The organism is Citrobacter sp. HN-141, assembly GCF_033341895.1.
Lineage (GTDB): Bacteria > Pseudomonadota > Gammaproteobacteria > Enterobacterales > Enterobacteriaceae > Citrobacter.
Map to the genome: position 1 here is coordinate 286,715 of NZ_JAWPBF010000002.1, position 56,624 is coordinate 343,338.

56 protein-coding genes and 1 tRNA gene (2 of these 57 running past the window's edge) are annotated in these 56,624 nt (G+C 52.2%); 25 read left to right on the forward strand and 32 right to left on the reverse strand.

Annotation, left to right across the window (positions count from 1 at the left end; translation table 11 throughout):
• The 4 genes from recR to hemH all read left to right on the forward strand — a co-directional run.
• Positions 1–182, forward strand: partial view of a recombination mediator RecR gene (gene recR / locus RYZ59_RS04280; RefSeq protein ID WP_032942553.1) — the final stretch only. The gene continues 424 nt to the left of window position 1, outside the view; 182 of the gene's 606 nt are visible here — the last part of the coding sequence; the start codon falls outside the window, past its left edge; the stop codon is at positions 180–182.
• Between the two features lie 110 nt (positions 183–292).
• Positions 293–2,167, forward strand: coding sequence for a molecular chaperone HtpG (gene htpG, locus RYZ59_RS04285; protein ID WP_318044769.1), 1,875 nt, complete (start codon positions 293–295; stop codon positions 2,165–2,167).
• A gap of 230 nt (positions 2,168–2,397) precedes the next feature.
• Positions 2,398–3,042, forward strand: coding sequence for an adenylate kinase (gene adk, locus RYZ59_RS04290; protein WP_003021773.1), 645 nt, complete (start codon positions 2,398–2,400; stop codon positions 3,040–3,042).
• A 163-nt stretch (positions 3,043–3,205) separates the two neighbouring features.
• The gene (gene hemH, locus RYZ59_RS04295; protein ID WP_318044767.1) at positions 3,206–4,168 is read left to right on the forward strand and encodes a ferrochelatase; all 963 of its coding nucleotides are present in this window, start codon (positions 3,206–3,208) and stop codon (positions 4,166–4,168) included.
• Here the strand turns inward: hemH and aes are convergent.
• Positions 4,165–5,124: an acetyl esterase gene (aes, locus tag RYZ59_RS04300; protein WP_318044765.1), complete on the reverse strand. Its 960-nt coding sequence runs from the start codon at positions 5,122–5,124 to the stop codon at positions 4,165–4,167. The two genes, hemH and aes, sit on opposite strands and share 4 nt — an antisense overlap.
• A 153-nt stretch (positions 5,125–5,277) precedes the next feature.
• On the opposite strand from aes, the gene gsk reads away from it, so the two are divergent.
• Entirely contained in the window at positions 5,278–6,582 is a 1,305-nt protein-coding gene (gene gsk / locus RYZ59_RS04305) for an inosine/guanosine kinase (RefSeq protein WP_318044763.1), read from the forward strand.
• Positions 6,583–6,673: 91 nt separating this feature from the next.
• Here gsk and ybaL read toward each other — a convergent pair whose 3' ends face one another.
• Both ybaL and fsr read right to left on the reverse strand, forming a co-directional pair.
• Positions 6,674–8,353, reverse strand: coding sequence for a YbaL family putative K(+) efflux transporter (gene ybaL, locus RYZ59_RS04310; RefSeq protein ID WP_137384600.1), 1,680 nt, complete (start codon positions 8,351–8,353; stop codon positions 6,674–6,676).
• 225 nt (positions 8,354–8,578) lie between these two features.
• On the reverse strand, positions 8,579–9,799 hold the full coding sequence (gene fsr / locus RYZ59_RS04315) for a fosmidomycin MFS transporter (protein ID WP_121584311.1): 1,221 nt from the start codon (positions 9,797–9,799) through the stop codon (positions 8,579–8,581).
• A 174-nt stretch (positions 9,800–9,973) separates the two neighbouring features.
• On the opposite strand from fsr, the gene ushA reads away from it, so the two are divergent.
• Positions 9,974–11,626, forward strand: a complete 1,653-nt coding sequence (gene ushA, locus RYZ59_RS04320; protein ID WP_318044760.1) for a bifunctional UDP-sugar hydrolase/5'-nucleotidase UshA — start codon at positions 9,974–9,976, stop codon at positions 11,624–11,626.
• Positions 11,627–11,739: 113 nt separating this feature from the next.
• Here ushA and ybaK read toward each other — a convergent pair whose 3' ends face one another.
• From ybaK to copA, 3 genes are all read right to left on the reverse strand, one after another.
• Entirely contained in the window at positions 11,740–12,219 is a 480-nt protein-coding gene (gene ybaK / locus RYZ59_RS04325; protein WP_137384598.1) for a Cys-tRNA(Pro)/Cys-tRNA(Cys) deacylase YbaK, read from the reverse strand.
• Between the two features lie 201 nt (positions 12,220–12,420).
• Entirely contained in the window at positions 12,421–13,215 is a 795-nt protein-coding gene (locus RYZ59_RS04330; protein ID WP_202039271.1) for a TraB/GumN family protein, read from the reverse strand.
• Positions 13,216–13,369: 154 nt separating this feature from the next.
• Positions 13,370–15,874, reverse strand: a complete 2,505-nt coding sequence (copA, locus tag RYZ59_RS04335; protein ID WP_318044758.1) for a copper-exporting P-type ATPase CopA — start codon at positions 15,872–15,874, stop codon at positions 13,370–13,372.
• 108 nt (positions 15,875–15,982) lie between these two features.
• Here copA and cueR point away from each other — a divergent pair, with 108 nt between their 5' ends.
• Positions 15,983–16,393: a Cu(I)-responsive transcriptional regulator gene (gene cueR / locus RYZ59_RS04340; protein ID WP_318044757.1), complete on the forward strand. Its 411-nt coding sequence runs from the start codon at positions 15,983–15,985 to the stop codon at positions 16,391–16,393.
• Here the strand turns inward: cueR and RYZ59_RS04345 are convergent.
• From RYZ59_RS04345 to RYZ59_RS04360, 4 genes are read right to left on the reverse strand one after another with little or no spacing between them, the layout of a single operon-like run.
• Complete coding sequence (locus tag RYZ59_RS04345) at positions 16,390–17,106, reverse strand: DUF3142 domain-containing protein (protein ID WP_318044756.1); 717 nt, start codon at positions 17,104–17,106, stop codon at positions 16,390–16,392. The two genes, cueR and RYZ59_RS04345, sit on opposite strands and share 4 nt — an antisense overlap.
• Entirely contained in the window at positions 17,076–19,220 is a 2,145-nt protein-coding gene (locus tag RYZ59_RS04350; RefSeq protein ID WP_318044755.1) for a hypothetical protein, read from the reverse strand. The genes RYZ59_RS04345 and RYZ59_RS04350 overlap by 31 nt, the downstream gene beginning before the upstream one ends.
• A gap of 20 nt (positions 19,221–19,240) precedes the next feature.
• A complete protein-coding gene (locus RYZ59_RS04355) occupies positions 19,241–19,699 on the reverse strand; it encodes an NfeD family protein (protein WP_271454006.1) in 459 nt (152 codons plus the stop codon).
• Entirely contained in the window at positions 19,696–20,613 is a 918-nt protein-coding gene (locus tag RYZ59_RS04360; protein WP_318044753.1) for an SPFH domain-containing protein, read from the reverse strand. Before RYZ59_RS04360 ends, RYZ59_RS04355 begins: the two co-directional genes overlap by 4 nt.
• Positions 20,614–20,747: 134 nt before the next feature.
• Between RYZ59_RS04360 and fetA the strand changes: the two genes are divergently transcribed.
• Both fetA and fetB read left to right on the forward strand, forming a co-directional pair.
• Positions 20,748–21,419, forward strand: coding sequence for an iron efflux ABC transporter ATP-binding subunit FetA (gene fetA / locus RYZ59_RS04365; RefSeq protein WP_318044751.1), 672 nt, complete (start codon positions 20,748–20,750; stop codon positions 21,417–21,419).
• Positions 21,412–22,191 carry an iron efflux ABC transporter permease subunit FetB gene (fetB, locus tag RYZ59_RS04370; RefSeq protein ID WP_137384591.1) on the forward strand — a complete coding sequence of 260 codons (780 nt, stop codon included), beginning with the start codon at positions 21,412–21,414 and terminating at the stop codon, positions 22,189–22,191. Before fetA ends, fetB begins: the two co-directional genes overlap by 8 nt.
• A gap of 94 nt (positions 22,192–22,285) precedes the next feature.
• Here the strand turns inward: fetB and RYZ59_RS04375 are convergent, their stop codons facing one another.
• From RYZ59_RS04375 to tesA, 3 genes are all read right to left on the reverse strand, one after another.
• Positions 22,286–23,140: a co-chaperone YbbN gene (locus RYZ59_RS04375; RefSeq protein WP_318044749.1), complete on the reverse strand. Its 855-nt coding sequence runs from the start codon at positions 23,138–23,140 to the stop codon at positions 22,286–22,288.
• Positions 23,141–23,199: 59 nt separating this feature from the next.
• Positions 23,200–23,970: an SDR family oxidoreductase gene (locus RYZ59_RS04380; protein WP_318044747.1), complete on the reverse strand. Its 771-nt coding sequence runs from the start codon at positions 23,968–23,970 to the stop codon at positions 23,200–23,202.
• A 163-nt stretch (positions 23,971–24,133) separates the two neighbouring features.
• Complete coding sequence (gene tesA / locus RYZ59_RS04385) at positions 24,134–24,751, reverse strand: multifunctional acyl-CoA thioesterase I/protease I/lysophospholipase L1 (protein WP_318044746.1); 618 nt, start codon at positions 24,749–24,751, stop codon at positions 24,134–24,136.
• Between tesA and ybbA the strand changes: the two genes are divergently transcribed.
• The 6 genes from ybbA (at position 24,719) to RYZ59_RS04415 (ending at position 31,960) form a co-directional block, all read left to right on the forward strand.
• Positions 24,719–25,405 (forward strand): putative ABC transporter ATP-binding protein YbbA, encoded by a 687-nt coding sequence (ybbA, locus tag RYZ59_RS04390; RefSeq protein WP_318044745.1) that lies wholly within the window; start codon positions 24,719–24,721, stop codon positions 25,403–25,405. The two genes, tesA and ybbA, sit on opposite strands and share 33 nt — an antisense overlap.
• Entirely contained in the window at positions 25,402–27,816 is a 2,415-nt protein-coding gene (ybbP, locus tag RYZ59_RS04395) for a putative ABC transporter permease subunit YbbP (RefSeq protein ID WP_318044744.1), read from the forward strand. Before ybbA ends, ybbP begins: the two co-directional genes overlap by 4 nt.
• Before the next feature lie 187 nt (positions 27,817–28,003).
• Entirely contained in the window at positions 28,004–29,137 is a 1,134-nt protein-coding gene (locus RYZ59_RS04400) for a porin (RefSeq protein WP_123268429.1), read from the forward strand.
• A gap of 261 nt (positions 29,138–29,398) precedes the next feature.
• Positions 29,399–30,229 (forward strand): MetQ/NlpA family ABC transporter substrate-binding protein, encoded by an 831-nt coding sequence (locus RYZ59_RS04405; protein WP_318044741.1) that lies wholly within the window; start codon positions 29,399–29,401, stop codon positions 30,227–30,229.
• A 62-nt stretch (positions 30,230–30,291) separates the two neighbouring features.
• Positions 30,292–31,308 carry a virulence-associated ABC transporter ATP-binding protein SfbB gene (gene sfbB, locus RYZ59_RS04410; RefSeq protein WP_137384584.1) on the forward strand — a complete coding sequence of 339 codons (1,017 nt, stop codon included), beginning with the start codon at positions 30,292–30,294 and terminating at the stop codon, positions 31,306–31,308.
• Positions 31,301–31,960, forward strand: coding sequence for a methionine ABC transporter permease (locus RYZ59_RS04415; RefSeq protein WP_005125237.1), 660 nt, complete (start codon positions 31,301–31,303; stop codon positions 31,958–31,960). The genes sfbB and RYZ59_RS04415 overlap by 8 nt, the downstream gene beginning before the upstream one ends.
• Here the strand turns inward: RYZ59_RS04415 and mnmH are convergent, their stop codons facing one another.
• From mnmH to ppiB, 5 genes are all read right to left on the reverse strand, one after another.
• Positions 31,961–33,046, reverse strand: a complete 1,086-nt coding sequence (mnmH, locus tag RYZ59_RS04420) for a tRNA 2-selenouridine(34) synthase MnmH (protein ID WP_318044739.1) — start codon at positions 33,044–33,046, stop codon at positions 31,961–31,963.
• Positions 33,047–33,142: 96 nt separating this feature from the next.
• Positions 33,143–34,210, reverse strand: coding sequence for a 5-(carboxyamino)imidazole ribonucleotide synthase (gene purK / locus RYZ59_RS04425; protein WP_318044738.1), 1,068 nt, complete (start codon positions 34,208–34,210; stop codon positions 33,143–33,145).
• Positions 34,207–34,716 carry a 5-(carboxyamino)imidazole ribonucleotide mutase gene (gene purE, locus RYZ59_RS04430; RefSeq protein ID WP_005125240.1) on the reverse strand — a complete coding sequence of 170 codons (510 nt, stop codon included), beginning with the start codon at positions 34,714–34,716 and terminating at the stop codon, positions 34,207–34,209. The genes purK and purE overlap by 4 nt, the downstream gene beginning before the upstream one ends.
• A 140-nt stretch (positions 34,717–34,856) precedes the next feature.
• Positions 34,857–35,579: a UDP-2,3-diacylglucosamine diphosphatase gene (gene lpxH, locus RYZ59_RS04435; protein ID WP_318044736.1), complete on the reverse strand. Its 723-nt coding sequence runs from the start codon at positions 35,577–35,579 to the stop codon at positions 34,857–34,859.
• Between the two features lie 2 nt (positions 35,580–35,581).
• Positions 35,582–36,076 (reverse strand): peptidylprolyl isomerase B, encoded by a 495-nt coding sequence (gene ppiB / locus RYZ59_RS04440; RefSeq protein WP_003021875.1) that lies wholly within the window; start codon positions 36,074–36,076, stop codon positions 35,582–35,584.
• Positions 36,077–36,249: 173 nt separating this feature from the next.
• Here ppiB and cysS point away from each other — a divergent pair, with 173 nt between their 5' ends.
• Positions 36,250–37,635, forward strand: coding sequence for a cysteine--tRNA ligase (gene cysS, locus RYZ59_RS04445; protein ID WP_318044734.1), 1,386 nt, complete (start codon positions 36,250–36,252; stop codon positions 37,633–37,635).
• A gap of 90 nt (positions 37,636–37,725) precedes the next feature.
• Here the strand turns inward: cysS and RYZ59_RS04450 are convergent, their stop codons facing one another.
• The 3 genes from RYZ59_RS04450 to folD form a co-directional block, all read right to left on the reverse strand.
• Positions 37,726–38,250 carry a metal-dependent hydrolase gene (locus tag RYZ59_RS04450; protein ID WP_318044733.1) on the reverse strand — a complete coding sequence of 175 codons (525 nt, stop codon included), beginning with the start codon at positions 38,248–38,250 and terminating at the stop codon, positions 37,726–37,728.
• A gap of 122 nt (positions 38,251–38,372) precedes the next feature.
• On the reverse strand, positions 38,373–38,585 hold the full coding sequence (ybcJ, locus tag RYZ59_RS04455; protein ID WP_318044731.1) for a ribosome-associated protein YbcJ: 213 nt from the start codon (positions 38,583–38,585) through the stop codon (positions 38,373–38,375).
• Between the two features lies 1 nt (position 38,586).
• Positions 38,587–39,453 carry a bifunctional methylenetetrahydrofolate dehydrogenase/methenyltetrahydrofolate cyclohydrolase FolD gene (gene folD / locus RYZ59_RS04460; RefSeq protein WP_137384577.1) on the reverse strand — a complete coding sequence of 289 codons (867 nt, stop codon included), beginning with the start codon at positions 39,451–39,453 and terminating at the stop codon, positions 38,587–38,589.
• Positions 39,454–40,027: 574 nt separating this feature from the next.
• Between folD and fimA the strand changes: the two genes are divergently transcribed.
• From fimA to sfmF, 6 genes are all read left to right on the forward strand, one after another.
• Positions 40,028–40,582, forward strand: a complete 555-nt coding sequence (gene fimA, locus RYZ59_RS04465) for a type 1 fimbrial major subunit FimA (protein ID WP_005122056.1) — start codon at positions 40,028–40,030, stop codon at positions 40,580–40,582.
• 76 nt (positions 40,583–40,658) lie between these two features.
• Positions 40,659–41,192, forward strand: coding sequence for a type 1 fimbrial protein subunit FimI (gene fimI / locus RYZ59_RS04470; protein ID WP_318045204.1), 534 nt, complete (start codon positions 40,659–40,661; stop codon positions 41,190–41,192).
• Between the two features lie 41 nt (positions 41,193–41,233).
• Complete coding sequence (fimC, locus tag RYZ59_RS04475) at positions 41,234–41,926, forward strand: type 1 fimbria chaperone FimC (RefSeq protein WP_005122054.1); 693 nt, start codon at positions 41,234–41,236, stop codon at positions 41,924–41,926.
• 7 nt (positions 41,927–41,933) lie between these two features.
• Entirely contained in the window at positions 41,934–44,555 is a 2,622-nt protein-coding gene (locus tag RYZ59_RS04480; protein ID WP_318044729.1) for a fimbrial biogenesis usher protein, read from the forward strand.
• 4 nt (positions 44,556–44,559) lie between these two features.
• Positions 44,560–45,567 carry a type 1 fimbria D-mannose specific adhesin FimH gene (fimH, locus tag RYZ59_RS04485; RefSeq protein ID WP_137384701.1) on the forward strand — a complete coding sequence of 336 codons (1,008 nt, stop codon included), beginning with the start codon at positions 44,560–44,562 and terminating at the stop codon, positions 45,565–45,567.
• A 10-nt stretch (positions 45,568–45,577) separates the two neighbouring features.
• On the forward strand, positions 45,578–46,096 hold the full coding sequence (sfmF, locus tag RYZ59_RS04490; protein ID WP_318044728.1) for a fimbria assembly protein: 519 nt from the start codon (positions 45,578–45,580) through the stop codon (positions 46,094–46,096).
• Positions 46,097–46,146: 50 nt separating this feature from the next.
• Here the strand turns inward: sfmF and fimZ are convergent, their stop codons facing one another.
• The 4 genes from fimZ to fimW all read right to left on the reverse strand — a co-directional run bounded on the left by fimZ (position 46,147) and on the right by fimW (position 49,604).
• On the reverse strand, positions 46,147–46,779 hold the full coding sequence (gene fimZ / locus RYZ59_RS04495; RefSeq protein ID WP_005122050.1) for a fimbria biosynthesis transcriptional regulator FimZ: 633 nt from the start codon (positions 46,777–46,779) through the stop codon (positions 46,147–46,149).
• 589 nt (positions 46,780–47,368) lie between these two features.
• Complete coding sequence (locus RYZ59_RS04500; protein ID WP_318045201.1) at positions 47,369–48,091, reverse strand: fimbria biosynthesis regulator FimY; 723 nt, start codon at positions 48,089–48,091, stop codon at positions 47,369–47,371.
• 23 nt (positions 48,092–48,114) lie between these two features.
• Complete coding sequence (locus tag RYZ59_RS04505) at positions 48,115–48,843, reverse strand: EAL domain-containing protein (protein ID WP_318044727.1); 729 nt, start codon at positions 48,841–48,843, stop codon at positions 48,115–48,117.
• Between the two features lie 167 nt (positions 48,844–49,010).
• The gene (gene fimW, locus RYZ59_RS04510) at positions 49,011–49,604 is read right to left on the reverse strand and encodes a fimbria biosynthesis transcriptional regulator FimW (protein ID WP_318044726.1); all 594 of its coding nucleotides are present in this window, start codon (positions 49,602–49,604) and stop codon (positions 49,011–49,013) included.
• Between the two features lie 36 nt (positions 49,605–49,640).
• On the opposite strand from fimW, the gene RYZ59_RS04515 reads away from it, so the two are divergent.
• The gene (locus RYZ59_RS04515) at positions 49,641–49,820 is read left to right on the forward strand and encodes a hypothetical protein (protein WP_318044725.1); all 180 of its coding nucleotides are present in this window, start codon (positions 49,641–49,643) and stop codon (positions 49,818–49,820) included.
• A 39-nt stretch (positions 49,821–49,859) separates the two neighbouring features.
• A tRNA-Arg gene (locus RYZ59_RS04520) sits at positions 49,860–49,936 on the forward strand.
• 148 nt (positions 49,937–50,084) lie between these two features.
• Here the strand turns inward: RYZ59_RS04520 and uspF are convergent.
• The 7 genes from uspF to cusR form a co-directional block, all read right to left on the reverse strand.
• On the reverse strand, positions 50,085–50,513 hold the full coding sequence (uspF, locus tag RYZ59_RS04525; RefSeq protein ID WP_202039218.1) for a universal stress protein UspF: 429 nt from the start codon (positions 50,511–50,513) through the stop codon (positions 50,085–50,087).
• Positions 50,514–50,658: 145 nt separating this feature from the next.
• Positions 50,659–51,462 (reverse strand): MBL fold metallo-hydrolase, encoded by an 804-nt coding sequence (locus RYZ59_RS04530; RefSeq protein WP_318044724.1) that lies wholly within the window; start codon positions 51,460–51,462, stop codon positions 50,659–50,661.
• A gap of 80 nt (positions 51,463–51,542) precedes the next feature.
• Positions 51,543–51,794: a hypothetical protein gene (locus RYZ59_RS04535; RefSeq protein ID WP_318044723.1), complete on the reverse strand. Its 252-nt coding sequence runs from the start codon at positions 51,792–51,794 to the stop codon at positions 51,543–51,545.
• Positions 51,795–51,808: 14 nt separating this feature from the next.
• Complete coding sequence (locus tag RYZ59_RS04540; protein WP_318044722.1) at positions 51,809–52,315, reverse strand: hypothetical protein; 507 nt, start codon at positions 52,313–52,315, stop codon at positions 51,809–51,811.
• 312 nt (positions 52,316–52,627) lie between these two features.
• Positions 52,628–52,954: a copper-binding protein gene (locus tag RYZ59_RS04545; RefSeq protein ID WP_318045199.1), complete on the reverse strand. Its 327-nt coding sequence runs from the start codon at positions 52,952–52,954 to the stop codon at positions 52,628–52,630.
• A gap of 143 nt (positions 52,955–53,097) precedes the next feature.
• Entirely contained in the window at positions 53,098–54,549 is a 1,452-nt protein-coding gene (locus RYZ59_RS04550; protein ID WP_318044720.1) for a Cu(+)/Ag(+) sensor histidine kinase, read from the reverse strand.
• A complete protein-coding gene (cusR, locus tag RYZ59_RS04555; protein ID WP_318044718.1) occupies positions 54,539–55,222 on the reverse strand; it encodes a copper response regulator transcription factor CusR in 684 nt (227 codons plus the stop codon). Before cusR ends, RYZ59_RS04550 begins: the two co-directional genes overlap by 11 nt.
• A 182-nt stretch (positions 55,223–55,404) precedes the next feature.
• Here cusR and RYZ59_RS04560 point away from each other — a divergent pair, with 182 nt between their 5' ends.
• Positions 55,405–56,624, forward strand: the 5' portion of a protein-coding gene (locus RYZ59_RS04560) for an efflux transporter outer membrane subunit (RefSeq protein WP_318044717.1). 163 nt of this gene lie beyond the right edge of the window; only the first 1,220 of its 1,383 coding nucleotides appear in the window; it begins with the start codon at positions 55,405–55,407; its stop codon lies off the right edge, out of view.

The window sequence follows — 56,624 nt, forward strand, 5'->3', positions numbered from 1 at the left end:
TGGCGACCAATCCCACGGTCGAAGGAGAGGCGACCGCCAACTATATTGCTGAGCTTTGCATGCAATATGGCGTTGAAGCCAGCCGTATCGCTCATGGCGTACCGGTAGGCGGCGAGCTGGAAATGGTCGACGGTACGACACTGTCGCACTCTCTGGCAGGACGGCACAAGATTAAATTCTGAACAAACGGAGGCCGCGACGGCGGCTTCCGCTTGAAATCCTACCCGCTTGTCCCCATTTCACCCTCAACGTGTTTTTACCATTAAAAATGGCATTGTTGAGGTAGATCTACATGAAAGGACAAGAAACTCGTGGTTTTCAGTCAGAAGTAAAACAGCTTCTGCACCTGATGATCCATTCTCTGTATTCCAATAAAGAAATCTTCCTGCGTGAGCTTATCTCTAACGCCTCGGATGCGGCAGACAAGCTGCGTTTCCGCGCCCTGTCTAATCCGGACCTGTATGAAGGTGATGGTGAGCTGCGTGTACGTGTTTCCTTCGATAAAGATAAGCGTACGTTGACCATTGCTGATAACGGCGTGGGGATGAACCGTGATGACGTTATCGATCATCTGGGGACCATTGCGAAATCCGGTACCAAATCTTTCCTCGAATCCATGGGCTCCGATCAGGCGAAAGACAGCCAGTTGATCGGCCAGTTCGGGGTAGGCTTCTACTCCGCATTTATTGTGGCGGATAAAGTCACTGTGCGTACCCGCGCTGCGGGCGATAAACCGGAAAACGGCGTGTTCTGGGAATCTGCGGGCGAAGGCGAGTACACCGTTGCCGACATCACCAAAGACGATCGCGGCACCGAAATCACTCTGCACCTGCGCGAAGGCGAAGACGAGTTCCTTGATGACTGGCGCGTGCGTTCCATCATCAGCAAATATTCCGACCATATTGCGCTGCCGGTAGAGATCGAAAAATCCGAAGAGAAAGACGGCGAGACCGTGGTTTCCTGGGAAAAGATCAACAAGGCGCAGGCGCTGTGGACGCGTAACAAGTCAGAAATCAAAGACGACGAGTACAACGAATTCTACAAGCATATCGCGCACGACTTCACCGATCCGCTGACCTGGAGCCACAACCGTGTGGAAGGTAAGCAGGAATACACCAGCCTGCTGTACATCCCGTCCCAGGCTCCGTGGGATATGTGGAACCGCGATCACAAGCATGGTCTGAAACTGTACGTCCAGCGTGTGTTCATCATGGACGACGCCGAGCAGTTCATGCCGAACTACCTGCGCTTTGTCCGCGGTCTGATAGATTCCAACGATCTGCCGCTGAACGTTTCTCGTGAGATCCTGCAGGACAGCACCGTCACCCGTAACCTGCGCAGCGCGCTGACCAAACGCGTATTGCAGATGCTGGAAAAACTGGCGAAAGACGATGCGGAAAAATACCAGACCTTCTGGAAACAGTTCGGCCTGGTGCTGAAAGAAGGCCCGGCTGAAGATCACGCCAACCAGGAAACGATCGCTAAGCTGATGCGCTTCGCGTCTACGCACACTGACTCCTCCGCACAGACCGTGTCGCTGGAAGACTACGTGTCGCGGATGAAAGAAGGGCAGGAGAAAATCTACTACATCACCGCAGACAGCTATGCGGCGGCGAAGAGCAGCCCACACCTCGAACTGCTGCGTAAGAAAGGCATCGAAGTGCTGCTGCTTTCTGACCGCATCGATGAGTGGATGATGAACTACCTGACCGAGTTCGACGGTAAGGCATTCCAGTCTGTTGCCAAAGCTGACGAGTCCATCGACAAGCTGGCGGATGACGTTGATGAATCGGCAAAAGAAGCGGAAAAAGCACTGACGCCGTTCGTTGAGCGCGTGAAAACCCTGCTGGGTGACCGCGTGAAAGAAGTGCGTCTGACCCACCGTCTGACCGACACGCCAGCCATCGTCACCACCGATGCGGATGAAATGAGCACCCAGATGGCGAAACTGTTTGCCGCTGCGGGCCAGGCCGTACCGGAAGTGAAATATATCTTTGAACTGAACCCGGACCACGTGCTGGTAAAACGCACGGCGGATACCCAGGATGAAGCGCAGTTTAAAGAGTGGGTCGAACTGCTGCTGGATCAGGCGCTGTTTGCTGAGCGCGGCACGCTGGAAGATCCGAACCAGTTCATCCGTCGTATGAACCAGCTGCTGGTGTCCTGATACCCGCAATGTGATGCCGGATGGCGCTAACGCTTATCCGGCCTACACTCTCGTCAATCTCATGCCGGATACGCTGTTTACACCGCGATCCGGCATTTTCTCGCCTTATTTTTAATTTTCCCACCGTTAACCGTTTCAGCGCCGGGCGTCTTTCTTGAGCCAATTGCGTGATGGTGGTATCGTTTAGCGCTTTTTAAAAAATATCGACAACCTTTAAGGGGATTTTCGTAATGCGTATCATTCTGCTTGGCGCTCCGGGCGCGGGTAAAGGAACTCAGGCTCAGTTCATCATGGAGAAGTATGGTATTCCGCAAATCTCCACCGGTGATATGCTGCGTGCCGCCGTGAAATCTGGCTCCGAGCTGGGCAAACAAGCGAAAGACATCATGGACGCCGGTAAGCTGGTGACTGATGAGCTGGTGATCGCGCTGGTAAAAGAGCGTATTGCTCAGGAAGACTGCCGCAATGGTTTCCTGCTTGATGGCTTCCCGCGTACTATTCCGCAGGCAGACGCCATGAAAGAAGCGGGCATCAACGTGGACTACGTTCTGGAGTTTGACGTACCTGACGAACTGATCGTTGACCGTATCGTGGGTCGTCGCGTACACGCTGCTTCTGGCCGCGTTTACCACATCAAATTCAACCCGCCTAAGGTTGAAGGTAAAGACGACGTGACTGGCGAAGAGCTGACCACCCGTAAAGACGATCAGGAAGAGACCGTACGTAAGCGCCTGGTGGAATACCATCAGATGACTGCTCCGCTGATCGGCTACTACTCTAAAGAAGCGCAGGCGGGTAACACCAAATACGCGAAAGTTGACGGCACCCAGGCCGTGGCTGACGTGCGCGCAGCGCTGGAAAAAATCCTCGGTTAATTTTTTCGCGTAATAAACCTCTTATCAGGCCTGCCATTATCTTGTAGGCCTGATAAGCGCAGCGCCATCAGGCATATTCTTACTTTACCTCTCACAGCAATTAGTTCTTCTTCCCCGCTTTTCCGCTACAATTATCAACAATTTGAATCGATAAGAGGCGGTAATGCGTCAGACGAAAACCGGTATCCTGCTGGCAAACCTCGGCACTCCCGATGCCCCAACCCCCGAAGCTGTTAAACGTTACCTGCGCCAGTTTTTAAGCGATACCCGCGTAGTTGATACGTCCCGTCTACTGTGGTGGCCGTTGCTGCGTGGTGTGATCCTGCCGTTGCGAGCGCCGCGTGTGGCAAAGCTGTACCAGTCAATCTGGATGGAGGAGGGTTCTCCACTGATGGTTTACAGTCGTGCGCAGCAGCAGGCACTGGCGGAGCGTTTACCCGATACGCCTGTCGCACTGGGAATGAGCTACGGTTCACCTTCGCTGGAAAGTGCGGTTGATGAATTGCTGGCAAGCGGCGTTGACCACATGGTGGTGTTACCGCTGTATCCGCAATACTCCTGTTCGACGGTAGCGGCAGTCTGGGACGAGCTGGCGCGTATCCTGGCGCGTAAGCGCGGTATTCCTGGGGTTTCCTTTATCCGTGATTACGCGGATGACAACAGCTACATCGATGCGCTGGCGAAGAGTGCACGGGATTCATTTGCTCAACACGGTGAACCTGATTTGCTGCTGCTCTCTTACCACGGCATTCCGCAGCGTTACGCCGATGAAGGCGATGACTACCCGCAGCGCTGTCGCGATACGACTCGTGAGCTGGTTTCAGCGCTTGGTCTGCCGCCGGAAAAAGTGATGATGACCTTTCAGTCACGCTTTGGCCGTGAGCCGTGGCTGACGCCATATACTGACGAAACGTTAAAAATGCTGGCGGAGAAAGGAACCGGGCATATCCAGGTGATGTGCCCAGGTTTTGCGGCAGATTGCCTCGAAACGCTGGAAGAGATTGCGGTGCAAAACCGGGAGATTTTCCTCGAGGCTGGCGGTAAGCAATATGAGTATATTCCGGCGCTGAATGCCGCGCCGGAGCATATCGAAATGATGGTGAAACTGACCGAAGCCTACCGCTAAAGCTGTTGCTTAAAGAAACGAGCGCCATCCTGCAGAGCCTTATTGGCGGTTTTCATCATCCGCGAATAATGCAGGAAGGCGTGCAGCATGCCGGGGTACATTTGATACAGGCAGGTCTGCTGATGCGCCTGCAGCGTCTGGAAAAGTAACCGGCTGTCATCAATCAACGGATCGAACTCGGCGCTGGCGATAAAGCAGGGCGGCACATCGTGTGTAAGATCGTTATTAAACAGGCAATAATACGGCGACTCACGATCGTCGGCGCTAGGCAGATAGGCGTTTTCGTACATCTGCAGATCCTCTCGTCCTAAGCCATCCCACGCTCCGCCCATCAGTCGGCGGCTAAGCGAATCCTGCAGACCGTACAGCCCGTACCATAACAGTACGCCAATGACCTTGCCGCAGGGGATCTGTTTATCACGCAACCACAACGCACTGGCGAGCGCCAGCATGGCGCCTGCAGAATCGCCGGCAAAACCAATATATTTCACATTGAGAGAATAGTCGTCGGCGTGGTGATGAAAATACTGGCAGACGGCGACAGTCTCTTCGATGGCCTGCGGGAAGCGCGCTTCTGGCGACAGCGAGTAGTCGATGCCAATTACCGTGCACTGCGTATAGCGCGCCAGCAAGCGCATAATACGGTCGTGGGTATCCAGATTACCGAGAATAAAACCGCCGCCGTGTAAATAATATAGCGTGGCCTGGCTATGGGGCTGCGGTGAATAAATACGTGTGTTAACAGAACCATAGCGGGTGGAAACCGCGCACGCATGAGTACTCATTTGCGGTGCATCAGCATTCCAGAATTGCCGTTCATGTATGTAGTACTTTCGTTGGGCCACGATATCATCGGCAGCGGGCCAGGGTGGTAGGTCATCGCGATGAAAATTCACCACGCTTTTCATTTCATCCGAAATTTTTTCGAGTACGGGGATCTTGTTATCCGGCTTCATAAAACGCTCCTTGTGGACGATGATTTATTGTAGAAACTAAGACCGGATAAACTGCGATCCCGTCGTCCGATATTGAAACTTAGCGCCGCATCGCATGCATATCAGGTAATGTGCTACCATGCATCGCTCAGTTAACCACCCATATAATCGACCATGAAATTTCCCGGTAAACGTAAATCCAAACACTATTTCCCCGTCAGCGCGCGCGATCCGTTGCTGCAACAAATTCAGCCTGAAAATGAGACCAGCGCAGCCTGGGTAGTCGGTATCGACCAGACGCTGGTGGATATTGAAGCCAAAGTGGATGATGATTTTGTAAAACGTTATGGATTAAGCGCCGGGCACTCTCTGGTGATTGAAGATGATGTTGCGGAAGCGCTCTACCAGGAGCTGGTACGCGAAAACCTGATCACCCATCAGTTTGCAGGTGGCACTATCGGTAACACCATGCATAACTACTCCGTGCTGGCTGATGACCGCTCGGTACTGTTGGGTGTGATGTGCAGCAACATCGAAATTGGTAGCTACGCGTATCGCTATTTATGCAACACCTCCAGCCGCACCGATTTGAACTATCTACAGGGTGTAGATGGCCCGATTGGCCGCTGCTTTACGCTGATTGGTGCATCCGGCGAGCGCACATTTGCCATCAGCCCCGGTCACATGAACCAGTTGCGTGCGGAGAGCATCCCTGAATCGGTGATTGCCGGGGCTTCCGCGCTGGTGCTGACCTCCTATCTGGTACGCTGTAAGCCGGGCGAACCGATGCCGGAAGCGACCATGAAGGCGATTGAATTTGCCAAAAAGCACAACGTGCCGGTGGTACTGACATTGGGGACCAAATTCGTTATTGCGGATAACCCTCAGTGGTGGCAGGAATTTCTGAAAGAGAACGTCTCTATTCTGGCGATGAACGAAGAAGAAGCCGAAGCGTTGACCGGTGAAAACGATCCGCTGCTGGCGTCAGATAAAGCGCTGGATTGGGTGGATTTAGTCTTGTGTACTGCCGGACCGGTGGGGCTGTATATGGCTGGCTTTACTGAAGAAGAGGCGAAACGCAAAACTCAGCATCCGTTGCTGCCAGGCGCTATTGCTGAATTCAACCAGTACGAATTCAGCCGCGCAATGCGCCATAAAGATTGTACGAATCCGCTGCGTGTATATTCACATATCGCGCCATATATGGGGGGGCCGGAAAAAATCATGAACACCAACGGTGCCGGCGACGGCGCATTGGCTGCATTGCTGCATGATATTACCGCGAACAGCTATCACCGCGGCAATGTGCCCAACTCCAGCAAGCACAAATATACCTGGCTGACTTATTCATCTTTAGCCCAGGTGTGTAAATATGCCAACCGCGTGAGTTATCAGGTGCTGAACCAGCATTCACCGCGCCTGACGCGCGGTTTGCCGGAACGTGAAGACAGTCTCGAAGAGTCGTACTGGGACCGCTGAGTTCTTGCCCGATAGCGCTGCGCTTATCGGGCTTACACCAGTGTGGGAATACGTAGGCCGGATAAGCGTAAGCGCCATCCGGCACGTAACATTAACTGGCCGTAGCAACGTCACCGGCAGGCGGCGTTTCAATCAGTTCCAGCATAGTGCGGGCGATTTCACGCTCGCCCATGACGACCTGATTAGCCCCACGCTCGGTGATATATTCCACTTCATCGTCATAATGCGCGCGGGCGATAATCTCAATCGACGGGCACTTCTGACGTGCACACGCGACAATCTCACCCGCTTCGTAACCATTTGGAATGGTCAGCAGCAGCCAGCGTGCGCAATCCAGATGCGCCAGATTCATAATTTCTTCGTTAGCCGCGTTACCGAGTACTGCGCGGATCCCACGTTCACGCAGTTCATCCACGCGGGTGCGCGATGTTTCAATAACGACCAGCGGGATACCCGCCGCCATCAGCTTTTCACCTAACAGGCTGCCGACACGACCAAAACCGACCAGCAGTGCATGATTACAAATATCAACCGGGATCTGCTTCTCTTCTTCGATAGCCTCTTCCAGCGTCTGCTCTTCCAGCGTTTCGGTTTTGGCGAGGTATTTCTCTAATACAGCAAACAGTACCGGGTTGAGCATAATGGAGAGAATCGCCCCTGCCAGCACCAGGTTTTGCCCGGCTTGGGGTAACAGGTTCAGCGCCATACCGAGGCCCGCCAGGATAAAGGCAAATTCACCAATCTGCGCCAGGCTGGTAGCAATGGTGAGCGCTGTACGCTGAGAGTGCCCAAACAGGCGTACCAGGAAGTAGGCGGCGACGGATTTACCGAAGATAATAATCGCCAGCGTGCCCAGCACGGCCAGAGGCTGCTGGATCAGGACTAACGGATCGAACAGCATACCGACGGAAACAAAGAACAGTACGGCGAAAGCATCGCGTAGCGGCAGGGTATCGTGCGCCGCACGGTGGCTCAGTTCTGATTCATTCAGCACCATACCGGCAAAGAAGGCGCCCAGTGCAAAGGAGACATCGAACAGCTCTACTGCGCCAAAGGCGATACCTAATGCGAGGGCGAGGACTGACAGGGTAAACAGTTCGCGGGAACCTGTAGCGGCGCTGCGGGCCATAATCCACGGCACCAGCCGGCGACCCACCAGCATCATAATGGCGATAAATGCCACGACCTTGCCGATGGTAATGCCCATATCGACGGCCAGCGAAGTAAAGCCGACGTTTTCTTTTTCCAGCATTCCGGCGACAGCAGGCAGGAGAACCAGCGTCAGCACCATCATCAAATCTTCGACAATCAGCCAGCCAATCGCGATTTGCCCGCGCTGGCTATCAATGAGCTGCCGTTCTTCAAGCGCACGTAACAGCACCACGGTACTGGCGGTTGAAAGACACAGCCCAAAGACGATACCGACCATCAGCGACCAGCCCATCACCGCTGAAAGCGCCATACCCAGCAGCGTCGCCACGGCGATTTGGGCGATAGCGCCGGGAATGGCGATGGACTTTACCGCCATTAAATCCTTCAAGGAGAAGTGCAGCCCCACGCCGAACATCAGCAGGATAACGCCAAGCTCCGCCAGTTCAGGGGCAAGCTTGGTATCAGCAACAAAACCAGGTGTAAATGGACCGGCCAGAACGCCCGCTAACAGATATCCCACCAGAGGAGAAATACGTAGTTTATTGGCAATCATGCCTAATATAAAAGCGAGCACAAGGCCGCCGACAATGGTGGTGATAAGCGGGGTGGCGTGATGCATTCCGTCTCCTTTGGTTGCTGTGTTGATCCTGAAAACCCAAATTCCGAGTAATAGTTTATGACAATTTTAATGTTTATGTTTATGAATAATTATTGAATTTTGATGAAAATAGGATTTTAAGCGTAAAAAAGCACGGATCGGAAAACTACGGGGGGATGTATGAGGCAAAGGCTGATGGTCACTGTAAGTGATGACGGCCAAAGTTTACTTTTGGCCGTCAGAAAATCAGGCTTTATGTCGGTTATCAGGTAAGAATATGGTCAGTATCCCCAGAAGAGGCAGGAAAGCACATATTTTATAGACCAAATCGATACTGGTATGGTCGGCAATCAGCCCTAACACCGCGGCACCCAAGCCGCCCATGCCGAAGGCAAAACCGAAAAATAGCCCAGAAACCATACCGATACGGCCCGGAAGTAGCTCCTGCGCGTAGACCAGAATGGCAGAAAAGGCCGATGCGAGGATAAAACCAATGATCACGGTTAAAATCCCAGTCCATTCAAGGGTTGCATAGGGCAAAATGAGGGTAAACGGCGCTACGCCGAGGATAGAGCCCCAAATAACGTATTTTCTGCCAATCTTATCACCTAATGGCCCACCAATTACCGTCCCGGCCGCAACGGCAAACAGGAAGGCAAACAGGTGGAACTGAGCATTTTGTACCGATAATCCGAATTTTTGCATCAGATAAAAGGTGTAATAGCTACTGATGCTCGCCATATAGAAGTATTTGGAGAAAATCAGCACCAGCAGAATCCCCACCGCCAGTACCACTTTATTTCGTGGTAGCGGATTGACGATGGCGACCTTTGGCTTTCCTTTACTCATCCGATGTTGTGCGGCGTACCAACGGCTAATCTGTGCCAGTACCACAATCGCCAGCAGGGCCGCCAGTACGAACCAGGCCACATTACCCTTACCGTATGGCGCGATGATGACAGCGGCCAGTAGCGGCCCCAGAGAACTACCGAAGTTACCACCGACCTGGAAAATAGATTGAGCCAGCCCATGACGGCCACCGGAGGCCATACGCGCCACGCGAGAGGATTCCGGATGGAATACTGAAGACCCGGTACCGACCAGCGCTGCGGCGAGCAAGACCATATGGAAACTGCCTGCCATCGCCAGTAGCACAAGCCCACTCAGCGTGAAGCACATTCCAATCGGTAGCGACCATGGCATTGGGTATTTGTCCGTCCAGTAGCCGACAACCGGTTGCAGCAGCGAAGAGGCGAGCTGGAAGGTTAGCGTAATCATCCCGATCTGCATAAACGTCAGCGAGAACTCTGACTGCAATAGCGGATAAATCGCCAGGATCAGCGACTGAATCATATCGTTTAGCAAATGGGAGAGGCTGATCGCTCCTAAAATGCCAAATGAGGTGCGTGCTTTAGCAACCGACGCTGACGCGCCAGCCACAGGCTGGGTTGGTTCACTTATTGCCATAGAAAGTCACTTCTGTTTGGGTTGCGATTATGAGGGTAATCTATTTTGTTATTATTACCTGACTAACATACCTGCGGAAGGTGTTTGAAGGAAGTCTCATTTCTGAAAACATTTTCGACTATTATTTCATATCATTGTAATTTCAGTCGTTGATTTTGGCTCAGGGAGAGAAATATGAAGTTTTTAAAACGGGGCGTGGCGCTGGCGTTATTCGCCGCATTTACGCTGGCAGGTCAGCCTGCACAGGCGTACGAAAAAGATAAAACCTACAAAATTACCATTCTGCATACCAACGATCATCACGGTCACTTCTGGCGCAGCGAATACGGAGAATACGGACTGGCGGCGCAAAAAACGCTGGTGGACGGTATTCGTAAAGAGGTGGCAGAGGAAGGGGGCAGCGTACTGTTGCTTTCCGGTGGCGACATTAATACCGGCGTACCGGAGTCCGATCTGCAGGATGCGGAACCTGATTTTCGCGGGATGAACCTGATTGGCTATGACGCGATGGCGGTCGGAAACCACGAGTTTGATAATCCCATGACCGTACTGCGCCAGCAGGAAAAATGGTCCAAATTCCCGTTTCTCTCGGCCAATATCTATCAGAAAAGCACCGGCGAGCGTTTATTTAAACCGTGGGCCATCTTTAAGCGCCAGGATTTAAAAATTGCCGTACTCGGTTTAACCACTGACGATACGGCAAAAATAGGCAACCCCGAGTTCTTCACCGATATTGAATTTCGCCAACCTGCGGAAGAAGCAAAGCTGGTTATCCAGGAACTCAATATGAACGAAAAGCCAGACATCATCATTGCTACCACACATATGGGGCATTATGACAACGGCAATCACGGTTCGAACGCACCGGGTGATGTGGAAATGGCGCGTAGCCTGCCCACCGGGGCGCTGGCGATGATTGTGGGTGGTCACTCACAAGATCCGGTGTGCATGGCATCGGAAAACAAAAAGCAGGTTGATTACGTACCGGGTACGCCATGTGCGCCGGATAAGCAAAACGGTATCTGGATTGTGCAGGCGCATGAGTGGGGTAAATACGTTGGCCGGGCGGACTTTGAATTCCGCAATGGCGAAATGAAAATGGTCAACTACCAACTCATTCCGGTAAACCTGAAGAAAAAAGTGACCTGGGATAACGGTAAAAGTGAGCGCGTACTCTACACCCCGGAAATCGCTGAAAATCAGCAAATGCTGTCGTTACTGACGCCATTCCAGAATAAAGGCAAAGCGCAGTTGGATGTCAAAATTGGCAGTGTAAATGCGCGTCTGGAAGGTGACCGTAGCAAGGTGCGTTTTGTGCAGACCAACATGGGGCATCTGCTGCTCGCTGCGCAAATGGCACGCACCGGCGCTGATTTTGGCGTGATGAGCGGTGGGGGCATTCGTGATTCCATCGAAGGCGGTGATATCACCTATAAGAGTGTGCTGAAGGTACAACCGTTCGGCAACATCGTAGTGTATGCCGATATGAGCGGGAAGGAGGTTATTGACTATCTGACCGCCGTGGCTCAGATGAAGCCAGACTCGGGGGCGTACCCACAGTTTGCCAACGTCAGCTTTGCGGCGAAAGACGGCAAGCTCAACGATTTGAAAATCAAGGGCGAAGCTGTTGACCCGGCTAAAACGTATCGCATGGCAACGCTGAGCTTCAATGCCACCGGCGGCGACGGCTATCCGCGCATTGATAACAAACCAGGCTATGTGAATACCGGGTTTATTGATGCGGAAGTGCTGAAAGAGTACGTGCAGAAAAACTCACCGCTGGATGCCAGTATGTATGAGCCGAAGGGTGAAGTTACCTGGCAGTAACAGGGGGAGTGCCGGATGGCGGTGCTGGCACCTTATCCGGCCTACAGGCTGTAAGCGTATTCGGTTTGTAGGCCTTTAAGCTGCGCGCCATCAGGCAATCATTATAAAATCGCTTAATCACGGCGTGCGATGTCGGCGAATTTCGCATCCAGAATTTTCGCCAGATCGTTCGCCGCCAGTTCAATATCCAGCCCGCGTTTGCCGCCGGAAACATAAATAGTGTCGAATGTCTGGGCGGGGGCATCAATCAGCGTTGGCAAACGTTTTTTCTGCCCAAGTGGGCTAATACCACCGACAAGATATCCCGTTGTGCGTTGCGCAACCATTGGGTCGGCCATATCGACCTTTTTGGCGCCCAGCGCCTTCGCGACCTTTTTAAGATCCAGCTGTCCGGCTACCGGGGTGACGGCAACCGCCAGATGTTTCATATCGCCATTTACGGCAACCAGCAGCGTTTTGTAGACCTGATCCGCATTCAGCCCTAATTTACGGACCACTTCGTCGCCAAAGTTGGTCTCGGACGGATCGTGATCGTAGGTGTGGATCTGAAAAGAAATTTTGTTTTTTTCGAGTAGTTTAACGGCGGGTGTCATAGCAATTTTTCCTGGCCCAGACAAAATACACCATAAGCATACGCCTGATGGCGGTGGAAAAAATAGTACCATCTTGCGCAATAGTATTGGCAGGATGACGACTTTGAGCGACAATCGACCTACACCGATGCTTTAAGCGTCGGCATAATAATAATGATGAAATTCCTCTTTGACGGGCCAATAGAAATATTGGCCATTTTTTTATCGCATCATCTCCGGTAAGTTTCCCTCTCCATACAGATGCAGTGCGCCCACAGCGACCACATAGTGGCCCGCAGGCATTGCCTTGAGTTTGTCCCGCCAGGCCTCATTACGCTGGTGCATGAGTACGTCATATAACGACTGGCTGAATGTGTTGGGTAATGTGAGTTCGCCATTTTGTGGTGGTGATTCAAGCCACCAGCCCATCATTTGTTGCAGCAACCTGGCGTTGGTATGCCAGTGCGTCAGGGTGTCGTCGAGCAAAGCCAAACCGTTATCAGGCAATTGGCATAACAGGTCGATTTGGCTGGAGGCGCCTTCCAGTTCAATAATGGGTTTTTGCGCCTGTTTAGCCGCTTTGAGCAGTTGGTAGTCAATGCCATATTCCGCCCGTAATCCCAGCTGTTGCGCCTGCGTGGCTTGTAAGATCATGGCTATTTGCCACAGGGGTTGAGTCGAAAACAGGGAGGGGGAAATACCAAGATCGGCAGAAACTTTTTGCAGATTGCGCAACTGCTCTTCGCTGATGCGTTCTTCCAGCGCGGCAAAAACCGGAAGATTGGCAAACGGTGCATCGTCACCGGAGACATCGGCTTCGACAATCAGTGCGTCAGCGCGGCTGAGTTTTTTCAGTAACCTGGCAGGCAGAGGGGCCATACCCCGGCTACCCATATGAATACTGCCAATCAGATGAAAATGGCGGTTGCCAGGCAAAGAGATATCGATGGCCGGCCAGGTATAATGGTTACCGCGCAGTGCAGACCATAATGCTTTTACCCGGTATAACAAATCCATACGGCCTCCCTTGAGTAGACTTCCATGCTAGCGCGTGGTCCAGGAAGGTGCAATCCGTGAATCGCCGGATGGTGATGCGAAATCGTCTTATCCGGCCTACATTATCACCTACTTTTTGTAGGCCGGATAAACGAAAGTGCCATTTGGCAAAGGGTTACTCTTTCGGTTTAAAGCGCAGCAGTCGGTTGGCGTTGCTCACCACGGTAATAGAAGAGAGCGCCATCGCCGCTCCGGCAACGACCGGGTTCAGCAGGGTTCCGGTGAACGGCCACAGAATCCCGGCGGCAACGGGGATACCGATGCTGTTGTAGATAAATGCGCCGAGCAGGTTCTGCTTCATATTACGCAGCGTTGCCCGCGAGATAGACAGCGCATCCGCAACGCCCATCAGGCTATGACGCATCAGCGTGATCGCAGCGGTCTCAATCGCCACATCGCTGCCTCCGCCCATTGCAATACCCACATCGGCCTGGGCCAGGGCAGGAGCATCGTTAATGCCGTCACCGACCATGGCGACCTGACGTCCCTGGCTCTGCAGACGTTTAATGGCTTCCGCTTTACCGTCTGGCAGTACGCCGGCTATCACCTCATCAATACCTGCTTCTTTGGCAATGGCATTGGCCGTCGTGGGGTTATCACCGGTGAGCATCACCAGACGATAGCCGGCGCGGTGCAGACGCTGAAGCGCTGCCACGCTGTCGCTGCGCAATGGATCACGTACCGCTAACAAGGCTGCCGCTTGCCCGTCAATGGCTAACAGCACCGGGGTTGTCCCCTGGGAAGCCTGAGCCGTGATCTCGCCTTCCATTTCGGTGGTAACAACGTGCTGTTCGTTGAGCAGCGCCTGGTTACCCAGTAATAACGTATGGCCTTCAGCTTCCCCGCTGACGCCTAAACCGCGCAGCGTAAGGAAACCATTGACTTGCGGCAACGTAACATCGCCCGCTTTATCCAGAATCGCCCGGGCCAGCGGATGGCTGGAGCCCTGTTCAAGGGCGGCTGCCAGGCGAACAGCCAGCGCTTCGTCGGTATTGCCGAACGTTTTGATGGCGACAACCTGCGGTTTACCCTCAGTCAGCGTACCGGTCTTGTCAAAGACGACGGTATCAAGCGTGCTGGCGCGTTGCAGCGCATCAGCATCACGTACCAGCACACCAAACTCAGCGGCACGACCAACCCCGGAAATAATCGACATGGGGGTGGCCAGACCCAGCGCACAAGGACAGGCAATAATCAGTACGGTGGTGGCAATCACCAGCGTATAAACAATTTGTGGCGCCGGGCCGAAAAAGTACCAAATTGCGGCACTCACCAGCGCAATCACCACTACCACCGGAACGAATACCGAGGAAATACGGTCGGCCAGCTTACCAATCTCGGGCTTACTGCTTTGTGCCTGACGCACCATGCGAATAATACGCGATAACGTCGTGTGACTGCCGACGGCACTGGCGCGGAACAGTACGCTACCATCCTGAACTACAGTACCGGCGTGGACGCTATCACCTTCGCCTTTTTGTTGCGGGATCGGTTCGCCGGTGAGCATCGCTTCATCCAGCCAGGCCTCGCCCTGTGTGATTTCGCCATCTACCGGAACGCGATCGCCGGTAGTCAGACGTAGCAACATACCTGCCTGTACATCGGCCAGCGGCACGTTTTTTTCACCGTCATCGGTCACGACACGTGCGGTTGGCGGTGTTAAATCGAGTAGTTTTTCCAGCGCTTTGGAAGAGCGTTGGCGGGCGCGTGCTTCCAGCATATGGCCAAGGTTAATCAGACCGATAATCATGGCACTGGCTTCATAATAGAGATGCCGCGCTTCCATTGGGAACCATTGCGGCCAGAGGTTTACGCTCATGGAATAGAGCCAGGCGACCCCCGTGCCCAGCGCGACCAGTGTATCCATGGTCGCGGTGCCGTTCATCAGGCTTTTCCATGCGCTGCGGTAGAAGTGACCGCCTGCGAAGACCATCACGGCGAGTGTTGCCAGACCAATTACCAGCCACAGACTGCGGTTGTCGGCACTTACCATCATGTTATCGCCAATCATGCCCCATACCATGACCGGGACACCCAGCAACAGCGCAACCGCCGCCTGCCAGCGAAAACGTTTCATGGTCGCCACGGCGGTTTCCTGCTGGCGTTCGCGACGCTTCGCGTCGTCTTCGATCGCTTCCGCGCCATAGCCGGCTTTTTCCACCGCTTGCACTAAATCTGCGGCGGATGCACTGCCCATTACCAGCGCAGTGCGCTCCGCCAGGTTTACCCGTGCCTGCGTGACGCCCGGTACGCTTTGCAGCGCATTTTGTACGCGGGAGACACAGCTGGCGCAGCTCATGCCGTTTAACAGCAACTGTTGGCTATCATCTTCTTCAGCCGTAGCTGCCGGAAGCTCAGGGGGGACCGCTGCCAGTGCTTCCGACGGGATTGATGACTCCGCCAGCGGTTTAGCCTTTGGGTGGCTTAACTCCGCGCCATAACCGGCTTGTTTGATGGTTTCGATCAGCGCCTCGGCACTGGCGCTACCGGTGACATGGGCTTCTGTCACAGTGACATCCGCGAGTTCCACGTCCGGGCGTTGTTCGAGGCTTTCTTTAACGCGTTTTACGCAGTGACCACAGGACAGACCGTCCAGAGTCAGATCGATAGTTTGAGACATAACAAATTTCCTCTATGATTGGTCGGCAAACGTTGACCTTAGCAGTCGTTTTGACTAACTGTTATAAAGGTTAAACCTTCCATCAAGGGGAAGGTCAAGGGGGAAAATGTGAATATATCCGATGTTGCTAAAAAAACCGGTTTAACCAGTAAAGCGATACGCTTTTATGAAGAAAAAGGTTTAGTGACGCCGCCACTACGTAGCGAAAACGGTTATCGCACATACAACCAGCAGCATCTGAATGAACTGACGCTGCTGCGTCAGGCGCGGCAGGTTGGCTTTAACCTGGAAGAGTGCGGTGAGCTGGTCAACTTGTTTAACGATCCGGCGCGTCACAGCGCGGATGTCAAAAAGCGCACGTTAGAAAAAGTGGCGGACATCGAGCGGCATATCAGCGAGCTGCAGGCCATGCGCTTGCATTTGCTGGCGCTGGCGGACAGTTGCCCTGGTGATGATAGCGCCGAATGCCCGATCATGGATAACCTCTCCGGCTGTTGCCATCACAAAGCAAAGACTTAATGGCGAGGGGGATTGAGCATAAACACCACTGTGCCACGGTACCACGGGGATTTTTCAAGCTGAGCCTCAGCCTGCAGATCCCGGTTACCGTTTTGCACCAGCCCCAGCTTAAACGGAATGCGCAGACGGGCGAGTGCAGGCAGATACGCCTGATAATTTGCCACCGTCTGACGCCCCTGATAGCTCTGCACCACCAGTTCATCGACCGGCAGTGCGTTTAGCGTGGTGACATCCCCGGTTTTTGCCCAGTCCAGCAGACCAGTCACGCCAAGCGCAAACTCGGCCGGTAGCTGTTGGCGTAGCTGCTGTAGAAAACGGGCGTAATCGGTAAGCTGGTGGGTTGCCGCGTCGAAATCGACCTGCAGGCCGACGACGTGGTTGCCGGCGCTCTGCCAGCGTTGCATCAGCCGTATGATTCGGGCAGGAATCTCCTCCGGTACGTCGAGCGTGGTAAAGCGGACCGTCAGCCAGATTGAGGGAAAAGTCAGACGACTGACCGGCAGTCCCAGACGCTGGAAAACCACGTTACCCGATCGAACCAGCACCTCGCCCTGATGCAGATAGACCGCTTGCGCATTTTGCAGTTCAGCACTGGCTTTCACCCCGGACCACAGCCAGAAGGCCGAATGGTCACGGGCGGCGACGATATCTGCCGCCTGTGCCTGACCGGCCAGCAGCGCGATTACCAGTAGTATTTGAGTTTTTGCGCCCACGGACTTCCCGGATACTGCGTCTTTAACTGCGTGAACCAGTCTTTTCGCTGTGATTTATCCACCTCTTCGCCGCCGCATTCGTTATAACCTGACGGGGAGTAGCACATGATGGCCCGATACAGCGCAAAGCTTTTATCCTCGACTTCCGCTGTTGGGGACGCGATAACCTGTTGATAATAGCGCTGCCTGTCGAACTGACCGAACGGCACCTGTCGCGTAATGGCCACTTCCAGCACATCGTTACCGCTACTGTTTTTCCACAGATCGACATGGGTTTGTGTGGTACGGAAGAACTCACCCAGACAGTTCAGCGCGTGGGCATCATCGGCTTTGCGGCTTAATACCGTGACCGTTTCATTGAGGCTGCGGCAGGTATAGCCGGCCTGAGCGGCATCACCGTTCCAGTCAAACACGCTCAGATTGACGTCATCAAATGCGGTGCCAACAACCGGTTGGCTAATGGCTCGGGCCAGTTTTCGGTCATTCAACCAGTCTGCAAAACGGTTCTCGGTAAGATCCCGAACCAGCAACGTATGCAGAGCTATCGTGCGCTCTTCATTGTTAGGCCCATGGGTAGCCTGCTGGCGCAACAGTTCTGGCGTTGCCTGTGTTTTCAGCACCTGAGAGCGGAAACGCAGATTGGTTACCGCACTGTCCGGGGCGAATATCGCCGCGCTGTCACCACTGTAAACCAGCGTAGCCGCCAGCTTGGCCTGTACATATTGCTGCTGCTCGTTATCTTTGCTCACGTTCAGCAACTGCTGCCAGAAATCACGTGCCGCGGTCCAATTCTTCTGGCCCATCAACGCTTCGCCGTACAGCACCTGTTCGCTAAACGCGAGCGTATCGTGTGCGGAAAGTTGTTGTGCCGGGGTTACTGCCTGAACAATAGCCGCGTAGTTGCCCGCCTCCATCCATAAATTCAGCTGCAAATTGCGCCACAGCGGCATGTGTTGGCTTTGTTCAAATACCGGCTTGCTCGCATCAAGTTGCGCCTGGGTCAGCGTGGGTTTTTTATCGCTATTCAGACGCAGTGCGCGTAACAGTTCGATATAGCTTACGCGGGGCGCATCAGGAAAGGCTTCAATCACGGATTGTTCATAGAATTGCATACCGTAGACGTTATCGTATTCTGTCACGGTCTCACGCAACTGCTGCGCATTGGCCGACGTCTCGAAGGCCTGCTCATACAGTCCGGCCAGCTGCGGCCAGGCTTGTAAATACCAGTTGATACGACGCAGCATACCGCGCGTCGAATCGGCGTACTGGCCTTGCGGCCAGCGTTGCAGATAGGCTTGCGCCTGTGTCTGTGCCTGAGCGGCATCCTGGTGGTTAATCCTGGCGATATCAAAATCACCGTATTCACCGACGCTGTTCTGACTACTTTTATTCAGTGCTGTGCGCATTAGCATGTACTGCGCCGTTTCTGCCAGCCATGGGCGATCGCTTTTCGCTAGCTGAGCAAACGCTTGTTCGGCATTCACATAATCACCGGCATAGAAATTGGCGGCGGCAATCAGGTACGTTTTATAGCGTTGAGCACCGGAATCCTCAGGCAGAGTGGTCAATGAGGCATCAATCTGTTCGCGGGTTGCGCCGGACAACAGCCCCATCCGCGCTTGCGCCAGAGCCTGGCGTTGTTCCACCGTCAACGAGGTATCGGTGAGCAGTGCGCCAAAGAATTGACTGGCGCTGCCCATATTATTCGAAACATGTCGGTTTTCGAGATCATCATTATTGCTGATTACCTCATCCGCGCTGATGTGCAGTTCGGCCATTTGCCGGGTTAGCGTGTCATCAGCGTTTTGCTCCGGGACTGCGGCTGCGGGCGACGTGATGTCATCCCACTGCGGGTGATAAGCGAAATAGAAATCACGGGAGCGGGTGATATCCTCAGGCATCGCCTGTATCGGCAGGGCGAACGATTTCTCCTGACTCAGCAGTCGTAGCAGGTTATCACGGCTGTCGTTTCCGGGGCTGAAGGTCGGCGTGCCTTTCAGCAGACAGTGGTCATCGCTCCATTTGCAATCTTCTATATCTGATGAGGCAAACGCCTGAGGAGCAGTTGCCAGTAGGGTGAAAAGGGCAAAGGCGAGGGGTGTCTTCCTGACCATAGTCTTATTTCCTGTCTGTTTTATGGTGATACGGCTTTGATTACCAGAGTTATGCCTTCAACGGCAACCACTTCAACGTGTGTTCCGGCGCTTAAGTCATCATTGGCGCTGACGGGCCACGAGCTGTCGCCGACGCGCATATGCCCGCGACCATTGACCAGGGCGGTTTCCAGTGTAAACCGACGGCCAACCAACTGTTGTCCGCGCTGATTAAGATGACTGTCGGCCGGTTTCTGCTCTTGCACGCGCTTTGCCAGCCATTTCCACCACAACCAGGCCGCCAGCAGTGTTAATACGGCGAACATTGCTCCCTGCCACGCCCAGTCGAGCGGTACGAGCCAGATAACCAGCCCGGTTATCACCGCCGCTACACCGCTCCATAGCAGATAACCGTTACCGCCCAGCATCTCGGCGGCCAATAACAAACCCCCGAGGCTAAGCCAGAAGATATGTGGGTGAACCAGAATCATCGCTATCATGATTTTTTCCGCTCGCTGGCGCTGTCCTTAACCAGTTCGGCGATCCCGGCAATGGAGCCCATCAGGCTACTGGCATCCAGCGGCATCATCACCACTTTGCTGTTATTCGACGAACCGATATGTTGCAGCGCTTCGGTGTATTTCTGTGCCACAAAGTAGTTCACAGCCTGGATGTCCCCAGCGGCAATGGCTTCAGATACCATCTGCGTTGCACGAGCTTCCGCTTCCGCTGAACGTTCACGTGCCTCGGCCTGTAAGAAAGCGGACTGGCGTTCACCTTCTGCTTTCAGGATTTTCGACTGTTTCTCACCTTCGGCCTTGACGATCTCCGCCTGACGGATACCCTCGGCTTCAAGAATGTAGGCACGCTTGGTACGCTCTGCTTTCATCTGCGCGTTCATCGCATCGATAAGCTCTGCCGGTGGACGAACATCGCGGATCTCAATACGGGTAATTTTGATGCCCCAGGGATTGGTGGCTTCATCAACGATATGCAGCAAGCGCGTATTGATGTTGTCGCGCTGGGAGAGCATCTCATCGAGTTCCATCGAGCCGAGAACCGTACGAATGTTGGTCATGGTCAGGTTGATGATCGCCAGTTCCAGGTTGCTGACTTCATACGCGGCTTTCGGCGCGTCGATGACCTGAATAAAGCACACAGCATCAATCGAGACGTTGGCGTTATCTTTGGAGATGACTTCCTGAGAGGGGATATCAAGCACCTGTTCCATCATGTTGATCTTACGACCAATGCGGTCCATGAACGGTACAACAAGGCTTAAACCCGGTTGCAGGGTTTTGGTGTAACGGCCAAAACGCTCTACCGTCCACTGATATCCCTGCGGGACGATTTTGACGCCCGCGCCGACGATCACCAGCGCGACAAAAATAAGAATAGGAATAAAAATGAGCATTGATGAAACCTCCTGTTGTGATGTCCTTTACTGCCTCATTAATCAAATTATACCCGATTTATCAAGGTGGGCTCCCCTATAATAAATTACAGGGATAGACTGTCTGCACGAAAGAGGTAAAAAAGGGATTGGTAATGGAAGAAAGCAGAATGCTGCTTCAGTTAAAGAATGTCGCCTGGCAGGCGGGAACAACGAAAATTCTTAATAACATCAGTTTTAATCTTAATGCCGGAGAATTTAAGCTGATTACCGGCCAGTCCGGTTGCGGTAAAAGCACGTTGTTGAAAATTGTTGCGTCGTTAATTAGCCCGAGTGCGGGTGAGATTATCTTTGAGGGGAAGGAGATAACGACCCTCAAGCCGGAAGCGTATCGTCAGCAGGTCTCCTATTGCGCACAAACGCCCGCTTTGTTTGGTGATACCGTCTACGACAACCTCATTTTCCCCTGGCAAATCCGCGACAAACGTCCGGAACCGGATGTGTTTCTGGCCGATCTGGCCCGATTTGAGTTGCCCGAGGCAATCCTCAAAAAAAACATCAATGAGCTGTCCGGCGGCGAAAAGCAGCGCGTCTCGTTAATGCGTAATTTGCAGTTTCTGCCGAAAATCCTGCTGCTCGATGAAATCACCAGCGCGCTGGATGAAGCCAACAAACGGAATGTGAATGAGCTAATTCACCGCTATGTGCGCGATAAGAATATTGCTGTGCTGTGGGTGACGCACGACAAAGATGAAATTAATCATGCGGATAATGTCATTATCCTTCAGCCGCATGCCGGAGAAATGCAGGAAGTAAGCAATGAATGAGCATAATATTACCAACGAATCACTGGCGTTAGCGATGATGCTGGTAGTGGTGGCGATGCTGATCAGCCACAAAGAAAAACTGGCACTGGAAAAAGATATTCTCTGGAGCGTTTGCCGGGCAGTGGTTCAGCTTATTATCGTAGGCTATGTGCTGAAATATATTTTCGGCGTCAACCACAGCATTCTGACCTTAGTGATGGTGCTGTTTATCTGCTTTAACGCCGCATATAACGCGCAAAAACGCAGTAAATATATTGATAAGGCTTTTATCTCCTCATTTATCGCCATTACTTCGGGGGCGGGAGTCACGCTGGCCGTTTTGGTACTGTCAGGCTCCATCGAGTTTGCACCGATGCAGGTGATCCCGATTTCCGGCATGATCGCCGGGAATGCGATGGTGGCCGTCGGGTTATGTTACAACAACCTGGGGCAGCGTTTTAGCAGCGAGCAGCAGCAAATTCAGGAGAAATTAAGCCTCGGCGCGACGCCGAAAGTCGCGTCCGCACCGCTTATTCGGGACAGTATTCGCGCATCGCTGATCCCAACGATCGACTCCGCGAAAACCGTCGGATTGGTGAGTTTGCCGGGGATGATGTCAGGATTGATCTTTGCCGGTATCGATCCGGTAAAAGCGATTAAGTATCAGATTATGGTGACGTTTATGCTGCTCTCTACCGCCAGCCTGTCGACCATTATCGCCTGCTATTTAACCTATCGGAAGTTCTATAATTCACGCCACCAGTTGGTGGTGACGCCATTAAAGAAACCGTGATGTGATGCCGGATAGCGGCTACCGCTTATCCGGCCGACGAGAGTGGTATTTGTCGGCCCGATAAGCACTGCGCCATCGGGCAAAATGAAACGGATTAGTACAACAGTGCGTACAGCTGACGACGATATTTTGACGCCAGCGCATCACCGGTACCCAGCGCCGCGAGGATCTCCTGGAAGGTCTTACGTGCCTGACCATCAGCCGCCGCGAGATCTTTCTTCAAATGGCCGAACAGGAGTTCCAGCGCTTCTTCGTTACGTCCAACCTGGTGCAATTGAATAGCCAACTGCGTTGCCAGTGCCGCATCCTGCGGATTGCTGGCGACCTGCTGCTGCAGCTGTTGGATTTCCGGCGTATCTGCGGCCTGCTTCAGCAGTTCAATTTGCGCGACCAGCCCCTGATAACGGGTATCCTGATCCTGCAATGGAATGGTTTTGAGTACAGCTTCGGCATCTTCAGAACGATTCAGCGCGATTTGCGTTTCCGCCAGCAGCAGACCAATTTCACTGCTCTGATTGGAGATTTGCCACGCTTCTTTCAACAGCGGCAGGGCGTCGGCGTGGTTACCCGCTTCAATAAACTCAATTGCCTGGCGTGCCTTCAGCTCTTCTTCGCTAGGCAATACTTTTTCCAGCAGTGCGCGGATAACTTCTTCCGGCTGCGGTCCCTGGAAGCCATCGACCGGCTGACCGTTCTGGAACAGATAAACCGTTGGGATTGCACGCAGACCAAACTGAGACGCGATCATCTGTTCGGCGTCGCAGTCCAGCTTGGCAAGAATAAACTGGCCGTTGTACTGTGCAGCAAGGCTCTCCAGTACCGGCGTTAATTGCAGACAATGTTGGCTACGTTCAGACCAGAAATAGAACAGGACCGGGGTGGTCATCGACAATTCAAGGGTCTGCTGCAGATTTGATTCGTTAATATTGACAATATTTTGTGCGGACATGGAGTCACTCTCTATTCGTCTATTTGTTTCTACATGGGGGCTGACGAGCAGGCTTCAACTCAGCCGTGTAAAATTTTGTCCATTGCGCGGCCCGGCAGCAGACGTTTAAGCAACGTCACAGCCCAGGTCACCAGCGTAACGGGATAACGCAATTTGGGTTTGTCGCTCTCAAAAGCATGGCGCACTTTGGCGACAACGGTCTCCGGACCCAATGTAAACCGTGCAGCAATACCGGGGTTCTCGACGGGCTTATCACTCTGGGTCTGGTTGACGTTTTCAGTAAAGCGGGTGCGAATGGGGCCGGGTTCAATCAGGCTGACCTTAATTCCGCTATGGCGAAGTTCCATCCGTAGCGCATCGGACCAGGCTTCCAGCGCATATTTGCTGGCGGCATACGCGCCGCGCCCTGGCGTGGAAATTAATCCCATGACTGAAGAGGTCATCACAATACGCCCTTCGCCATGAGGTAACATAGCAGGTAGCAGGCGCATGGTGAGCTGATGTGCGCCAAAAAAGTTGGCGGAAAACTGCTGTTCCATTTGCTCGCGGCTGATGGTGGACAGTGGGCCGTAAACGCCGAATCCGGCGTTGTTAAAGATCCCATACAAACGGTTATCGGTCAGGGCGATCGCCTCATCGGCGGCGCGATCCACGCTTTCTGGTGAGTCGAGATCCAGCAATATGCCGGTGAATCCCATGCCGTTCATGCGCGCGACATCCTCAGGTTTGCGGCAGCCAGCCAGAATTCGAAAACCCTGGCGTTTAAGCTCAAGCGCACTTTCCAGGCCAATACCACTGGAACATCCTGTTATTAAGACCGATTTTTGCATAACTTTACCTGTCAGGATCTCCGTTGATTTACGAGTCGTGATTTACTATATCCGTCATACTTCAAGTTGTCTGTGCGTTGGCTACGCTCGCTCACTCCAGTCACATAGTTATCTATGCTCCTGGAGACTCTCTCACTTGCCGCCTTCATACAACTCGAATTATTTAGGATAGAAAAGGAGTCAATTGTTTCGCCATCCAGTCGGCAATAAACGGCTGGGCGTCACGATTAGGATGGATACCATCATCCTGCATCCATTGGGGTTTCAGATAGACCTCTTCCATAAAAAAGGGCAGCAGAGGAATATCAAACTCTTTGGCAAGCTTGGGATACATCGCGCTAAAGGTTTCATTATAACGGCGACCGTAGTTTGCTGGCAGACGAATTTGCATCAGCAGCGGTTCGGCATTCGCCGCTTTTACGTCCTGCAAAATGGTACGCAGGGTTTGTTCAGTTTGGGCAGGTGCAAACCCGCGCAGGCCATCATTGCCACCCAGTTCTACCAGCACCCAGCGCGGCTGATGTTGTTTCAGTAATGCGGGCAGACGGGCCAGACCCTGCTGCGAGGTATCGCCGCTAATACTGGCATTTACCACCGGTGTTTTGCTATGCCATTTATCATTAAGCAGTGCAGGCCACGCCGCACTGGCTGGCATACGGTATCCGGAGCTCAGGCTGTCACCCAGAATAAGTAACGTGTCCGCCGCGGCGACGCGGAAAGTTAACAGAACCAGGAACAGGAAAGGCAAATGCCAGCGGAAAACATTGTTGAAGTTCATCATCTTAAGAAATCCGTCGGTCAGGGTGATCACGAGCTATCCATCCTTACCGGAGTTGAACTGGTTGTCAAACGCACCGAGACCATTGCGTTGATTGGCGAGTCGGGATCGGGGAAATCCACGCTGCTGGCGATCCTTGCCGGGCTGGACGATGGCTCCAGCGGTGAAGTCAGCCTGGTGGGGCAGGCGCTGCATACCATGGACGAAGAAGCCCGGGCGCAGTTACGGGCGCGACATGTTGGCTTTGTCTTCCAGTCATTCATGTTAATTCCAACGCTGAACGCACTGGAGAACGTTGAGCTTCCTGCACTGTTGCGGGGAGAACACAGTGGGAAAAGCCGCGATGGTGCGAAAACGCTGCTTGAACAATTGGGGTTGGGGAAACGGCTCGACCATCTTCCGGCTCAGCTTTCTGGCGGTGAGCAGCAGCGCGTGGCGTTGGCGCGGGCCTTTAACGGTCGCCCTGACGTGCTGTTTGCCGATGAACCAACGGGCAATCTGGACCGCCAGACCGGAGACAAAATCGCCGACCTGCTGTTTTCTTTGAACCGGGAACACGGTACCACCCTGATTCTGGTGACCCATGACCCGCAGCTGGCGGCGCGTTGCGATCGGCGTTTACGCCTGGTGAATGGACAGTTGCAGGAGGAGGCATGATTGCACGCTGGTTCTGGCGCGAATGGCGCTCGCCTTCATTACTGATTGTCTGGCTGGCGCTGAGCCTGGCGGTAGCTTGTGTGCTGGCGCTGGGCAATATCAGCGATCGTATGGAAAAAGGGCTGAGCCAGCAAAGCCGTGAGTTTATGGCGGGCGATCGGTCGCTACAAAGTTCGCGTACCGTGCCGAAAGCGTGGATTGACGAGGCGCGACAGCGTGGCCTGAAGGTGGGGGAACAGCTCACCTTTGCCACCATGACTTTTGCCCGCGATACGCCGCAACTGGCGAACGTCAAAGCGGTGGATGATGTGTATCCGATGTACGGCTCGTTGCAGACCCATCCGCCGGGGCTGAAACCGCAGCCTGGCTCGGTGCTGCTGGCGCCGCGTTTGATGGCGCTGCTCAACTTAAAAATCGGCGACGCCATCGACGTTGGCGATGCCACGTTGCGCATTGCGGGTGAAGTGGTGCAGGAACCTGACTCTGGCTTTAATCCGTTCCAGATAGCGCCGCGTCTGATGATGAACATGGCGGATGTTGAAAAAACGGGAGCGGTCCAGCCGGGAAGCCGGGTGACCTGGCGCTATAAATTTGGCGGGACACCGCAGCAATTAGAAGGCTATGAAAAGTGGTTGCTGCCACAGCTGAAGCCAGAACAGCGCTGGTATGGGCTGGAACAGGATGAGGGGGCACTGGGGAAATCGCTTGAGCGTTCGCAACAATTCCTGCTGCTTTCTGCATTGTTAACGCTGCTGCTGGCGGTGGCCGCAGTTGCTGTAGCGATGAGCCACTATTGCCGTAGTCGTTACGACCTGGTGGCGATTCTGAAAACGCTCGGCGCGGGCAGGGCGCAGCTGCGTAAGCTGATTATTGGACAGTGGCTGATGGTGCTGGTGCTGTCTGGTGCAACCGGGGGGCTGTTTGGCCTGTTATTTGAGCGCGTGCTGGTGGTGTTGCTCAAACCGGTTCTGCCCGGCGAGTTGCCGCCTGCCAGCCCCTGGCCGTGGCTATGGGCATTAGGCACCATGACTGTCATTTCCCTATTGGTGGGGCTACGTCCTTATCGGCTGCTGCTGGCGACACAGCCATTGCGGGTACTGCGTCGTGATGTCGTCGCCAACGTCTGGCCGCTGAAGTTCTATTTGCCTGTGGTATTGATCGTTGTGGTCGCGCTGCTTGCCGGACTGATGGGGGGGAGCATGCTGCTGTGGGCGGTGCTGGCCGGCGCGGTTGTACTGGCGCTCTTGTGCGGCGTGCTGGGCTGGATGCTGCTCAACGTACTACGTGGCCTGACGTTAACGTCGCTACCGCTACGTTTAGCGGTCAGTCGACTGTTGCGCCAGCCGTGGTCGACGCTGAGCCAGCTATCGGCCTTTTCGCTTTCCTTTATGCTGCTGGCGTTGTTACTGGTGCTGCGCGGCGATCTGCTCGATCGCTGGCAGCAGCAAATGCCGCCAGAAAGTCCGAACTATTTTCTGATCAACATTGCCACCGAGCAGGTGGTTCCGCTGAAGGCTTTCCTGTCTGAACATCAGGTGATCCCGGAATCGTTCTATCCGATTGTGCGGGCGCGTCTGACGGCTATCAATGACAAGCCGACCGAAGGCAATCAGGATGAGGCGTTGAACCGCGAGCTTAATCTGACCTGGCAGGATACCCGGCCGGATCATAACCCGATTACCGCCGGAAGCTGGCCGCCAAAAGCGGGTGAAGTGTCGATGGAAGAGGGGCTGGCGAAGCGCTTAAACGTGAAGCTTGGCGATCGTGTGACCTTTATGGGCGATACCCAGGATTTCAGTGCCACGGTAAGCAGCCTGCGCAAAGTGGATTGGGAAAGCCTGCGACCGAATTTCTTCTTTATCTTCCCTTCCGGTGCGCTCGACGATCAGCCCCAGAGCTGGTTAACCAGCTTTCGTTGGGAGAACGGCAACGGCATGTTGACGCAGCTTAATCGGGAGTTTCCGACCATCAGCCTGCTGGATATTGGCGCCATCCTCAAACAGGTCAGCCAGGTACTGGAGCAGGTGAGTCGTGCGCTGGAAGTGATGGTGGTTCTGGTCACCGCTTGCGGCATGTTATTGCTGCTGGCGCAGGTTCAGGTGGGGATGCGTCAGCGTCATCAGGAACTGGTGGTCTGGCGAACGCTGGGCGCGGGCAAGAAACTACTGCGTACCACGCTGTGGTGCGAGTTTGCCATGTTGGGGATGGTCTCCGGCCTGGTGGCGGCCATCGGTGCGGAAACGGCGCTGGCGGTTCTGCAAACAAAAGTCTTTGATTTCCCTTGGGAACCTGACTGGCGACTGTGGGTAGTCTTACCCTTCTGCGGGGCGTTGCTACTCTCCCTATGCGGTGGATGGCTTGGCTCGCGTCTGTTAAAAGGCAAAGCACTTTTCCGTCAGTTCAGTAGTTAATTCATATTAGTGATGATTACGCACCGGTTTTTTAAATCGGTGCGTTTTTTTATCTATGTAGCACAAATTGATAACTCGTTGATATTTAACAGCACAGAACAATAAAAACCCGACAACACGAGTGTATTAATAAACGTTAATATTTGTACGCTGAATAATTGGCAGGCTATCTATCAAGGTACAAATAATGACTATAAAAAAAACAGCGCTGGCAGTATCGATCGGCGCAGCAGTGGCATTAACGACTTTCGCCTCCCAGGCGGAAATCACGGTCCTGAAACAAGATCCGCAGGCGGGCAATCCGCTGAGCCGTCTTAACTTCACCGTCGGCGGGAGTATTCGTCCGCAGTTCCAGAATATGGCTGGCGATGATGGTAAGAATGGTTACAAACGTAATGGTTTCGACGGCGGTACTCGTTTCCGTTTCGCTGCTGATTACTATCTGTTTGACGACATCAGTTGGGTGAGTTACTACGAGCTGGGCGTTAACTTCCCGGCTATGTTCAACTGGGATAATCACTATGCTGACGGCGCCAACGATACCACGCGCCGTATGCTGTACACCGGTCTGAAGAGCGCGACCTGGGGTACGCTGACCTTCGGTCAACAGAACAGCATTTACTATGATGTGGTTGGCGCGAAAACGGATATCTGGGACTACGACATGATCGGTCAGGCACCAGGTAACGGGATCAACGGCGACTATGACGGTTCGTATCGTACACGTAAGTCACTGAAGTATAAAAATACGGTAGGCGATGTTGATCTCTACGCTTCTTATCTGTTCAGCGATGACTATAACCCGAATAACGGCCTGCGTTACAAACGTAAAGGCGGCGGTTCACTGGGTGTGGATTATCATATTACGGATGACCTGACCTGGGGTACAGCGTGGAACTACACCCGTGCGGAGATGCGTGGCAACACCAGCAAAACCTACGATCAAAACATCGTCGGTACTGCGCTGAGCTGGAAACCGGACAACTGGACCTTCTCGCTGGGCGGCGGTTGGTATCAAAACTTCATGACCACCAAAAAAGTGTCTGTTAACGACTACTTTGCCGGTGATGCGTGGGGTCTGGAATACTTCGCGGGTTACACCTTCCCGGTGGGTCAGTATGCGCTGAAATCCGTTCAGCCTTACTTTATGGGCGACCGTATTGAGTACGTGAATGGCCGTAACTACCTGCGTACCGACAACGGCGTGGGTATCAGCTTCCAGCTGGATTACGGTTTCCGTGTTGATTACGAACACGTATTCACTTCCAGCACCGACAATCTGGGTGATATGAACCTGGTTCGTCTGCGTTACGACTTCTAATCGAACGCCTGCCGCCCGATACGCTTGCGTTTATCGGGCCTAAGAGAGTTGTTGTAGGCCGGATAAGGCACGTGTGCCGACATCCGGCTTTTTCATGCCTTCTCACATTTAAAAACATACTCTGCAACATCATGAAATAATTTCAAGGACAGCAGGTTGTGATCTGTGTCATGTTAACAATCAGCCTGTTAACGGGCCAACAAGAACAACGCCGCAAGAACGGCGTGAGACATGACACCACAACGTTAAAATGGAGAGAATATGGGATTGCGTCAGAGTTTACGCGTCGCGACCGGGGCGCTGTTACTGGCCTGTGGATTACAGTTTGCTCATGCGAACAGTGACCCGCACACAATCGTGTTTGGCGTCGCGCCTGGGCCATACGGAGATATGGTGAAACAGGCCATTGCTCCGACGCTGAAAGAGAAAGGCTATAAGGTAGTGGTGCGCGAATTTAGTGATTATGTTCAGCCAAACATGGCGCTCTCCAACGGCAGCATTGACGCAAACCTGTTTCAGCACTCGCTTTATTTTGACAAATTCACCGCCGACAAAGGGTTGAAATTGAGTAAGCTCATCGTTGTGCCAACGGCGGGGATGGGGTTTTATTCGCATAAAATCAAGAGCCTGGATGAACTGAAGAAAGGTGATGTCATCACGCTTTCTAACGATCCGACTAACCTGGCTCGTGGTCTGCGCTTCCTGCAATCTATCGACCTTATCACCATCAAAGACAATATTGATCCCACTAAAGCTTCTGAACGTGATATCGCCAGTAACCCGAAAGGACTGGTGTTTAAACCGCTGGAAGCTGCGCAGTTGCCGCGTACGCTGGATGGTGTGACCGGGGCACTGGTTAACGGTAACTTTGCGGTTGCGGCAAAACTGGATCTCGCCAGTGCGATCAAGCAAGAGCAGCTGGATGAAAACCTGAAAAATATCATTGCGGTACGCAGTGAAGATGCAGATAAACCGTTCGCCAAAGACATTGTTGCAGCGGTGAAATCTCCGGCGTATCGTGCGGTGATAGACGATCCGAAAAACATCTACAGTGCCTTCCAGAAACCGGAATGGATGACGGCAGCCCAATAATCGCTGCGCTTAAAGTTTAACAGGGCAGCAACGACTGCCCTTTTCGCATTTCTGAGGTCGGTATGATTGAGATAGATAAGGTTTGCGTGGATTTCAGCGCAGGCCGTGGACCGTCAACCCGGGCGGTTGATGAGGTCAGCCTGCGCATCGGCGCAGGTGAGATATTTGGCATTGTCGGGACCAGCGGGGCGGGGAAAAGTACGTTGCTGCGCACCCTGAACGCCTTAACGCGCCCAAGCCAGGGAAGCGTGAAGGTGAACGGTGTTGAAATTTCAGCGCTGGAAGGAACGCACTTACGTAAGGCCCGTCAGCGTATTGGGATGATTTTTCAGCATTTTAATTTGATGCATACCCGCACGGTGGCGCAAAACGTTGCTTTCAGCCTGAAGGCTGCCGGATGGGAGCGCAGCAAAATCGCGCCACGCGTGGCGGAGATTCTGGCGCTGGTCGGGTTAGCGGATAAAGCAAACCGTTTTCCGGTGCAGCTCAGTGGTGGGCAAAAACAGCGTGTTGGTATTGCCCGCGCCATTGCCAACCACCCGGATGTACTGCTTTGCGATGAACCCACTTCCGCGTTAGATCTGGAAACATCGGCCACCATTCTGGCTCTGCTCAAACAGATCAACCAACAACTGGGGATCACGATCGTGCTGATCACTCACGAGATGAATGTGATCAAATCAATTTGCGATCGCGTGGCGGTGATGTCCGGCGGCAAGGTGGTGGAGTCCGGTGAGGTGTTTGATGTCTTTGCCCACCCGCAGCACGCGTTCACGCAGCAACTGGTGTCGCATACCCTCAATTTGACGCTGCCCGAGCGACTGCGCCAACATCTGCCAGGACAACTGCTGAAAATTTTATTTATCGGCGACTCAGCGGAACAGCCAGTGCTGTCTGAAGTGGCGGTTAAATTTGGCGTGGCGGTAAATATTCTGCACGGCAAAATTGAGTATATCGGTGAGCGTGCGCTGGGTATTTTGGTCGTGCAACTGACCGCCCCACATAATCCTTCTGCGGTCGATGCCGCTGTGGAACATATTCGTCAACGTACCGCACAGGTGGAGGTGATTCGTGGATGATTTATTGCCTGATTTAACGCTGGCGTTTAATGAAACCTTCCAGATGCTGAGCATCTCTACGGTGCTGGCGATCGTTGGCGGCCTGCCGTTAGGGTTTCTTATTTTTGTCACCGACCGACATTTATTCTGGCAGAACCGTTTCGTGTATCTGCTCAGTTCTGTGCTGGTGAACATTATCCGTTCGGTGCCGTTTGTGATCCTGCTGGTGCTGTTGCTGCCGTTAACCCAGTTTCTGCTCGGGAACACCATCGGACCGATTGCGGCGTCTGTTCCGCTCTCGGTAGCGGCGATTGCGTTTTATGCCCGACTGGTGGACAGCGCGTTACGTGAGGTTGACAAAGGCATTATCGAAGCCGCGGAAGCGTTTGGCGCCAGCCCGATGCGTATTATCTGCACCGTGCTGTTACCGGAAGCCAGCGCAGGTCTGCTGCGTGGGTTGACGATAACGCTGGTGAGTTTAATCGGTTACTCGGCGATGGCCGGGATCGTTGGCGGTGGTGGGGTAGGTGACCTGGCCATTCGCTTTGGTTATTACCGCTACGAAACCCAGGTCATGATTGTCACCGTGGTGGCGCTGATTATTCTGGTGCAGGTGGTTCAGGTGCTGGGCGACTGGTTGGCGAAACGCGCGGATAAGCGCGACAGACACTGATCACCGTGCGTTAAGCCAGTCGGCAACGTCCTGCCATGTGCCGCGAAAGACGATTTTCGCGGCTTTCTTTTCCAGCTGATAGCGATACATCGGGTCGTAATACTCGTTGAGCAACGGCACCAGCCAGCCCATATGGGCGTCGGTGCTGCCCGTTGCCTGCTGTTCGCGCAGAGCCACGTCGAGCAGGGTGGTCAGCTCGGCAAAGCGTTGTAACCCCAGACGGCGGCGGATGGCGAACAGGCCGTGATGCAGATAGTCACTGTACTCCTGCCAGCCCTGAGTTTCCCCGTAAACGCGGGTGAAATCGTGGTGCATACGGACAAAATACTCTTCGCGCAGTCGCTCCAGGCGTAACTCAAAGGGATCTTCCACCACCGCAATGGATGCCTGGGCCATACGATCACGTAAACATTCGGGCAAATGGTTGGCACCAATCATGCGGCCTTCATCTTCCAGTACCCACAAACGCAGATCCTGGCGGCTGTCGGTTTTCAGCATTTCGACCGCCAGCAGGTTTTCGAAGCTCGCCTGGCTCAGCTGTGGTTCAACGGTGCGGCCAAAAGAGGAACCGCGATGATGTGCCAGACCTTCGAGATCCACGCCGTTTGGCTGCTGTTGTACCAACAGCGTTTTTCCGCTACCGGTACAGCCGCCAATCAGGACGATAGGTTTTTGCACCAGCGTTTCCGTCAGCTGTATTGTCGCCTGGCGCAGCGCCTTGTAACCACCTTTTATCAGCGGATAGTTGATACCAGACTCCTGCAACCAGTGTTGCACGATGTGCGAGCGCTGGCCGCCGCGGGCACAGCACAAGTATCCCTCTGGATGCTGGCGACAGGCGTCCAGCCAGGCGTTCATTCGCTGCTGACGGGTTTCACCCGAGACCAGTTGGTGGCCCAATGCGAGCGCCGCCTCCGGTCCCTGACGTTTATAGCAGGTCCCGACCGCGGCGCGTTCGTCATCGTTCATTAGGGGGAGATTGATCGCACCCGGCATCACACCCTGTTGAAATTCGACGGGGGCGCGTACATCGATTAAAGGCGTACCGGCGAGCAGGATCGCGCGATAGTCCGTTCCATCGTTCATGTTCAGTCCTGAAAATACAAAACAGCAATGGAGGGGATTTTACGCGCCTGAAGAGGGGCCGGGGAAGTATAAAATCAACTCCCCGGCATTAATGGCTTATTTCAGCTTTGATTGCGCCCAGATAATTCCGCTGGCATATTCCGGCGGCAGTAGGGGAATTAATGCTTCGAGCGTGGCATTTAGACGTGCAGTATCGCTGTCGCTCAGGTTCAGGTGGCCGACTTTACGCCCTTCGCGCACTTCTTTGTCGTACCAGTGCAGATGGACCAGCGGCAGTTTCAGCCAGTCGTAGTTCAGGTCGCTACCAATCAGGTTTACCATCACCGAAGGATTGTTCACCACCGGCGTCGGTAACGGAAGGTTGGTAATGGCGCGCAGGTGCAACTCGAACTGACTGATGCTGGCGCCGTTTTGCGTCCAGTGCCCGCTGTTGTGCACGCGAGGCGCCAGTTCGTTAATCAGCAGACCTTCCGGGGTAATGAAACATTCCATCGCCATCACGCCGACATAACCCAGCGCCTGCATGATAGCGGAAAGCATCGCTTCGGCCTGCTCCTGCTGTCTGGCGTTAGCCTGCGGGAAGACCACGCTGGTACGCAGAATGCCGTCCTGATGCAGGTTGTGGGTCAGCGGATAGAAAACCGTGCTGCCGTCGTGTGCGCGAGCGCCTACCAGCGACACTTCACCCGAGAAGTTAATGCCCTGCTCGACGATACACTCGCCGTAGCAATCATCCGGCAATTGTTCCGTTTCATTTGCGCGTAAACGCCACTGTCCGCGACCGTCATAGCCGCCAACGCGACGTTTCACAATCGCCAGCTCGCCGAGTTTGTCGAATACTGCAGACCATTCGCTTTTCTCTGCCAGCAGTTGCCACGGCGCGGTTGCCAGGTTGAGTTTGTCAAAAAGCTGCTTTTGCGTCAGGCGGTCGGCAATAATCGGGAAGACATCACGATTCACGAACGCCGGATGGCGTGCCAGCTCGCGGGTTAACGCGGTTTCCGGCCAGCGCTCGATCTCAGCGGTAATGACGCTTTGCTGAAAGGGAACGGCGGTGGGTTCGGCATCCAGCCCGACTGGCCAGACCGCAATGCCCAGCGGCTCGCCGGCCTGACGCAGCATGCGCCCTAACTGGCCGTTACCGAGTACGCAGACCTGCTTCATGCCGCACCTCGCGGGTCTGGGTTCTCCAGTACCTCATCGGTTTGTGCTTTGCGCCAGTCGCTTAGACGCTGATGTAATGCTTTGTCGTGTGTTGCCAGAATTTGTGCTGCCAGCAGGGCCGCATTGGCCGCACCCGCTTTGCCAATCGCCAGCGTACCCACAGGGATGCCGCGTGGCATCTGCACGATCGAATAGAGGCTATCTACGCCGCTCAACGCTGCGCTTTGTACCGGAACGCCTAACACGGGGACCAGCGTTTTCGCGGCAATCATGCCCGGCAGATGCGCTGCACCGCCAGCACCCGCAATAATGACCTGATAACCGTTCTCTTCAGCACTTTCGGCGAAGCTGAACAGTTTGTCAGGGGTACGGTGGGCTGAGACGACTTCAACATGGTGTGGAACGTCCAGCATTTCGAAGATTTCGGCGGCGAACTGCATGGTAGCCCAGTCGCTTTTGGACCCCATCACGATGGCGACACGCGCCGGATTATTGCGGGAAGACATGCGTCTAAAAACTCCTGTGGGTGTGCTTCACACTGCTTTAGAGGCGAGAGAGAATAGCACGTTTTAAAAACAAGGAAAACGATTGCGTTGCTTTACACTTCACTCTTCAAGCTGCCTCTTTGTTGGCTGTATCTGCAGAATTAAAACGGAAAAGCGATCAGTTCAACGTCGTCAGGTGTGACTTTAATCATCGAACCTTCGGTGTGCCAGGCACCTAACACCACGCGGAAAGCGGGTTGCGCATTGGCCGTGAGTTCGTGGACTGCCGGGCGATGGGTATGACCGTGAATTAACCACTGGACCTGATGTTTCTCCATTTCGGCAATGACGGCCTGTGGATTCACATCCATGATCTCCAGCGATTTACTGCTATTGGCAGCTTTGCTGTTGGCGCGCATCTTCGCGGCAATACGTTGGCGAATGAATAACGGCAGGGCGAGGAACAGCTTCTGTAACCAGGGTTGATGCACTTTGGCGCGAAACGCCTGATAGCCTGCGTCGTCGGTGCATAAGGTGTCGCCATGCATGATCAGTACCTTACGGCCATACAGGTCGAGCACTTTTTCTTCGGGTAACAGGGTCATGCCGCTCTCACGGGCAAAACGCTTGCCGATCAGAAAATCGCGATTGCCATGAATGAAAAAGCAGGGAACACCGGAATCCGTCAGCGCTTTTATCGCTGCGGCCATTTTACGATGTAGGGGATTGGGATCGTCATCGCCTATCCAGGCTTCAAACAGATCGCCAAGAATGTACAGCGCATCGACCTTGCGTGCATCGCCGGCTAAAAAACGCAGAAAACCGGCGGTGATCGCCGGTTCTTCCGTGCAGAGATGGAGATCTGCAATAAACAGTGTCGTCACGATTACTCGCTGACGGTCACGTTTTCGATGATAACGTCTTCTTTTGGTACATCCTGATGCATACCGCTGCGACCGGTGGAAACGCCTTTGATTTTATCAACGACATCCATACCTTCGACAACTTCAGCGAATACACAGTAACCCCAGCCCTGCATGCTTTCGCCGGAGAAGTTCAGGAAGTCGTTGTCAGCAACGTTGATGAAGAACTGTGCGGTTGCTGAGTGCGGAGCCTGAGTACGCGCCATTGCCAGCGTTCCACGGGTGTTTTTCAGACCGTTGTTGGCTTCGTTTTTGATAGCCTCTTTCGTGGCTTTTTGCTTCATGCCCGGCTCAAAACCGCCGCCCTGGATCATGAAACCGTTAATAACACGGTGGAAAATGGTGTTGTTGTAAAAACCTTCGCGGCAGTAGTCCAGGAAGTTTTTAACTGTTTCAGGCGCTTTATCATCAAACGTTTTGATTACGATATCGCCGTGATTAGTGTGGAAAGTAACCATTTTTGCATCCTGTTCCGATAGAGTGGTGCTTCGACCCTGGTCAGGGTCACATGATAGGGGCTTGTTATAGCATAACCGCAAGGTTCGATCACCTTGCAAAGTGTGCTGCTTCGGGGCCAATTTATAGGTATTATAGGGCTTTGTTATCCACACACGTCTACACGGAATCTTCGATGTTAAAAATCTTTAATACACTGACGCGCCAAAAAGAGGAATTCAAACCCATTCATGCCGGGGAAGTCGGCATGTACGTGTGTGGTATTACCGTTTACGATCTCTGTCATATTGGACACGGGCGTACCTTTGTTTCTTTCGACGTTGTTGCCCGTTATCTGCGCTTCCTCGGCTACAAGCTGAAGTATGTGCGCAACATTACCGATATCGACGACAAAATCATTAAGCGCGCTAATGAAAATGGCGAGAGCTTTGTGGCGCTGGTTGATCGCATGATTGCGGAAATGCATAACGATTTCGATGCGCTGAATATTCTGCGTCCGGATCTTGAACCGCGTGCTACGCATCATATCCCTGAGATTATTGAAATCACCGAACAGCTGATTGCCAAAGGCCACGCTTACGTTGCCGATAACGGCGATGTCATGTTCGACGTACCGACCGACCCGAATTACGGTCAGTTGTCACGTCAGGACCTGGATCAGCTGCAGGCGGGTGCGCGTGTTGATGTGGTTGATGTGAAGCGTAACCCGATGGACTTCGTGCTGTGGAAGATGTCCAAAGAGGGGGAGCCGAGCTGGCCATCTCCGTGGGGCGCAGGCCGTCCGGGCTGGCACATTGAATGTTCTGCGATGAACTGCAAGCAACTGGGTAACCATTTCGATATTCACGGCGGCGGCTCTGACCTGATGTTCCCGCACCATGAAAACGAAATCGCGCAGTCCACCTGTGCGCATGACGGTGAGTACGTCAATTACTGGATGCACTCCGGGATGGTGATGGTTGACCGTGAGAAAATGTCCAAATCACTGGGCAACTTCTTCACCGTTCGCGACGTGCTGAAATATTATGACGCCGAAACCATTCGCTATTTCCTGATGTCTGGCCATTATCGTAGCCAACTGAACTACAGCGAAGAGAACCTGAAGCAGGCTCGCTCAGCGCTGGAGCGCTTGTATACCGCGCTGCGCGGCACTGACAAGTCCGTTGCTCCTGCGGGGGGCGAAGCCTTTGAAGCTCGCTTTATTGAAGCGATGGACGATGACTTCAACACCCCAGAAGCCTACTCGGTGCTGTTTGATATGGCGCGTGAAGTTAACCGCCTGAAGGGTGAAGATATGGCGGCGGCTAACGGCATGGCTGCGCATCTGCGTAAGCTGTCCAGCGTACTGGGCTTGCTGGAACAGAATCCAGAAGCGTTCCTGCAAAGCGGTGCGCAAGCGGATGACGGTGAAGTTGCTGAAATTGAAGCGTTAATCCAACAGCGTCTGGATGCACGTAAGGCGAAAGACTGGGCGGCAGCTGACGCTGCGCGTGACCGTCTCAACGAGATGGGCATCGTGCTGGAAGACGGCCCGCAGGGCACCACCTGGCGCCGTAAGTAACTCTGTAATGCCCGGTGGCGCCTACGCTTACCGGGCCCACAAAAGAGCGAGTGTAGGCCGGATAAGACGCAGCGCGTCGCATCCGGCAGATTAATATTTTCGATACCACCACAGCACACCCATCATGACGGCTCCCGGTAGCCATACCCACATCAATTCCGAAAGTATCACCTGGTGCCCGTACGGCGTGGCGTAGCGCGACAGCGCAAACGGCGCGACCTTAATCACCTGCCACGGTGCAAAGAAGCGTTCATCTGACCACGGCCACAGCCAGCCAACGCCTTTCCCTCCGGTGGTTACCGAATCCAGCAGGCTGTGCGACAGCAACGACACCGTCAAAAATAACCAGCAGCGTATTAGTCCAGCCTTAAACCATCGTCGGCCAATCAATACGCAAAGTAGCGGCACGACAAAGGCGAACAGCAACGAGTGGGTAAATCCGCGATGGCCGAAGACGTTACCGTAAGCAACGCCGAGCTTAAATGATAAGACGTCAGCGTCTGGCAGCATCGCCAGAGCGATGCCGGTAAACAGTAATCGCGCGGGGATGACTTTAAGTCCGAGACCTAACCCTAAACAGAGTGGAACGGCAGCGTGGGTAACAATAGTTGGCATGATGATCGCTTCGGGTGAAAAAACAGCATGCTAACAGGCCACGGTGAAGTGGGGATGAAGTCATTATCTGAAAATGGGGGATGTGGCCGGATAAGGTGCAAACCGTCATCCGGCATCTGGGATCACTCGATGACGTTAATGCTGTGTCCTTCAAAGCTAACGGTCTGTCCGGCAACGATTTTGCAGCGCTTGCGCGTTTCAACAACACCGTCGACCTTCACTAACCCTTCGCCAATAGCAATTTTTGCCTGGGCGCCGCTTTCGCTCCAGCCTTCCAGCTTCAGCAAATCGCAGAGTTCAACGTGAGGGTGTTTACCCAGTGAAAATGTGGCCATCTTAAACGTCCTTTACATCATGATATTCAACACACGCCTGCAGCGTGTTTTCGATAAGCGTGGCGACCGTCATCGGGCCTACGCCACCCGGCACCGGCGTAATATACGACGCACGTGCGGCAGCATCCTCAAAGACCACATCACCAACAACCTTACCATTCTCCAGACGGTTGATGCCGACATCAATCACAATTGCACCTTCTTTGATCCACTCACCCGGAATAAAACCAGGTTTGCCAACGGCAACAATCAGCAAGTCGGCGTGCTCGACGTGGCGACGCAGATCCTTCGTGAATCGGTGGGTGACCGTGGTGGTGCAACCCGCCAGCAGCAACTCCATGCTCATCGGGCGACCGACAATATTGGAAGCGCCAATCACCACGGCGTTCAGGCCATAAGTGTCGATGTTGTAGCGTTCAAGCAGGGTCACGATACCGCGTGGAGTACATGGACGCAGGCGCGGTGCGCGTTGGCACAGACGGCCGACGTTATACGGATGGAAACCGTCGACGTCTTTGTCCGGCGCAATACGCTCCAGAACTTTGACGTTGTCGATGCCCGCCGGCAACGGCAGTTGTACCAGGATACCATCGATGGTGGCATCTGCATTGAGCGTATCGATCAGCTCAAGAAGCTCCGCCTCGCTGGTGGTTTCAGGCAGGTCATAGGAGCGGGAGACAAACCCCACTTCGTCGCAGGCTTTGCGTTTACTTGCCACGTAAATCTGCGAAGCCGGGTTGCTACCTACCAGCACAACAGCCAGTCCTGGGGCGCGTAATCCAGCCGCTAAACGCGCCTGAACTTTTTGAGCAACCTCAGAGCGCACCTGCTGCGCAATCGTTTTACCGTCAATAATCTTTGCTGCCATCAGAGAGAGGATTCCGTCTGTTACGTTAAGTCGAAGGGGATGTGACTATTTTGTCAGAAGCGGGGCGTGCTGTCAGTTTTCGTTTGCGTTTTTACGTGCGGTGGCGTGTTTCGCGTAGCCCGTGAGCGCGGCAGCAGGTGTTGGACGTTGGCGCGTGATTCATAAGCATGCTAATGAAACTTAACCTAAATGAAACAACTCATCACCCTGAAGTTTTCATGGGTAATATCTCAGAAACCAGACTGTTACGTCTTGATATGGATGTTTTTGCCTCATTTCCACCCGGAATTTTCTTAGAGTCCAATAAGAATAAGCCAGGGGTATTAAAAGGAATTACAGGTATTTTTCATTAATTGAAATGTTTAATTTATCCCTGTGACGAATAGTCATATTCGTGAAGATTAATTAGTGAATCAAATACTCAGGAGAGTGGGGGTACACGTTTCGCTAATTCTCTCTCGATATATATCTTTACAGGATGCAGAGATAATTTGCCTGACATTTAATGTCGATAATGATTCAAACGGAGCCCGCAGGACGCTGGCGCCGGATGTGTGTAATTCAAGGGAAATCCATGAAACGTAAATTAATGACCTCTTCTGTTTTTGCCAGCATGATGTTAATGGCGGGCGCAGCGGTGGCGGCAGATCCGGTAAGCGTGAGCGGCGGTACGGTTCACTTTGAAGGTGAACTGGTCAATGCAGCCTGTGCAGTGAGCACTCAGTCAGCCGACCAGGTTGTCACATTAGGCCAATATCGTACTGCCAGCTTCACCGCTGTCGGTGACACCACGGCGCAAATTCCGTTCTCCATCGTGCTGAACGACTGTGACCCGAAAGTTGCTGCGACTGCTGCTGTTGCTTTCTCGGGCCAGACGGATCTTACCAACAACAGCTTGTTGGCTCTCTCCTCCTCGGATAACAGCACCACAGCGGGCGGCGTAGGGATCGAAATCCTGGACAACACCTCCACCGCACTGAAGCCAGATGGCGCGACCTTCTCAACCGCTCAGGCGCTGGTGGAAGGTACCAACACCCTGCGTTTCTCCGCGCGTTATAAAGCCACAGCAACCAGCGCCACGCCGGGTCAGGCAAATGCGGATGCGACCTTCATCATGAAGTACGAATAAGCCGTTTGATTCTCGCAGGGAAGACTACCGCCTCATGGGATGAGGCACTATCCGGGGATGATGAAGGATGTGGCAGATGATAGGGAAAGGCGTAGCGCTGGCGGGAATGGTCTGCGTAATGCCGGCGTTTGCACACACCGTGATACTGGAAAGTGGCTGTCTTCATTTACGTGGGCAACTGGTTAATGGTGCCTGTACGGTTGCCACGGACAGCCAGAGTTTACGGGTGCAAATGGGGCAGTACCGCACTAACGCGTTCTCCGGGACGGGAAGCTTTGCCTCTACCAGCGTACCGTTTTCGCTGCGCTTGACGTCGTGCAGTGCTGATGTTTATGACCACGTGGGGATTGCCTTTGCGGGCGTTACGCCAGCCGAAGATCCACAGGTCTTTCTTGCCAGCGGCGATGCGTCTGCGGCTTCGGGTATTGGTTTGGCGTTATTTGATGAGCGACAGCGACAAATAATTCCGAACGCGCAGCCGCTTCATTATGCCCCGATTTTAACGCAAGAGATGACGTTTCATTTCACTGCGCGCTATCGGGCAGTCTCGGAATATATAACGCCGGGAACGCTTCGTTCAGATGTGTGGTTTACGTTGGTGTATCCCTGATTTATTTCCTAACGATAATCACGCCAAAGGTATTTGTAGCTATGTTTAATTATCTAAAATCAGGCTTTATCATTTTACTGGCCTTATTTTCTGCCACCAGTGTGCAGGCATCTGGAGGAATTGCATTAGGTGCAACTCGTGTTATTTATCCTGCCGAGGCTAAACAAACGTCCCTCGCCATTAGTAATAGTGATACCAAAGAACGTTTCCTGATTAATTCATGGATAGAGAACAGCGCAGGCGTCAAAGATAAATCGTTTGTGGTCACACCGCCGCTGTTTGTCAGTGAGCCTAAAAGCGAAAATACGCTGCGTATCATCTACGCGGGCGAGCCGCTGCCCAAAGACCGTGAATCGCTGTTCTGGATGAATGTGAAGGCTATTCCGTCGGTCAATAAAAACAGTCTTGAGGGAAAAAACGTTCTGCAACTGGCGATTTTGTCGCGTATCAAACTTTTTGTCCGCCCAAATAATCTGCCACAAATCGCGGAAGATGCACCAGGCATGCTGCAGTTTTCCCGTACCGGCAACCACCTGAAAATCACCAACCCGTCAGCGTATTACGTCACGCTGGTCAATCTCAATGTCGGAAATACGAAGATTGATAACGTCATGGTTGCGCCAAAAAATGACACGCAGGTCCTGTTGCCGACGGGTGTTCAGGGAAACGTTACATTCCAGACGGTGAACGATTATGGCGCAGTAACCACCGCTAAAACGGTTAGCGTGCGTTGAGAAAACGATGAATAAGACAACGTATTTTCCTGGCCTGTTACCGGGGGTTACGCCACCGCTGGCGGGGGTGGCGTTGTCCACGCTGGCCGCGATCTTTCCCTCTTTTAGCCACGGTGAAAGCTATTTCAATCCGGCATTTTTATCTGCGGATACCGCTACCGTGGCGGATTTGTCTCGTTTTGAAAAAGGAAATCACCAGCCTGCAGGCGTTTATCGTGTGGATATTTGGCGCAATGACGAGTTTGTGTCCACCCAGGATATTCTTTTCGCCACCAGCGCGGGGAAAGCCGGAGAAAAATCCGGCGGGCTGATGCCGTGCTTTGATCTCGACTGGGTTAAACGCCTCGGCGTCAATATTACTGCGTTTCCGGCACTCAGTCAGGATGCGAACAATAGCTGTATTAATTTGCCAGAGGCGATTCCTGGTAGCGAAATTGCCTTCGATTTTTCTACGCTGCGCTTAAATGTCAGCCTGCCGCAAGCCTCAATGTTGAACAGCGCACGTGGTTATATTCCACCAGAGGAGTGGGATGAGGGTATTCCGGCGGCGCTGGTTAACTACAGCTTTACCGGCAGCCGCGGCAGCGATACCGACAGCTATTTCTTAAGCATGTTAAGCGGCCTGAACTATGGCCCATGGCGGCTGAGGAATAACGGTGCATGGAACTACTCGAAAGGTGACGGCTACCATTCGCAAAGCTGGAAAAATATTGGCACATGGCTTCAGCGTGCGATTATTCCGCTGAAGGGTGAGCTGGTGATGGGTGACAGTAACACTGGCAACGACGTTTTTGACAGCATCGGTTTTCGTGGTGCGCGTCTCTATTCGTCTGACAGCATGTATCCCGACAGTTTACAGGGCTACGCGCCAACCGTCCGTGGGATTGCGCGTACCGCAGCGAAACTGACGATTCGCCAGAATGGCTACGTGATTTATCAAAGCTATGTTTCGCCAGGCGCTTTTTCGATAACCGATCTTAACCCCACCTCGTCGAGTGGTGACCTGGACGTAACGGTGGATGAGAAGGACGGCAGTCAACAGCGCTATACGGTGCCGTATTCCACGGTACCTCTGCTGCAGCGTGAAGGGCGTTTCAAATATGACGTTGTCGCCGGGGATTTTCGTAGCGGTAATAGCCAGCAGTCTTCGCCATTCTTTTTCCAGGGAACGTTAATCGCCGGGCTACCAGAAGGTTACACCGCGTATGGCGGCACGCAGTTAGCGTCACGCTACACCGCGCTGGTGTTAGGCACCGGCCGCAACCTGGGTGACTGGGGAGCCGTCTCTGTCGATTTAACGCATGCCCGTAGCCAACTGGCGGATGACAGTACGCATCAGGGGCAATCGCTGCGTTTCCTGTATGCAAAATCACTGAACAACTTCGGTACCAACTTCCAGTTGTTGGGGTACCGCTATTCGACGCGCGGGTTTTATACCCTCGATGATGTGGCGTATCGCAGTATGGAAGGTTACGAGTACGAATATGACAGCGAAGGGAATCGCCACGATGTTCCACAGGTGAAGAGCTATCACAATCTGAGCTACAGCAAAAAGGGCCGTTTTCAGATCAACATTTCGCAGAACCTTGGCGATTACGGTTCACTGTATGTTTCGGGTAGCCAGCAAACGTACTGGAACACCTCAGATACCAATACCTGGTACCAGTTGGGGTATGCCAGCGGCTGGCAGGGGATTAGCTATTCACTCTCCTGGTCATGGAATGAATCGGTCGGGATCGCCGATACCGACCGCATCCTGGCCTTCAATGTGTCCGTACCGTTCAGTCTGCTGACCGGGCGGCGCTACTCGCGTGATAACGCACTCGATCGCACCTATGCCACGTTTAATGCGAACCGTAACAGCAATGGACAAAACAGCTGGCAAAGCGGTATTGGCGGCACGCTGTTAGAGGGGCGCAATCTCAGCTACAGCGTTAATCAGGGGCGCAGCAGCTCCAACGGGTACAGCGGGAGCGCCAACGCGAACTGGCAAGCGGCCTATGGCACGCTGGGCGTGGGTTACAACTATGACCGTGACCAGCATGACTATAACTGGCAACTCTCCGGTGGCGTCATCGGACATGCGGACGGCATTACGCTCAGCCAACCACTGGGCGATACCAACGTACTGATAAAAGCACCAGGTGCCCAGGGGGTGCGGATAGAAAACCAGACCGGCGTGCAGACTGACTGGCGTGGCTACGCGGTCATGCCGTATGCCACCGTTTATCGCTACAACCGCGTCGCGCTGGATACCAATTCAATGAATAACAACACCGATGTGGAAAATAACGTTAGCAGCGTTGTGCCAACGCAGGGGGCACTGGTACGTGCGGCGTTTGATACACGCATTGGCGTGCGGGCGCTTATCACGGTTAACCGGGATGGAAAACCGGTGCCATTTGGGTCGGTGGTACGCGAAACCACGAGCGGCGTCACCAGCATGGTCGGTGAAGATGGACAAATTTATCTGAGTGGTCTGCCGCTCAACGGCAACTTGCTGATCCAATGGGGGGAAGGCGCAAATGCACGCTGTGAAGCGCACTACACCTTGCCTGAAGAGAGCCTGAAACAGGCCGTAACGCTCACCAACGTGACGTGCCAACGACCGTCGGCACGACAGGGATAATATGATGAAACGACAAACCGGTTTGCTACTGGGAAGCGCTTTACTGCTTATAGCTAATACATCATGGGCGAAGGTCTGCCATAACTCGAACGGAACGCCAACGGACGTTTATTACGATCTGTCGAATGTTTTTAACAGCAGCAATAACCAACCGGGACAGGTAGTGACATTGCCTGAAAAGTCAGGCTGGGTCGGGGTGAATGCAACCTGCCCGGCAGGGACGACGGTGAATTACACCTACCGAAGTTATGTGACCGAACTCCCCGTGCAAAGTACGGAAAATAACTTTCAGTATCTGAAACTCAATGATTACCTGTTGGGGGCCATGAGTATCACCGACAGCTACGCCGGGTTGTTTTATCCTCCACGTAATTACATCCGCATGGGGAATCACCCAAACGTTTCCAAACAGCAGCCTTTTGGCGTGATGGATTCGAAGCTGGTGTTTAAATTAAAAGTGATTCGCTCATTTATCAACATGGTGCCGATCCCGCGACAGACGATGTTCAGTGTCTATGTCACTACCAGCACGGGAGATGCGCTGAGTACGCCGGTTTACACCATAAGCTACAGCGGCAAGGTGGAAGTTCCACAAAACTGCGAGGTGAATGCCGGGCAAATCGTGGAGTTTGATTTTGGCGATATTGGTGCCTCGTTGTTCAGTAAGGCGGGGGCCGGTAACCGGCCCGAAGGTATCAATACGCAAACGAAAACGGTCGCCATAAAGTGCACTAACGTTGCGGCACAAGCTTATCTGACCATGCGGGTCGAGGCCGAAAAAGCGTCCGGGCAAATGATGATATCGGACAACCCCGATTTAGGTTTTATCGTGGCTGACAGCAGCGGTAAACCGCTGACCCCCAACAATCTGTCCAGCACCATTCCCTTTCAGTTGGATGATAACGCTGCCGCACGGGTTGGCATTAGAGCATGGCCAGTCAGCGTGACGGGCAATAAACCAGCGGAAGGGCCTTTCACCGCCCGTGGCTATCTGCGAGTTGATTATGAATAAGCCGAGAACAATGAGACGTCGTGCACTTTTCGTATTGATATCCGCAGTGTCAGCCAGTTCGCTATGTCAGGCGGATACCTCGCTGGGTGAGATTAATATCGAACTGCACGGTAATATCGTGGACTTCACCTGCGCGGTTATTGCCAGTGACAACAATAAGTTGGTTGAACTAGGTACCTGGCCGACAAAACAATTAAAGACTACCGGGGATACGACCCAACCGGTTCCCTTCACCTTGAAACTTGAAGGCTGCCCGCCGGGGTCGGCCTCGATAACCTTTTCCGGCACGCCGGCAGCGGGTACCACGTTATTGGCGCTGGACGATGCCGTGATGGCACAAAAGGTCGCGATTGAATTGCACGATAGTGACCGTACGCGATTACCGCTTGAACAAGCCAGCCAGACAGTAAACATTGATGAAAATGGCAATGCTATGCTGACTTTTTTTGCCAACTATATTGCGCTGGCAGAGGGCGTTCAACCGGGGATCGCGAAAGCAGATGCTATCTTTATGATTAACTACAATTGACATCATGCGCTGATAACGCCCTCCCGAACGACGCCGCGCCGGGAGGGCGATCACATTAATTCATGCATCTTTGCATAATCGATTAGCTCAACAATGGTATGTAGTCCGAGCTTGGAATAGATGTTAGCTTTGTGAGCACTGATTGTTTTATTACTCAATAAAAGTTGCTCAGCAATCTCTTTATTAGATAACCCATTTGCCAGATAACGTAAAACTGTAACCTCGCGATTCGATAACGGCATGTCATTCAGCACACCTTTGCGTATATTGATATTATTAATAAAATTAAGCGTATCTGAAGGGAAAAATGAATATCCTGATAAAATCATTTTCACCGCGTTATAGATATCATTGAGATCCTTTCGTTTGCTGACGAAACCATTGGCACCGGCGCGGATTGCCCGTCCGGCATAAAACGATTCAGACTTTGAGGATAGAAACAGCACCCGGGTTTTTTCCTGCAGAGATTTTATTCTCTTGAGTAATGTAAACCCATCGGAGCCAGGTAGTTCAATATCCAGAATGACCAGATCGACTGGATAGGTCCGCAGATGATCTATTGCTGCACGGCTGTCATCGGTTTCCAGAACAACCTGAATATTACTATTCTTTTCGAGCAGTACTTCTATCGACATTCTGACAATAGGGTGTTCGTCCATAATGATAACGGATGCTGGTTTCATTGTTGTATGCCTCAAACTGTTTGTGTATCTTGCGATTTTGATAAAACATCAGGCGTTATAATATTGTCAAATAGCCAAGGATTGCTCTGGAAGAAGAGCCGAATAAATATTATGTCATCCTTGTTTATTCGGCTGTTCTACGTCAGAACAATGAGTTTGTGGAATATCCATTTCACACCAGGGAAAACTTACAATTAATCAGAAAACAGTGAGGATTATACCTGCTCTGCACTTTCGGAAAAGGCTTACAGCACGTAAGTTCATAATGTCTGTTAGGATATCCTGAAAGATCAGGGCATGGTAATGACTATTGATATTAATCTCCTGCTGTTTGAATTATGGCAGATTGAAAAAATTTTTTAAATAGTAAAAACGACACAATGGGCTAATTGTTTAGGTTTTGTTAAGGAGACGAGGCAATTCTTTTTTGTCGAAATGTACTGAATCTGTCAGCTAAAGCAGGATACCTGCGCGACATATAATACCAGGAATAGTTGTAAATATTAAATGTTTGTAAAAATCACATTCGTTTTCTCAGTTGAAAATAAGTAATTTCCTATAAATTCTTATATCACAGAGGGTTAGGGTGTTAAATTAAATGGGGAGAGGTAACGCTCAGGCGATGTATCAGATGCAAAAAACGTTGGCGATGTGGCAACCCCAGTTGCGTGATCAGTTGGTTCAAGCGATAGATAACGCGGTGATAGGGTTGAGCCTGCAGCAGAGCAATCTGCTTTAATGATTTACCTTGTGACAGTAATGAGATCATCTCCCAGTCAGCCTGATTTATGTGCCCGGAATGAATATGATCCGGCTTCATCGATAATAAAGCATGGCGCATCTCCGGGAGGCGCTGACGGCGCGGCAGGATATAGAATGGCCCAGCCATCGCAATAAAGTACCTGAGCGCTTCGTGGCGACTGGGAAGTAATATGAAAATTTGAATGTTATCCTGTTCTTTAATGAGTCGGCGAAGATATTCCAGAACATCGAAATATGAGCGTGATGCACCATCCATATCAATCACTAACTGACTAGCTTCAGACTCTTTCAACAGCGGCAGGGCCGATTCAATCGTCTGGAAGATGGCCGTATGTGTACCCGAAAATAAATAGCGATTTAGCGTGTAGCCGAGATAGCTGTCGGTTGTGATAATCGCTTGAGATATTGTGTCGCCCGGTAATGTGTAATCAAGTTTTTGAGCCAGATACTCAATTCTGTCAAATTCCTGCGGTGCACAGTGATCATATTGCCAGGTACAGTGGGCGTTTCGTAAACGGCGATGCCGTTCCCGGCGTTTTACACTGCGCATCCTTCCTTTTTCCCTGTCCGTATCTATAGCGCCTGCTCTGGATAAATGGCTGGCCACAAATATCCCTGACCCAAATTTGCGCCAGCGCGCAGGGCAATTTCCTGCTGTTGTTGTGTTTCAATTCCTTCAACTACCACCAGGCTGGCGATTGCGCGCCCCATTTGAATAACCTGGCGGAGTCTTTCTGGCACATGGCTGAGTGTCCAGAACGTATTTTTATCTAACTTCACCCCTGACAAATGCCAGTTGGCTGCGGTGAATGTGCCCAGCAGTTGCTCATTGACATCATCCAGCCATATTGGGATACCATGGTCTTCAAGATGTTGAATTACGCCGTAGATGATTGCCCGCTGGGGTGTACTTAAAGAATAAAACGTATTTGGATCTTGTATTTCGATAATCAAGCTGGACGGAGAGGGCGTAATCAGGGAATGGAATAGCGGCCAACTCAGAAAGGCTTGCATCGGTAAATTCAATGAGTAGCGCATCCCCTGTTGGTAGCACTTAATTTTGTCAATTTGCTGATAAAACAGATGCTGTCGATGCTGAACCGACAGTTGGTGAAAATATTGTTCACTGTTTATATTTGCGGGAAGATGTGTGAGGACCTCACAACCGTATCTCAACGCGGTAGACAAATCGACAATGGGCTCGAATTTAAGTGCGAATTGCAGGGGTTCTGCATCGCTGTTTTTGGTGGTAAAGACAGAGTACTCAGATTTATCATTCCATAATAACAGGCTCGGTGCCACGATATCCCCCCTGGCGTCAGAGCAAATATTACCGAGTATGTCTATTTGTTTCCCCGGAAATAATATACATAGGGTATTCTGGCAGCATGCGGTTAGGTACAGTAGGTGCCGATACTTAATTGATGATGAGACATTTCTCAATAAAATGTCCGACAGCAAGACTCACTCTACTGTTGCAGAAAACTCAGGTGTGCCCTGATATACCTTAAAAATTGCTGATCATTTTTCACATCCAGCTTTTTCATAATACGGCGGCGAGTTGCTCTGGCCTGGATATCGCTGATGGAGAGAAGATGTGCTGTTTCAGCGAGCGTGTTACCGCTGGCAAGTAGCATTAAGAACTGGCGTTCCTCCACCGAAAAGTTGCGGGTAGTACAGTAATGGCAGATGGTTGCTGGCACACTGTGGCGGAGCGCGCGTTTTTGCAGAATCAGGATCAATTTTTGGGTTATCGCTTCCACATTATCTTCCCGATAGATCAGCGGCAGCATATACAGGCAGGGGCGAAACATCAGCTTATCTGTATCGCCTCCGTTGCAGATGATAACCCGATGCTGGCGTCTGGTGTGGACGGGAACCTGATAACATCCTGCACTGAGCCAATCGTCATCCAGCGAAATAAAGGCGATGTCTGCGCGATCGATATCTTCGGTAGGTAAAAAGCAGATGTCCTGATGCCACTGATTTGCCAGGCGGGAGATGATGATTTTCAGCCCATGTTCGAAATGACTATTTTCTTCCTTGATAGCGATACTTAACATTGACGAGGTCCTGAACAGCAGGGAAGTGGTTGGGGAATGTTAAGCAAAACCATTAATTTTCTAAATACTTGTAACCTTAAATCCTGCATTATGCTGGCTGAGTTGTTACCAGGTGATTTCCTGGAACCCCATGAACGACCAGAAAAAAACAACATTCGTACACTTCGTCAGCAACCGGAACAAAAGGCATTGACTCAGCAAGCGCTGACCGTATAATTCACGCGTTTCATCTGCATGAAGTCATCACTTCTCTATGCGCCCTTAGCTCAGTTGGATAGAGCAACGGCCTTCTAAGCCGTAGGTCGTAGGTTCGAATCCTACAGGGCGTACCATTTCGATAAAATATCCTCTCGGCACGGTTTTATTCCAGTAGGCATAACGTCTACATCAACGGCTCTGCATTTAACTTTTTCTGGAGCGTTTTGGGGATATAAAAACGGGAGCCTGATCGCTCCCGTTTTCCTGTTTTTCTAACCAATATCACCGCACAACAAGCACGGGACATTTAGCATGACGTACTACGGCAGCGGCGGTTGACCCCAATAGATAGGTGCTGAAACCCGGTTTATGGGATGCAATGACGATCAATTCGGCGTCCACGGCATCTGCCAGTTTAAGGATCTGATCTTTCGGTGGGCCATAAACCACATGGGTCTGAGTTCGGCCGGCGGGGATATTGAATTGCTTAACAATGTCGTTGAGCTTTTCGGTGGCTTTCGCCTGTATACCACTTCTGTCCGGGAACTCGTTGGAGTAGGCAAGCCCGAGTGATGCGTAGAACGGAACGGTAGGAATGACCGCTAAAAAATGGACCTTAGCGGTTTTTGCATGCGCTTCAACCTGCGGAATAACATGGCGAGTTAAATCGGCTTCAGAGATATCAATGGGCACCAGAATAGAGCGATACATATTCACTACCTCCTGTTTGTTTACCTCTGTCCTGAGTGTAGCGAACTTTATTTCTGTATAATAAGTGACCAGATCAAGGTTGTGCGCGCATTTTGATATTCATGAATGTTATGTGATGAAGATGCAACAACCACAGTGGTGATTATTATTCGGCCAACACAATAACATCTCCTGTCGCGGGGGCTTCTTGTCCTGGCAACCATAAACGTCCCCACGCGCCGGTGCAGTGACAGCCGAGAATTTTTTCTGGCTGCCGTTGTTTAATAAATCGTCGGGTTTGCCATAACGTATAGGGCGATGCGCAGCGTAAATGGAAGCCACCGACCAGGGCATGAATTTTGCTGATGCCCGTTATTTTCTGGCAGTGAGCGACGATATTGGCAATACCCCGATGTCCGCAGCCGGTAATGATGACTAATCCGCGGTCTGACTTGTAGATCAATACCCCTTCGTCAGTGATGTAGTCCTGTTGGGGAGGATTTTCATTGATGACACCGTAGGCCTGCGGTGCGGATACGGATATTTCTCCTGACCACAGAAAGCGTTCGCTAAGGGGCAAAGGCTCACGGGAGTACGCCATCTGCAGACGAGAGTAATCATTCTCGCGTGATAGTTTCTTGATTTTACGGGTATATCCTGCAAACGTGAATGCTGCGTAACGTTCGCAGGCAATGTGTGGATGACAGATGACGCGGCTGTTATCGGGAAGCCACGGCACGCCGCCACAGTGATCATAGTGGCCATGTGAGAGCACGACAGCGGTTAACTGAGACAGGTCTACGCCGATCAGTGCGGCATTGTGCCTAAAACTGTCATCAGGCCCGGTATCGAATAATATTGTGGTGGTTTCATCCTGAACTAACAGACTTAATCCAGGTTTTGCCCGTAGGGCTTTTTCTGCACCGCTGGCGCGCCTGTTTTCAAGCAACACCGTAAGGGTTAAAGCCATGCCTGACTCCAGCGTTAAAGCGGCATACTGTAACGCATGGAATGTCAGAGCGCTGTGATCTCAGCGCTCTTTGGGACGGCTCAACGATGATAGTCGTGGCCGTCATCATTATGGTGATGGTGATTATGCCGCCATGCATGCTGATTTTCCCTTTGCTCGCGCTCCTGGCGTTCATGCTCTTTATCGCGGTTAGATTCACGGTTTTTGTGGTTGGCTATTGCCGTGGCAACCGCCGCCGCACCTACACCTACGGCTGCAGCCGAAAGATAAGGATGTTCTGCACAACCCGACAGGCTGGCCACAATAATCCCTGCGGATATCAGCTTTTTCATTGTGACGTTACCCATTATTCACGCACAATTTTGCCAGCATTACCGGCATCAGGATTGTTCCAGCTACCGTGACCATCCGTTTTAAGGGTATAAGTGGCATATCCCACGCGGAAGGTCATCGTATCTTTATAGGTATTCACGTCACGCACTTCATGACCATTTACGTAGACGCCAGAGTCTTCTACGTGAATATCAACACTACGTTGGCCATTCTCAAATTTGGCAACGTAATTACCGGTGAATTTGCCATCAATACCGGCATGATCATGATTATCTTGATTGCGGGTATTTTGCTTATCTTCAGCATGACGATGATGGCGATTTTGCTGGCTTTGATCGTTCTCGATAAAGCCATGATCGCGGTTCCACTGATAAGATTTATTGACATCGCAACCGTTGATTTCACTTATCTGCGTACAACCTGAACGTTCATATTTTTTCTGCATTGCAGGGGTGATTGCACATGCTGTTGTAGCAGTTGTCAGGCCGAGGACAAAAATGGCCAGCAGACGTTTATTCATTTTGTTACTCGCTATCATTATTAAATTTATATATAGGAATGCAAATCTATTTGTCATGTAGACGACAGCAGTCTCCCATTAAATAGTAATAGCGAATACTAGGGAGATTCCTAAATTTTAATCGAGGAGGAATGTTGATATTAATATTTGCGATGATATGCGAGCATTGTTTACGGGTCTAAAACAATTTTATTGCACTGTTTGTATTATTTAACGTCTTGCCAGGGGATTTAATGGAATACTAATATTGACATTAACCAAGGGAGAAGCGCGCAGGCAGGCCCGCGCGCGTGGTTTGGTGGGGACGATGGACTACCCTTGGGTTGCTGCCTGTTCGCGATGTTTTTTCGCCTGCAGTTCATGTGAATATGAATGACTATTATTCATTGACTGATGAACGACCATCGCTTTTTCATGTTCATTCATTTGCGAAAAAGACGGTGCACTAGTCCGTGCGGATTGGCTATTTTGCACCTGCGCTTCATGTGTTTGTACCATTTGCTGATGCGCAGGTGCATCGCTGTTATTCATCATCTCGTGAGCCATAGCTGCCTGTTGATGCGTTGTAGACGTTTCTGCCGCATTAACGCCAGCTGAGATAAAAAAAACGATAGCTAAAAAGGAAGATATCTTATTCATCATATTTCTCCAGTGTCGGTTTACAGGAGAATTATAATCAGCAGGGGCTGTCAGTGAGGTGACAGGATTATGACGATGATGTCAGAGAAAAATAATTTTAATCTCAGGTTTAATCGATGGCGCATCAGCGCCACCAATAATAATTAAGCGGCATACTTGGGTAATGTCAGAATAAAGCGGGTAGCGCGAGCGTCGGACGTTACGGAGACCTTGCCCTGGTGGGCAATCACAATCGATTTCACTATCGCCAGGCCAATACCGCTACCTTCGCCTTTACGCTGTCGTGAGGGATCGACGCGATAAAACCGGTCAAAGAGTCGTGGCAGATGTTCCGCGGCTATTGGCGTACCGGGATTTTCCACAATAATATGCACGAGATCATCGGCCTCTTTCACTCGCACGGTGACAGACTCGCCTTTTGGCGTATAGCGCATCGCGTTAGAGAGCAAGTTGCTCATTGCCCGGCGTAACATTAACGGGTCGCCAGAAACCCAGCATGCCCGACCTTCAAAGCGCAGGCTGACTTCGCGTTCTTCCGCCCAGGCTTCGAAAAAGTCGAACACTTTACTGACCTCATCCGCAAGATTCAGTGCTGTTTTTTCCGGGATCAACTGGTTATTGTCTGCCTGTGCCAGAAACAACATATCACTCACCATCTTCGACATGCGGCCAAACTCTTCGAGATTTGAGTAGAGCACATCTTCCAGCTCTTTCGTGCTGCGGGGATGGCTGAGGGCAATTTCTGTTTGCGTGACCAGATTGGTGATTGGCGTGCGGATCTCGTGAGCAATATCTGCAGAAAAATTGGACTGACGTTTAAACACATCTTCGATTCGTTCGATCATGTGATTAAACGACTCAACCAGTTGCTCAAGCTCAATCGGCACGGCCTGCGGGTCCAGGCGGACATCGAGATCTTTAGAGGTGATATTTTGGATGCGCCGACTGACATTACGGATCGGTTCATGGCCTTTATAGACCGCGAACAGCACGATAAAAACAATCATCATGCTAATTAACGATGCTGTCATGATCAGCTTGTTTTTCAGATCGTTAATGTAGTGCAGATGAAAATCGATCGATAATGCCATAAACAACGTATAGGCCGGTTTCCCGTCTGGCAACTGCCCAATGGGCAAACGAATCATTCGCCAGTTGGAGGATGCGTTTTTCCCGTGCGCATGTTCTGATGTTTGCAGCGTTGGGCCGGAAATTAAAAAGACATTCCGGGTATGGGCATTTTTATCCGGCGTTGCCGTGGCGATAAACTGACGAAGATCCGGCGCATTAGGTGAATGGAAAATAGCCCTCTGATTGGCATCTTCCAGAGAAATAATAACGTTAGAATAACCCGAAACTACGTTTTTTAGTGTTTCCAGCCGACGCGATTCCGGTTCGTTCGGGTGGTTAATAATACGCTCCAGCGTCGCGCTGATCTCTTTTAAATCATTGATATCCTGCTCTGCGAAATGGACTTTCACCGAGTGGATCATTATCCATGCGAAAGCGAAAAATGAGGCGATAGTCGCCAGACTGATAAAAAAGGTTAACCGTGTTGCCAGCGAAAAAGGACGCTGTAATCGTTTAGCGGCCATCCGGCACCTCAAGCATGTACCCCACGCCACGCACGGTCTGAATCAGTTTCGGCTCAAAGTCATTATCGATTTTGGCCCGCAGACGCTTCACGGCGACGTCAATCGCATTGGTGTCGCTGTCAAAATTCATATCCCAGACCTGAGAGGCAATCAGTGAACGCGGCAACACCTCTCCCTGATGACGCAGGAAAAATTCAAGCAGCGTAAACTCTTTACTGGTCAGGGTAATGCGTGCGCCGTTGCGGGTAACTTTTCTGCTGACCAGATCGACCATTAAATCCGCAACCTGAAACTGACTTTCGACAATGACCGCGGCCCCCCGTCGCAGCAGCGTTCTGACCCGCGCCAGCAATTCCGCAAAGGCAAACGGTTTAACCAAATAATCATCAGCTCCCAGCTCCAGACCTTTGACCCGATGCTCAATGGTACCCAGTGCGGTGAGCAGCAGAATGGGCATGCCTTTGTTGGCGGTGCGCAGCATCCGCACGATATCCCAGCCGTTTACATCGGGCAGCATGATGTCGAGAATGAGCAGGTCATAATCACCGGTCATTGCCAGGTGATATCCGTTCAGACCGTTGTCCGCCAAATCCACAACAAAACCCGCTTCCGTCAGGCCTTTGGTCAGGTATTCGCCGGTTTTTTTTTCATCTTCGACAATCAAAATCTTCATGACATTCTCCATCACGCACTGGCTGTGCGGATTTTCAATTCTAGAGAAGGCGGATCGGATAGCAATCGGTTATTGGGAAAATGACAGTTTTGTCATTTTCCTGTCACCGGTTAAACAGAGTCATTCAGGTATAAATTCACACATCTTTTATGGTTATCAGTCCGGTCTGGACGAGAAGAACTATGTACAAATTTAAGCTTCTTACCCTCAGCGCTATTTTTGTTCTGGCTGGCTGCTCGTTGGCACCGGACTATCAGCGTCCGGCATTGCCGGTTCCGCAGCAATTCTCCTTAAGTCAGAACACGCTGGTTTCGGCCCCGATGGGATATCAGGATACGGGCTGGCGTACCTTTTTTGTTGACTCCCAGGTGAAGGCGTTGATTGGTGAGGCGCTGGTCAATAACCGTGATTTACGCATGGCGGTACTGAAGGTTCAGGAAGCGAAAGCGCAATATGGTGTGACGGATGCCGATCGTTACCCGCAACTTAACGCCGGTTCCAGCGGTACCTATAGCGGGAAATTAAAAGGTGATAGCAGTACTAACCGGGAATTTGAAGCGGGACTGAATCTCAGTTTCGATCTGGATTTCTTTGGACGACTGAAAAATATGAGTGAAGCCGATCGGCAAAATTTTTTCGCCAGTGAAGAAGCGCGTCGGATGGTGCATATCTCATTAATTTCTAACGTGGCGCAAAGCTATTTCAACCAGCGTCTGGCTTATGCGCAGCTGCAAATTGCCGAAGAAACGTTGCAAAACTACCAACGCTCTTATGCGTTTGTCGAGAAACAGTTGATGACCGGCAGTACGAACGTGCTGGCACTGGAACAGGCTCGCGGCGTGATTGAAAGCACACGTAGCGATATTGCCAAACGCCAGGGCGAACTGGCGCAGGCGAACAACGCGCTGCAACTATTGCTGGGGACGTACGGGAAATTACCGGACGACCGCGTGCGCAGTCGCGGTGATATAAAACCCGTGACACTGCCCCCCGCACTCCCATCGCAAATATTATTGCAGCGTCCGGATATTATGGAAGCCGAACATGGATTGCTGGCGGCGAACGCCAATATTGGCGCTGCACGAGCGGCATTTTTCCCATCGATTACGCTGACCAGCTCTGTATCCAGCAGCAGTGGCGATCTTTCCAACCTCTTTAATGCGGCCAGCGGCATGTGGAATTTTGTCCCGAAAATAGACATTCCGATCTTTAATGCTGGACGTAATCAGTCAAATCTCGATTTAGCAGAAATCCGCCAGCAGCAATCGGTGGTGAATTACGAGCAGAAAATTCAGAACGCATTTAAAGAAGTTGCGGATGCGCTGGTGTTGCGCCAAAGCCTTGCCGATCAAATTACCGGACAGCAGCGTTATCTGGACTCATTACACATCACGCTGCAACG

What these genes read in the sequence shown, in the direction of transcription:
- htpG (WP_318044769.1), top strand. Translation starts at nt 293, where the DNA reads ATGAAAGGACAAGAAACTCGTGGTTTTCAGTCAGAAGTAAAACAGCTT.
- adk (WP_003021773.1), top strand. Translation starts at nt 2,398, where the DNA reads ATGCGTATCATTCTGCTTGGCGCTCCGGGCGCGGGTAAAGGAACTCAG.
- hemH (WP_318044767.1), top strand. Translation starts at nt 3,206, where the DNA reads ATGCGTCAGACGAAAACCGGTATCCTGCTGGCAAACCTCGGCACTCCC.
- aes (WP_318044765.1), bottom strand. Translation starts at nt 5,124, where the DNA reads ATGAAGCCGGATAACAAGATCCCCGTACTCGAAAAAATTTCGGATGAA.
- gsk (WP_318044763.1), top strand. Translation starts at nt 5,278, where the DNA reads ATGAAATTTCCCGGTAAACGTAAATCCAAACACTATTTCCCCGTCAGC.
- ybaL (WP_137384600.1), bottom strand. Translation starts at nt 8,353, where the DNA reads ATGCATCACGCCACCCCGCTTATCACCACCATTGTCGGCGGCCTTGTG.
- fsr (WP_121584311.1), bottom strand. Translation starts at nt 9,799, where the DNA reads ATGGCAATAAGTGAACCAACCCAGCCTGTGGCTGGCGCGTCAGCGTCG.
- ushA (WP_318044760.1), top strand. Translation starts at nt 9,974, where the DNA reads ATGAAGTTTTTAAAACGGGGCGTGGCGCTGGCGTTATTCGCCGCATTT.
- ybaK (WP_137384598.1), bottom strand. Translation starts at nt 12,219, where the DNA reads ATGACACCCGCCGTTAAACTACTCGAAAAAAACAAAATTTCTTTTCAG.
- RYZ59_RS04330 (WP_202039271.1), bottom strand. Translation starts at nt 13,215, where the DNA reads ATGGATTTGTTATACCGGGTAAAAGCATTATGGTCTGCACTGCGCGGT.
- copA (WP_318044758.1), bottom strand. Translation starts at nt 15,874, where the DNA reads ATGTCTCAAACTATCGATCTGACTCTGGACGGTCTGTCCTGTGGTCAC.
- RYZ59_RS04350 (WP_318044755.1), bottom strand. Translation starts at nt 19,220, where the DNA reads ATGGTCAGGAAGACACCCCTCGCCTTTGCCCTTTTCACCCTACTGGCA.
- RYZ59_RS04355 (WP_271454006.1), bottom strand. Translation starts at nt 19,699, where the DNA reads ATGATAGCGATGATTCTGGTTCACCCACATATCTTCTGGCTTAGCCTC.
- RYZ59_RS04360 (WP_318044753.1), bottom strand. Translation starts at nt 20,613, where the DNA reads ATGCTCATTTTTATTCCTATTCTTATTTTTGTCGCGCTGGTGATCGTC.
- fetA (WP_318044751.1), top strand. Translation starts at nt 20,748, where the DNA reads ATGGAAGAAAGCAGAATGCTGCTTCAGTTAAAGAATGTCGCCTGGCAG.
- fetB (WP_137384591.1), top strand. Translation starts at nt 21,412, where the DNA reads ATGAATGAGCATAATATTACCAACGAATCACTGGCGTTAGCGATGATG.
- RYZ59_RS04375 (WP_318044749.1), bottom strand. Translation starts at nt 23,140, where the DNA reads ATGTCCGCACAAAATATTGTCAATATTAACGAATCAAATCTGCAGCAG.
- RYZ59_RS04380 (WP_318044747.1), bottom strand. Translation starts at nt 23,970, where the DNA reads ATGCAAAAATCGGTCTTAATAACAGGATGTTCCAGTGGTATTGGCCTG.
- ybbA (WP_318044745.1), top strand. Translation starts at nt 24,719, where the DNA reads ATGCCAGCGGAAAACATTGTTGAAGTTCATCATCTTAAGAAATCCGTC.
- tesA (WP_318044746.1), bottom strand. Translation starts at nt 24,751, where the DNA reads ATGATGAACTTCAACAATGTTTTCCGCTGGCATTTGCCTTTCCTGTTC.
- ybbP (WP_318044744.1), top strand. Translation starts at nt 25,402, where the DNA reads ATGATTGCACGCTGGTTCTGGCGCGAATGGCGCTCGCCTTCATTACTG.
- RYZ59_RS04400 (WP_123268429.1), top strand. Translation starts at nt 28,004, where the DNA reads ATGACTATAAAAAAAACAGCGCTGGCAGTATCGATCGGCGCAGCAGTG.
- RYZ59_RS04405 (WP_318044741.1), top strand. Translation starts at nt 29,399, where the DNA reads ATGGGATTGCGTCAGAGTTTACGCGTCGCGACCGGGGCGCTGTTACTG.
- sfbB (WP_137384584.1), top strand. Translation starts at nt 30,292, where the DNA reads ATGATTGAGATAGATAAGGTTTGCGTGGATTTCAGCGCAGGCCGTGGA.
- mnmH (WP_318044739.1), bottom strand. Translation starts at nt 33,046, where the DNA reads ATGAACGATGGAACGGACTATCGCGCGATCCTGCTCGCCGGTACGCCT.
- purK (WP_318044738.1), bottom strand. Translation starts at nt 34,210, where the DNA reads ATGAAGCAGGTCTGCGTACTCGGTAACGGCCAGTTAGGGCGCATGCTG.
- purE (WP_005125240.1), bottom strand. Translation starts at nt 34,716, where the DNA reads ATGTCTTCCCGCAATAATCCGGCGCGTGTCGCCATCGTGATGGGGTCC.
- ppiB (WP_003021875.1), bottom strand. Translation starts at nt 36,076, where the DNA reads ATGGTTACTTTCCACACTAATCACGGCGATATCGTAATCAAAACGTTT.
- cysS (WP_318044734.1), top strand. Translation starts at nt 36,250, where the DNA reads ATGTTAAAAATCTTTAATACACTGACGCGCCAAAAAGAGGAATTCAAA.
- RYZ59_RS04450 (WP_318044733.1), bottom strand. Translation starts at nt 38,250, where the DNA reads ATGCCAACTATTGTTACCCACGCTGCCGTTCCACTCTGTTTAGGGTTA.
- ybcJ (WP_318044731.1), bottom strand. Translation starts at nt 38,585, where the DNA reads ATGGCCACATTTTCACTGGGTAAACACCCTCACGTTGAACTCTGCGAT.
- folD (WP_137384577.1), bottom strand. Translation starts at nt 39,453, where the DNA reads ATGGCAGCAAAGATTATTGACGGTAAAACGATTGCGCAGCAGGTGCGC.
- fimA (WP_005122056.1), top strand. Translation starts at nt 40,028, where the DNA reads ATGAAACGTAAATTAATGACCTCTTCTGTTTTTGCCAGCATGATGTTA.
- fimI (WP_318045204.1), top strand. Translation starts at nt 40,659, where the DNA reads ATGATAGGGAAAGGCGTAGCGCTGGCGGGAATGGTCTGCGTAATGCCG.
- fimC (WP_005122054.1), top strand. Translation starts at nt 41,234, where the DNA reads ATGTTTAATTATCTAAAATCAGGCTTTATCATTTTACTGGCCTTATTT.
- RYZ59_RS04480 (WP_318044729.1), top strand. Translation starts at nt 41,934, where the DNA reads ATGAATAAGACAACGTATTTTCCTGGCCTGTTACCGGGGGTTACGCCA.
- fimH (WP_137384701.1), top strand. Translation starts at nt 44,560, where the DNA reads ATGAAACGACAAACCGGTTTGCTACTGGGAAGCGCTTTACTGCTTATA.
- sfmF (WP_318044728.1), top strand. Translation starts at nt 45,578, where the DNA reads ATGAGACGTCGTGCACTTTTCGTATTGATATCCGCAGTGTCAGCCAGT.
- fimZ (WP_005122050.1), bottom strand. Translation starts at nt 46,779, where the DNA reads ATGAAACCAGCATCCGTTATCATTATGGACGAACACCCTATTGTCAGA.
- RYZ59_RS04500 (WP_318045201.1), bottom strand. Translation starts at nt 48,091, where the DNA reads ATGCGCAGTGTAAAACGCCGGGAACGGCATCGCCGTTTACGAAACGCC.
- fimW (WP_318044726.1), bottom strand. Translation starts at nt 49,604, where the DNA reads ATGTTAAGTATCGCTATCAAGGAAGAAAATAGTCATTTCGAACATGGG.
- RYZ59_RS04515 (WP_318044725.1), top strand. Translation starts at nt 49,641, where the DNA reads ATGTTAAGCAAAACCATTAATTTTCTAAATACTTGTAACCTTAAATCC.
- uspF (WP_202039218.1), bottom strand. Translation starts at nt 50,513, where the DNA reads ATGTATCGCTCTATTCTGGTGCCCATTGATATCTCTGAAGCCGATTTA.
- RYZ59_RS04530 (WP_318044724.1), bottom strand. Translation starts at nt 51,462, where the DNA reads ATGGCTTTAACCCTTACGGTGTTGCTTGAAAACAGGCGCGCCAGCGGT.
- RYZ59_RS04535 (WP_318044723.1), bottom strand. Translation starts at nt 51,794, where the DNA reads ATGAAAAAGCTGATATCCGCAGGGATTATTGTGGCCAGCCTGTCGGGT.
- RYZ59_RS04540 (WP_318044722.1), bottom strand. Translation starts at nt 52,315, where the DNA reads ATGAATAAACGTCTGCTGGCCATTTTTGTCCTCGGCCTGACAACTGCT.
- RYZ59_RS04545 (WP_318045199.1), bottom strand. Translation starts at nt 52,954, where the DNA reads ATGAATAAGATATCTTCCTTTTTAGCTATCGTTTTTTTTATCTCAGCT.
- RYZ59_RS04550 (WP_318044720.1), bottom strand. Translation starts at nt 54,549, where the DNA reads ATGGCCGCTAAACGATTACAGCGTCCTTTTTCGCTGGCAACACGGTTA.
- cusR (WP_318044718.1), bottom strand. Translation starts at nt 55,222, where the DNA reads ATGAAGATTTTGATTGTCGAAGATGAAAAAAAAACCGGCGAATACCTG.